The organism is Armatimonadota bacterium (genome assembly GCA_031081675.1).
Taxonomy (GTDB): Bacteria; Sysuimicrobiota; Sysuimicrobiia; order Sysuimicrobiales; family Kaftiobacteriaceae; genus Calidihabitans; species Calidihabitans tengchongensis.
This window is the reverse complement of the sequence record JAVHLZ010000009.1, coordinates 1-57671: the sequence shown is the minus strand read 5'-3', so window position 1 is coordinate 57671 and position 57671 is coordinate 1. Positions and strand designations below refer to the sequence as shown.

Below are 57671 nucleotides of genomic sequence, written 5' to 3'. Positions count from 1 at the left end.
ATCCACCACGATGCCCTGGCGGGCGAGGGCTGCGACCACGGCGGAGGGATTCTCGCGGGGCACGGTGACGATGCCGGCCAGGTTCTCGACCTCACCCGGCACCCGCGGGCGCAGGCCCGCCCGGCGGGCCTCCTCCACCAGGAGGCCCACCAGCTCCACCTGGCGCCGCCGGATGCGCTCCACGCCCACCTCCGCCACCATCTGCGCGCCGGCGCGGGCGGCGTACACGGCCGCCACGGACGGCGTGCCCCCCTCAAAGCGGCGGGCGCCCGCCGCATAGGTGAACGTCCGGACGTCAAAGGCGAAGGGGTCCCGGTGGGCGAACCACCCCACGCTGCGCGGAGCCAGCCGCTCGGCGACCTCACGCCGGGCGTACAGGAAGGCGATGCCCGGCCCGCCCAGCAGCCACTTGAGGCCGCCGGTGACCAGGAAGTCCACGCCCGCGGCGCGCACGTCGATGGGCAGCTGGCCGACGGCCTGGTAGGCGTCCACCAGGCACAGCGCGCCCTGCCGGTGGGCCACCTCCGCCAGCGCCGCGATATCCTGGATGGCGCCGCTGGTGAAGTACACGTGGGAGGCCACCAGCAGCTGCGTGCGCCGGTCCACCGCCCGGCGGTAGGCGTCCACGGGCACCGTGAGGCGGTCCGGACTGCGGACCACGTCCACCTGCACCCCCTCCGATTCCCGGACCAGCCACTGGTACACGGTGGTCGGGAAGTCCAGGTCCGAGGCCACCACCCCCGGCCGGTCGCGGTAATCGAACGCGCTGGCCACGGCCGCCAGGGCGGCGCTCACCGAGGGGAACAGGGCCACCTCGTCCGGATCGGCCCCCACCAGCCCCGCCACCACCGTCCGCAGGCGATCGCTTTCCGGCAGCCAGCGGGCGTACCACGACGCTGCGCCCCGCTCGTGCCACTCCCGCAGGAACCTCTGCACGGCGTCGGCCACCCGGAGGGAGAGGGCCCCCAGGGAACACGTGTTGAGGTACGTGGTCCGCCGCAGGATCGGGAACTCGGCCCGGTAGGCGTCCCACGTCGGGGGCGGGGAGGGGGCCTGCGGGTCCACGGCGCCGGGCCTCGGTGGGGTGGACGGGTCAGCGGAACAGGCTGCCGGCGGCGGCCGGCAGTCGGGCCAGGCGGCGGTCGACCTCGTCCAGGGTCTCGTCCCGCTTGGGAAACGCGAAGCGGACGTAGCCGCGCCCCAGGGAGGGCTCGTGGAAGAAACTGCTGCCGGGCACGGCGGCCACCCCGATCTCCTTGACCAGGGTGTGGGCGAAGGCCACGTCGTCGGGGGTGAACCGGTCGATGGCCGCCATGATGTAGTAGGCGCCGCGGGGAGGCAGGCAGCGGAAGCCGTACCGCTCCAGGATCTGCAGCAGGCGGTCCCTCTTGCGGCGGTACAGCGCCGCCAGGTCGGTGTAGTAGGTGGGGGGAAAGGCCAGGGCCGTGACCGCCGCCTCCTGCAGGGGGGCCGCGGCGCCCACCGTGAGGAAGTCGTGGGCCTTGCGAATCCCCGTGGTGAGGGCGGGGTGACGGCAGATCGCCCACCCCACCCGCCACCCGGTGACGCTGTAGGTCTTGCTCACGCTGTTGATGGTCACCGTGCGCTCGGCCATCCCCGGCAGCGCTGCCAGGCTGACGTGGGTGGCGCCGTCATAGAGCAGGTGCTCGTACACCTCGTCGGTGACGGCCACGGCGCCGTAGTGGCGGCACAGATCGGCGATCAGCTCCAGCTCGGCGCGGGTGAAGACCTTGCCGGTGGGGTTGTGGGGGGTGTTGACGATGATGGCCCGGGTGCGGCGGGAGAACGCCCGGGTCAGCTCCCCGGGGTCGAACGCCACCTGGGGGTCGTCCAGGTGCAGCCGCACATAGCGCGGCGTGGCGCCCGCCAGGATCGCGTCGGGGCCGTAGTTCTCGTAGAACGGCTCGAAGATGACCACCTCGTCCCCGGGATCCACCAGCGCCAGGAGGGTGGCCATCATGGCCTCGGTGGCGCCGCAGGTCACGGTGATGTGCTGCTCGGGGTCCACCTCCAGCCCGTTGTACCAGGCCACCTTCGCGGCGATGGCCTGCCGCAGCCGCGGCGAGCCCCAGGTGATGGCGTACTGGTTGTACCCCTCCCGCAGCGCGCGCGCGGCGGCGTCCAGCAGGGCGGCGGGCGGGTCGAAGTCGGGAAACCCCTGGGCCAGGTTGACGCCCCCGTACTCCAGACACAGGCGCGTCATCTCCCGGATGACCGATTCGGTGAACACGCCCACCCGGGCGGCGGCGATGCGCTGGGACACCGGCGACCCTCCTGGATCCGGCGTGCCGCAGCGGCACGGACCGGCTGGTACTCTCCTACTGTTAGACGTCGCCGGGGCCGGCCCTGCCGGGATCAGTCCTGGCCCAGCAGCTGGCGCACCAGCTCCCGGGCGTCGAAGTAGACCCGCTGGCGGATGATCTTGCCGTCCTGCACGTCGATGAACATGGCGAAGTCGTGCCGGTAGGTGCGGGCCGCCGTGGGAATCCGGCCGGGGATCCGCAGGTGCAGGGTCTTGTGGCGCCCGGTGACGGTCCCCTCCACCGCCGCCGTGTTGCCCTGGATGACCACCACCCGGTAGGCGCTGGTCTCCTCCCAGTTGTCGAAGAACGACTGGTACGCCCGGCGGATCTGGGCCTTGCCCTCCACCCGGGGGCTGGCGGGAAACTCCAGGACGGCGTCCTCGGCGTACAGCGCCATCAGCGCCTCCAGGTCCCGGGCGTTGACGGCGCGCCGGTGCACCTCCAGCAGGCGGGTCAGATCGGTTCGGGACGCCATGGGATCTGCTGGCCGCCGGCCCGGCGGGGCCGGGGGGCCGCCTAGCCGTGCAGCACCCGCTCCACCGAGTACACCTCGGGAACCCGGCCCACCTTCTCCATCACCGTGTGCAGCTGGGCGAGGCTGCGGATGTCCAGGACCACGTTGATCACGCCGATCTTGTCCCGCCGCACCCGGGCGTTCACCGAGACCACGTTGGTCTTGGTGTCGGCGATGGCGGCCAGGATGTCCTTGAGCAGGCCCACCCGGTCAAACGCCGCCACCTCGATCTCCACCGGGTAGCTGCCCTCGGGGATGGACTCCCACTCCACCTCCAGGAAGCGCTCCGGGTGCGCGCCCAGCGCCTTGACGTTGGGGCAATCCTGGCGGTGAATGGCCACCCCCCGCCCCCGGGTCACATAGCCGATGATGCGGTCGCCGGGCAGCGGGGTGCAGCAGCGGGACAGACGGGTGAGGACGTTGTCCGCCCCGCGCACGCGCACCCCTCCCGGCGCCGCCGGCCGCGGCGGCAGGGGGGCCGGCTCGCCGCCCGCCTCGGCCGGCCGGGCAGCATCCGGCGGCCGCAGGGCCTGCACCACCTGCAGCAGGGAGACGTCGCCGTTGCCCAGCGCCGCCAGCAGGTCCTCGTCGCCGGCCAGCCCCAGGCGCGGGGCGACCTCCCGCAGGCGCTCGGGGCGCAGCTGGGCCAGCAGCCCCAGCCGGCGCAGCTCCTTCTCCAGCATCTCCCGCCCGCGCTGGATGTTCTCCTCCCGGGCCTCCTTCTTGAACCACTGGCGGATCTTGGCGCGGGCGTTGGTGGTGACCACGAATGTCAGCCAGTCGCGGCTGGGGCGGCCCTCGGTCTTGCTGGTGAGGATCTCGACGATGTCGCCGGTGCGCAGCCGGTGGGACAGGGGGACCAGCCGGCCGTTGACGCGCGCCCCCACGCACCGGTGGCCCACGTCGGTGTGGATCCGGTAGGCGAAGTCCACGGGGGTGGCCCCCGCCGGCAGGTCGATCACGTCGCCCTTGGGGGTGAAGACGAACACCTCGTTCTGGAAGAGGTCCATCTTCACCGATCGCACGAACGCCCGGGCGTCCTGCAGCTCCGCGTGCCACTCCAGCAGCTGGCGCAGCCAGGCCAGCTTCTGCTCGAACTCCTTTTCGGCCGGCCGCCCTTCCTTGTACTTCCAGTGGGCGGCGATGCCGTGTTCCGCCTCCCGGTGCATCTGGAGGGTCCGGATCTGGATCTCCAGGGGCTCGCCCTGGTAGAGCACGGTGGTGTGCAGGGACTGGTAGCCGCTGGTCTTGGGGTTGGCGATGTAGTCGTCGAACTCCCCGGGGATGGGCTTCCACAGCGAGTGCACCACCCCCAGGGCCGCGTAGCAGTCCTTGACGTCGTCCAGGATCACCCGCACCCCGAGCCGGTCGTAGATGCGGGCCACCGGCTGGCCGGCGTACTTGGGCCGCTGCATCTTCTTCCAGATGCTGTACACGTGCTTGGGCCGGGCGGTGATGCGGTCCCGGGCCACCCGGACGCCGGCCCGGTTCAGCTCCCGGTGCAGGGTGTCGGCCACCTGCTCCAGGAACTGGGCACGGCTGCTTTCGGCCTCGGCCAGCTGGCGGCGGATCTCCTGGTAGGCGTCGGGCTGCAGGACCGCGAACGCCAGGTCCTCCAGCTCCCGCTGGATGCGGCCGATTCCCAGGCGTTCGGCCAGGGGGGCGTAGATGTCCAGGGTCTCCTGGGCGGTGCGCCGCTGCTTCCACTCGGGCAGGTACTGGAGAGTGCGCATGTTGTGCAGGCGGTCGGCCAGCTTGATGAGGACGATGCGGATGTCGCTGGCCATGGCCAGGAACATCTTGCGCAGGCTTTCGGCCTGCCGCTGCTCCCGGCTCATCCACTCGATGCGGCCCAGCTTGGTGACCCCGTCCACCAGCGCGGCGATCTCGGGACCGAAGTGCTCCTCCACCTGCTGGAGGGTCACGCCCGTGTCCTCGGCCACGTCGTGGAGCAGCCCCGCGGCCACGGTCACCGGGTCCAGGCGCAGCTCCACCAGGACGGAGGCCACCGCCACCGCGTGGGTGATGTAGGGGTCCCCCGATGCCCGGGTCTGCGCCCGGTGCGCCTGCTCGGCGAACAGGTAGGCTGCCCGTACCACGTCCAGGTCGGCCCGCGGGAACTGCTCCCGCAGGCGGGCCAGCAGCTGCTGGACGTCCGCCGGCAGGTCCGCAAACACGCCCGACTGTCGGGCCTGCAGCCACTTCACCGCGGGATGCCTCCGTCCGCCGGCCCGGCCGCCTCCGTCAGAATGTCCACCAGCGGCCCGAACGCCCACCGGGCCACGTCGGCGGCCGCCGCCTCCTCGCGGCGCCCTTCGGCGTAGCGCAGCGATGTGGCCAGCTCGCGCCGCCCCCCCGGGACCAGCGAGATCCGCCACCGCTCCCCGTCGTACTCGCGGGTCAGGACCCCGGCTTCGGCCAGGATCTCCAGGCCGACGGAGGCCGTCCGGGAGCCGATGCCCGCCTGGCGGAGGTCGGCGGCCAGCCCCTCGTCGGGCCAGCTCATCTCGCCCGCGCGCTCCGCACGCGCCCGCACCGCCCGGTACAGGGCAGCCAGGACGTCCCGGGCCGGGTGCCGGGCGGAGACAGCGGCCCGCAGGTCGCCGACGTCCTCCCGCCGGCAGGCCAGCGTCACCGCGGCCTGCCGCCCGTCCCTCCCGGCGGCGGCGATCAGGTCCACCAGGTCTGCCCGGTGCGCCGGGATTCCCGCCACCACCATCTGGCGGAGGTCCACAGGGACGGCGCCCGGCAGGTCGGCGGCCACCAGGGTCCGGATCTTGCCGTCGGCGAGCAGCTGCTCGATCACCTCCCGCACCCGCAGCGGCAGGCCATCGTGATAGTAAGCCACCTGCCCGCCGGCGGCCTCCCGCAGGCGCCGCGCCAGCTCCACCGCCTGCGGCCGCGTGCCCACGTACACCACAGTCTTCTCCCCTCGCCCGGCGATCCGGGCGATCATCTCCTCCCGCTCTGCGGCGGCGATCCCGCGGCGGTCCACCAGCCCCAGCTGCGGCCGCACGGCCTCGTCCCGGACGACCTCGGCCGCCCGCATCCACCGGCGGACCGCGTCCGCCCGGCCTCCCAGGACCGCTGCGGGCCCGCCCGCCGCGTCCAGATCCAGCGTAGTACCGTCTATTGTAGGTTCGCAATCCACCACAAGCAAAGACGGGCGCAGCTCCACCTCCGCCTCGCCCGCGAGGGTGGCGCGCAGATACTCCAGGCTGCACAGGACGACGGCCGGTCCCTCGCGGGCCACGCCGGCCAGCCGCTGCCGCGCCCGCCACCCCAGGGCTCCGTGGGCGCGCGCGCAGGAGATGCCCAGCCTCCGCAGGCGGGGCGCCAGGCGCTCGTACCACCGGTCCACCTGGCTGGCGAGCGGTACCGCCAGCACCGCCAGGCCGCATCCGGCCGCCGCCCAGCACGCCCCGGCGACCCCCATCACCGCCCGCCGCTCGGCGGCCGGCCCCACGACTCCCGCCACCGGGCGCCCCGACAGCAGCAGGTCCACAACGCGTCGCTGGACGTCCCGCAGCGGCCGGTCCCCCAAAAGGTGCGGGCGGAGGCGGTCCACCAGCGCGTGCGGGGGGTCTCCCGCACAGGCGACCCGCCGGGGCCCGAGGTCCCCGGCGTCGTCCTGCCTGTGCACGGAGATGTTCAGGCCGTGAGGGCGGTCCCCGCCGCCGGTGACCTGGGCGACGGTGACGGCGTAGCGGACGCCGGCGTCCAGCGACGGCGCGATCCGGCCGGCCAGGCGGGCGCTGAGGTAGCCGACGGGGACTCCGGACGCGGTCAGCACCTGCACGGCATGGGGGTCGTGGGGGTTGCGCGGCTCCCGGCGCAGGCGCAGCGCGTCCCCGGGCCGCAGACCTGCCACCACCTGCTGGCGGCCCTCGAACGTGACCCCCACCACCTTGGTGAAGAATGCCTCCGCCTGCTCCACGGCCCGGGCGTCGTCGGCGAGGTAGTCGGCGGCGCGGGCGAACAGCCTCTCCAGGAGCAGCCGCCCGTCGCTGAGCACCTCGTCCAGATCCAGGCCGGGGGCCACCAGGTCCCGCACCACCAGGTGCGGCCGCGGCGGATCGGTCCAGGGGTCCACGGCGAGGGCGCCCGCCAGGTCCACCGTGGCGCGGGTGAACGCCAGCACCTCGGAGGCGTCGCCCATGTGGAACCCCACCGCCTCGGCGTAGGACAGGCCGTCGGTGACGCCCAGGCGCAGGTGCTGGCCGTCGCCGACCGCCCGGGTGGCGAGGGCCACCAACCCCCGGCAGGCCAGGATGGGTTCCGGGTTGCCCGCGCCGAACGGCTCCATCCGCCGCAGCTGTTCGGCCAGCTCGAGGGTGAGGTCGGACAGACGGATCTCGGCGTCGATGGTCAGAGTGGGGACCAGGTCGTCGGGCCGGAGGCGGGCCGCCACCGCTCCGGTGAAGCGCCGGGCGAACTCCTCGATCCGGTCGGCCCGCACCTCCACCCCGGCGGCCTGGGCGTGTCCCCCGTATCGTTCCAGCACGTCGGCGCAGTCGGCCAGCGCCTGGACCAGGTGGAGCGCCGGAATGCTGCGGGCCGACCCCCGGGCCCGGCCTTCCTGGATGGTCAGGACCACCGCCGGCCGGTAGTAACGCTCACAGAGCTGGCCCGCGACGATGCCGAGGACGCCGGGATGCCACCCCTCTCCGGCCACCACCACGGCCGGCGCCCGCTCCAGGCCTCCGGCGGCCACCTGCTGGAGGGCCTGGTCCAGGATCTGGTCGCACAGGGCCCGGCGCTGCTGGTTGAGGGCGTCCAGCTGGCCGGCCAGCGCGCCGGCCTCCGCCGGATCCTCGGTGGTCAGCAGCCGCACCGCGGCTGCGGCGTCGGCCAGACGCCCTGCCGCGTTCAGCCGCGGGGCCAGGATGAATCCCACGTGGCGCGCGGTGATCTCCCCCGTCAGTCCGGCCGCGGCCGCCAGGGCGGCCAGGCCGGCGCACGGTCCGGTGGACAGTCTGTGCAACCCCCACCGGGCCAGGATGCGGTTGGGTCCGCGGAGGGGCACCACGTCGGCGATCGTGCCCACCGCGGCCAGGTCCAGCACGTCGGCCGGCAGGTCCGGCACCCCCAGCCGGCGGCGGACTGCCCGCAGGAGCTGGAAGGCCAACCCCGCGGCCGCGTACTCCCGGAAGGAACCCGGCGCGTCGGCCCTCCAGGGGTCCACCACCGCCGCAGCCGCCGGGAGGCGGTGTCCGGGCTGGTGGTGGTCCACGACGATGACCTCCTGCCCCCGGGAGACGGCCCGGGCCACCTCGTCCACGGCGGTGACGCCGCAGTCTACGGTCACCACCAGGCGGTGGCCGTCGTCTGCCAGGGCAAGAAGGAGCGCGTCGCGCACTCCGTAGCCGTCCCGCAGCCGGTGGGGGATGAGAAAGCGCACCGCCGCGCCCACCTGCGCCAGGCCCCGCAGGAGGATGGCCGTCCCGCAGACCCCGTCGGCGTCGTAGTCGCCGTAGACGGCGATCGGCTCCCCGCGTCGCACCGCCGCCGCCAGGCGGTCGGCCGCGCGGGGAATGTCCACGATGCGCTCGGGATCCTCCAGGTCGTCCAGGGGGCAGTCCAGGAACCGCCGGGCCTGGGCGGGAGCCGCCTGGCCGCGGGCGCAGAGGATGCGCGCGGCCACCGGGTGGAGGCCCAGCGCCCGCGCCAGGTCATCCGCCTGCGGGGCAGGCGGGAGGACGACCCACCGCGCGGGTGGGCCGTCCCGGAGAACGGTGCCGGGAGGGATGAGCGAACTCACCGGCGAACGGGGCGGCGCCGCCGGGTCCGACGGACGACCCGGACGCGTCCGGTCAGGTCTGGTCCTCGGCGGCCTCCCGCTGTCGCTCCACCTCCCGCAGCCGCGACTCCGCCGCCCGGGTGCGGGACTCGGCGGTGCGCAGGAGCGCCCGCAGCCGCTGTTCGCGGACCAGGGCCACCAGGTACATCGCCAGCGCTCCCGCAGCCAGCGCCGCCACCACGGCGATGCCGAGGGTGGTGTCGTAGCGCCAGGACAGGAAGGCGACGGTCACCGGCGTCCGGTTCTGCCAGACGAACACCGCGAATGCGGCGGCCAGCAGCAGGCCGACGACGATCATGGAAGTGTCCTTTTCGACCCGGACGGGGATATCCTCTTGGTCCCCGCCGGGCGGGCGGCGGCGGCCGGCTGGGGCCCGCGGGCCCGGGCCGTCCACCGCTCCCACTCCACCAGCAGGGGCGAGGCCACGAAGATCGAGGAGTAGGTGCCGGTCAGGACCCCCACCCCCAGGCCGAAGGCGAAGTCCCGCAGCGTGACCCCGCCCAGGAAGTAGATGGCCCCGATGGCCATCAGCGCTCCCAGCCCCGTGGTCAGGGAGCGCACCAGCACTTCGAGGATGCTGCGGTTGACGAGCCGGTCGAAGGGGGTGCGGCCGCGGAAGGCCGCCTGGCTCTCCCGAATCCGGTCGAAGATGACCACGGTGTCGTTGATGGAGTAGCCGACCACCGTGAGCAGCACCGCCACGAACGAGCTGTCCACCTGGATGCCCAGCAGCGCGTACAGGCCCACGACCACGAGGAGGTCGTGGACCAGGGCGATGTCCGCCGTCACGGCAAAGCGGACCGAGCGGAACCGCCAGCTGATGTACACCACCTGCAGCAGCAACCCCAGCACCACGGCCACCATGGCCCGGGTGCGCAGCTCCCGGCCCACCGTGGGGCCGACCCGCTCGGCCAGGAGGACCTCCGCCCCCCCGAAGTGCCGGGCCAGGGTGGCCGTCACTCGGGCGGTGGTGGCCTCGTCCAGGGGAGGCGTCCGGATGAGGACCTGCCGGGGGCGGTCGGGCGACTTCTGGATGATCGCGTCGGCCAGGCCGAAGGCCTGCAGGGTGGTCCGGACCTCCGCCAGCGGGGCGTCCCGCCCCAGGCGGACGTCCAGCAGCGTCCCCCCGGTGAAGTCGATGCCGAGGTTGAGGCCCCGGGTCAGCAGGGCCACCAGGCCCGGCAGGATGATCAGCAGCGACAGGGCGTACCCCCACCGCCGGCGGCCGATGATGTCCCAGGACCGCGTCTCCATGCTAGCGCCCGAACCCCAGCCGGGGGGCCCGCAGGACGCCGGCGGCGCTGTCCACGAAGACGCGGGTGATCACCACGGCGGTGAGCATGCTGATGGCGACGCCGAGGACCAGCGTCACCGCGAACCCCTTGATGGGCCCCGTGCCCAGCAGGAACAGGACGGCGCCGCCCAGGAGGGTGGTGACGTTGCTGTCCAGGATGGCCGACAGAGCGCGGCTCCAGCCGGACGCGATGGCGCTGCCCACCGACTTGCCGGCACGGAGTTCCTCCTTCACCCGCTCGTAAATCAGGACGTTGGCGTCGATGGCCATCCCCACCGACAGGATGAATCCGGCGATCCCCGGCAGCGTGAGGGTGGCTCCCAACGCCACCAGGGCCGCCAGCAGCAGGAGGCCGTACAGGCCCAGGGCGACTGTGGCCAGCAGGCCCGGCAGGCGGTAGAGGAGGACCATGAAGGTGGAGACCATGGCCAGGGCCACCGCACCGGCCCGCAGGCTGCGCTCCAGGGAGTCCCGGCCCAGGGTGGGCCCCACCGACCGGCGCTCGACCACCTCCACCGGCAGCGGGAGGGCTCCTCCCCGCAGCAGCACGGCCAGGTCCCGGGCTTCGGTGAGGTCCCGGAACCCGCCGCTGATCTGGCCGCGGCCGCCGGTGATGCGGTCGCGGATGACCGGGGAGGAGATCACCTCGTTGTCCAGGACGATGGTGAGGAACTGGCCGATGTGGGCGGCGGTGAACTCCTCAAAGGTCTTGGCGCCCTGGCCTTTGAACTGGAAGTTGACGATCGGCTCGCCCGTGGTCTGGTCAAAGCCGGCCTGGGCGTCGGCCAGGTCGGCGCCGGTCAGGATCACCTTCTTCTCCAGCGCCAGGGGCTGCGCGCCGGGCGCGGGCAGGGTGACGGTCTTGCCGTCGGCGGACCACCGGGCCCCCTCGGGCAGCTGGGTGGTGCCGGTGTCCACGAACTCCAGCAGCGCGGTCTTGCCGATCAGCTCGATGGCGCGCTCGGGGTCCTGAATGCCCGGCAGCTCCACGATGATGCGGCGGGCTCCCTGGCGCTGCACGGTGGGCTCCACCACCCCCAGCTGGTCAATGCGGTTGGCGATGACGCTCATCACCGCGTCCACGGCCTCCGGGGTGGCGGGCGTGCGCGGGGTGTCCTGGGCCTCCAGGACCAGGTAGCTGCCGCCCTGCAGGTCCAGGCCCAGGGTCACCCGCAGGCGCGGCGGCTGCCACTGGGGGGTCCACCGCACCAGGCGCACCGGCTGGAAGGCCACCTGACACGCGGCCAGCGCCAGCGCGCCGACGAACAGCCACCGCAGCCACAGGCGAGATCTCACGCCGGGGTCACCAGACGGGAAGGTGGTCGCAAGCCCGCATCATTATAGGGAGGGCCCGCGGGGGTGTCAACGCGAGGAGATCCACGCGATCTGCTCGGTCCGCTCGATCTACGCAATCTGCGCGATCTCCGGGATCCACCGCATCCGCCTCGACACGGCCTGCCGGCACAGGCGAACGAGTGGTCCGCGACAGGCAGACGGTCTTCATGATACGCTGAGAAAGTGGGAGGCGACGAGATGGCACCGGCGTCGGGCGATCAGACCTCCCTGGACCTGGCCCCGGCGGCGCGCCCGCTCCACGTCGGCTCGTGCCGCGTGTACGTGGGCACCTGCTCGTGGGCCGACCCGCACTTCGTCCGGGAAGGCCAGTTCTATCCGCCGGGGGTGGGCACAGACCCGCGCCGGCGGCTGCAGTACTACGCCACCGTCTTCCCGGTGGTCGAGGTGGATGCCACCTACCACGCGCTGCAGCCGCGGGAGCGGGCGGCCCAGTGGGTGGAGTGGACGCCGCCGGGGTTTGTCTTCACCACCAAGGCCTTTGCCCTGTTCACCGGCCACGGCACCGACCCCCGGCGCCTTCCCCGGGAGATCGCCGCGCTGCTGCCGGCGTCCACGCGGTCGGCGGAGTCGGTGAGCCCCCGCGACCTGCCCGAGGAAGTGCTCATCGCCTGCTGGGATTACTACGCGGCGTTCCTGGAGCCGTTGGCGCGGTCGGGCCGGCTGGGCTACGTCCTGTTCCAGTTCCCCAAAGGCGCCGGCTTCAGCCCCGAGATCCTGGAGCACCTGGATCGCTGGGAGCCCTACCTGCGCCGGTGGCCGGTGGCGGTGGAGATCCGGCACCGCAGCTGGCTGGCGGAGCCCGCCCGCTCGCGGTTCCTGGACTACCTGCGGCGGCGGGGCTATGCCTACGTGGTCCCGGACATGGTCCAGCGGGCCTACCTGCCTCCCCCCGACGTGGAGCTGACCACGTCCTGGAGCGTGGTGCGGTTTCACGGCCGCAACCCGGCCATGCTGGAGCGCCGCGCGCCGACCAGCCGGGTCTACGACTACTGTTACACCCTCGACGAGCTGCGGCCGTGGGCGCAGCGGGTGCGGGAGATTTCGCCGAAGCTGGATCGGCTGTACCTGATGTTCAACAACCACTACCGGGGCCAGTCCGCCCGCAACGCCCGGGAGATCGCCACGCTGCTGGAGCAGGCGCGCTGATCGGCTCCCACACCTCGCGCCGCAGGCGGTCCTCGCCGTATCCGAACGGTTCCAGGACCGTGGCGGCCGCCCGCAGCAGCAGGGTGGCGTAGGCCTCCCGGTCGTAGTGCCAGTCGTCTCCCCGCAGCCCGTAGGGGCGCACGCGGTCCCGGGGCACCCGCGCGCCGGCATCGACGAGGATGTACTGCACCGGCTCGCCCGGACTCACCCGGACCCCCGCCCGGGCCAGGGCGCGGGCGGCCAGGGCCTGTGCCGTGTTGTGGCGGTACCGGCTCACCTCCTGGGACAGGCGGGTAGTGATCACCAGGTCGGCGGCCGTCACCTCGCCGGCCCGCACCCGCAGCAGGGCGTCCTCCAGCACCGCCAGGACCTCCGGCAGGGCCGCCCGGGCGTCGGCCAGGGTGGGACAGCGGAACAGGCGCCGCAGCATCCGCTCCTGGGTGCGGACCACCAGGGCCGGCATGTCCGACCGGCGCGCCTCGATGCCGCGGACTTTGGTGGTGCCGTCGGTGAACACGCCCAGGTAGCGGTTGGGCACCCCCACCCCGGGATGGGTCCGGGAGGGCAGGAAGGCCACCCACCGGTACACGCCCTCCACGGCGATGGGCAGCCCCGTGGCCCGGCTGACGGCCTGCGCCAGGTCCTCGTAGTCGGCAGGGGTGGCGCCGGGGCGGTACAGCCACAGGGAGTCCACCAGGGCGTGCAGCATCCGGAAGCCGCGGGATTCGGCCGTCTCTTTGGCCCGCAGCAGCATCTCCCGGGCGTAGGCGGTGACCGCCTCGTGCGCCTCGATGCGCCCGAAGCGGGCGTTGCGGTACCCGAGGTAGCCGAACGACGTCACCAGGCACCACTTGAGGGCCGTCTGCCGCTGGTCGTACAGGGCGCGCTGGCTACCCGCGGTCTCCCGCCGGCGGCGCTTGTAGTACGCCCGCCGGGCCAGCAGGTGGTCGAGCACCTGGGGCACCAGCCCGCGCCGCCGCCGGCACACGGTCACGCCGATCTCCGGCACCCGGGACTCCGGACAGCACCCGCACCCCACGGTCTCGGGCGAGATGTTGTAGGTGGCCATCAGGGTGGGGTACATGGAGGAGAAGTCCAGTTCGCCCACCTGCTCGTACAGTCCCACCAGGGGCTGGTAGGTCAGCCCGCCCTTGTCGGTCAGGAGCAGCTGGCTGGCCGTCTTGAACTCTTCGGGCTCGCTCTTCTGCCAGGGGACCAGGATGCCGTCCTGCACCGCCCGGCGCAGCTGCATGGAGCTGATGGCGGTGCCGGTGGAGGTGCGGGCCAGATCCTGCACCGGGATGCAGGACAGCCGCGCCACCTCCAGCACCCCCGCCAGTTCCGATTCGGCGTAGATGAAGGAGTTGCGCAGGTCCAGGTGCCAGCGTCCGGCCAGCAGCCGCGCACCGGCCTGGTGGACGACCTGGCCGTAGGTCACGTACGAGCGCGGGCGGCGGATCCGCAGGGGGCGGCCGGGGTCGCGGTTGAGGCCCAGGTCCTGGCCGGTCCGGGCCGCCTCGCGCAGCAGGCCCGGCAGCAGGACCGCGTCCCCCCACTCGGTCAGGATGATGTCGGGGTCGTACCGCTGCAGCATCCGCTGGAGGCTGCGGACCAGGTCGGCGGGGTCGTCGCCGTCCAGCACGACGGTCTCCCCGTCCACGCTGACCTCCAGCCGCCCCGGCCGGCCGTGGCCCGGGTGGGGCACCGGCAGGTCGGGATCGTCGGGCAGGCCGTCCGGATCCGGGCGGATCCGCAGGACGGTCAGCGGCGGGAGGTCGTATTCCAGGTCCTCGATGCGCGAGCGCAGGTCCACCTCCTGGATCACGTCTCCCCGACAGGCCACCGCGCACCGGGCCAGCGGGAACAGGCCGGTCTCGTAGAAGAACAGCCGGGGAGTGGGGATGTCGCAGGTGTACACGGTCAGGCCGGGCACGCGGCTCAGCATCCGCGCCGCCGCCGGATACGCCAGGGGTGACCCCACGGTGACCGCCACCACGGGGACCTCATCCCCGCTGCGCAGGTCCCGGCGAAGAACCGGCGTGCAGGTCACCGGCGCGGCCAGGCGGTCCAGCACCCGGCGGGCCGCCCGGAGGGCCTGGCGGGATCCGGCCATGTACAGGGTGGGCGCGTAGGGATAGCGCAGGCGGTGGGCGCGGCCGGAGGTCTCCAGCAGCCACACCACCATCCCCCAGGCGTCGGGGTAGACGTCGAAGAGCCAGCCCTCGAGATGCCGGGGTCCGGGATTCTCCGAACGGCCCGGGTCCGCCTGGGGGGAACGCGCTTCAACGTTCCAACGCTTCAGCGTTCCACCCTCCCGCCGCAGCCCCGCCCTCGCCCTTCATCCGTTCCAGGTCCCGCCGCACCTGCTCGACGGCCTTCATCGTCTCCAGGATCATGGCCACCAGCATGGCGTCAAAGGGCGTGGCGTGGGAGGCATAGTGGGCGGGCGCCGAGTGGTGCCGCGCGGCGGCAAACAGCCGGTCGAAGATCTCGCGGTCCTCCGCGCGCAGCGCGCGCCGGAACGGCGCCCAGGCGGCTTCCTCCTGGGCCACCAGCTGTGTCATGGTCTGGATCGTCCGTCCCATCGGATCCCTCCCCATCTCTCGTGGTGTCCATCCGATGCGCGCTCCCGTGTTCTCCCCTCCCGCACTCCCGCCTCCTCACCACCACCGCCGGGGCGTGATCAACCCGATGCGGGGTTCCCACGTCCACGCGGCCGGGCGGGGCGCCGTGCAGGTGATGCGGACGGCTCCGGGATCCCCGGCATCCGGCAGGCGGGCGACGGTGAACACCCACCCGGCCTCCCGGCACAGCGCCGGGAAGAACTCCTCCCGGCCGGGGACGGCCTGAGGCGGCGGGCAGGCAATCACCACCCGGTAGCCTGCGCCCTGCAGTTGTCGCACCGTGGGCGGGATCAGGCGGAAGATCCGCCGGGCTTCGCCGACCGGCACCTCCTCGTCCAGCAGCGGGTCCAGCGGGCCGGAGACGTACACCGCTCCCGCCTCCCACCGCGAGGCGGCAGCCAGGAGCCGTCCCCGCAGCAGCGCCTCCAGCTGGTGACAGGTGAACACCCGCGAGAGGCGGATGCGGTCCAGCAGCGCCCGGGGCCGCAGGCCACCCCGGCGCGCCAGATCGGCGACCAGGAACGGGTCGAATGCGTTGGCGCCGTCCACCACCAGCAGCGGGCGCCCCTCCCGCACCGCCCCCAGGCTCACCAGGAGACCCACGGTCAGGCAGGCGTCGTCTCCGGCGAACACCGCAGGGCCGCTGACGGGGAGATCCGGCAGTCCTATCCGGGTATCCAGCACCATAATGCGAACAAACGTTCGCCCATAGCAGACTTTACCACTGTTCGAGGTCGAACAGTCAACTACCGGGGGTACATCTCAGGAGGGGAGTCGCACGCACACCGCGACGCCCTGATCCCATCGTGCCCACGACACGCGCAGGCCCCGGGGGACTGCGGCGCACCGGGCCATCGAGGTGGGCCCTGAGCGCCGTGATGGTCTTCGCCGCGGGTCTTATGATCGTCGCGGCGCAGACCGCGGCGGCGTACAGGCGCAGCGCGGCCCTCCAGGACAGCCTGGGGCCGTCCGCAGAGGCCCTGGCGGTGCTGGCCAGCCGGTCGGCCCGCGTGGTGAGCCTGCAGGGCCGGCGGGGAGCCCGTGTAAGGTTGGTGTACGATCCGGCGCGCCGGCGGGGGGTCCTGGTGGTGGTCCGGCTGGGAGAGCCCGGCGCGGGGCGGGTCTACCGCGTGTGGTTGACCGACGGAGGCCCGCCGCAACCGGTGGCCGCGTTCGTGCCAGCCCCCGATCCGGTGACGCTGGTCCCGGTGCGGGCCGACTTCTCCCGCGCGCGGACCGTGGCCGTGGATGCCGGGCCCGCCACCCGCGCGACGCGAGAGGGACCTCCGCTGGTGCAGGCGTCCCTGGCGTCGTCGTCAGAGCGGTGGCGCCCTCCGCGGCCAGCTGCCCCTCTGCCGCGGCGGTAACCGCCCGCGCCTACCTGCCGGTGAAGCGAGGGGGTCGTTTTTCCAGGAACGCCCGGACGCCCTCGGCCGCGTCGTCGGTGGCGAACAGCAGGTAGAAGCACTGGCGCTCGTAGTCCAGCCCCGCCTCCAGGTGCGTGTCGAAGGCCCGCAGCACCGCCTGCTTGGCCAGCCGGACCGCCACCGGGGGGCGCGCGGCGATCTCGCGGGCCAGCCGGAGGGCCTCGTCCAGGACCGCCTCCGGCGGCACCACGCGGGTCACCAGCCCCCAGGCTTCCGCCTGTCGGGCCGAAAATCTCCGGCCGGTGAGGATGAGTTCCATGGCGCGGGCCTTCCCGACGGCGCGGGTGAGCCGCTGGGTCCCCCCCGCCCCGGGCATCAGGCCCAGGGAGATCTCGGGCTGGCCGAACTGCGCGTCCTCGGCCGCCACGATCATGTCGCACAGCATGGCCAGCTCGCAGCCGCCCCCCAGGGCGTACCCGTGCACCGCCGCGATCAGCGGCGTGCGCAGCCGGGCGATGCGCTCCCACTGCTGGAACCGGTAGCCCGCCAGCATCCCGACGGCGGTGGCCCCGGCAAACTCCGTGATGTCGGCTCCGGCGGCGAACGCCCGCCCGCGCCCGGTGAGCACGATGCACCGGATGGCCTCGTCCCTGTCCAGCGCCTCCAGGGCGTCCACCAGTTCGTCCATGGTGGCCTGGTTGAGGGCGTTGAGCACCTGCGGGCGATTGAGGGCCACCGTGGCCACCGGGCCGTCTGTGGATACCTCGATGTGCTGGTACGGCATGGGCTCCTCCCCCGGGTACGTCGTCGCTGGTTCTTTCGCGGCGCGCCAGAGGATCACCCGCCTGGGGCGGACGATGCGGGCACCGAAGTCCCGGGACGCGGGGACGGGCAGGCGCATTCCGTCCGCCTGCCTGTGGACCCCCCGGGGGATTCCGCTGTTCGCGCGGCCGCGTCCGCGCCCTCGCGCTCAGCGGACGATGAGCACCTCGTACCCGGCCGCGCGCAGCTGCTCGGCCAGCCGCTCGGCGTTTTCCCGCCGGGCAAACGCCCCCACCTGGACCCGGTACAGCCCGCCGGAGGCCGTGACGTACGCCTCGAATCCCAGCTGCCGCAGTGCCTCGGCGCGCGCATCGGCGTTGGCCCGCGACAGGAACGCTCCCACCTGGACGCGGTACAGGGCTCCGCCGGCCGGCGGGGAGGCCGGAGCGGGGGGAGGCGGCGGGGCGGCGGGGGCCGGGCGGGGAGTGGCCTGGGGAGGGGCCGGCGGGCCGACCTCCGGGCTGGGAGGAGACGGGGCGGCCGGTGGTGCGGCGGACGGAGGAGTCCCCCGCGCCGGCGCAGGGGCAGGCGGGGTCAGGAAGGCCGTTCCGGCCAGATAGCCGGCCAGCACCGACACGCTGAACAGGCCGATCAACGCCAGAACCGCCACCAGGGGCTGCAGACGCATGTCCCTCTCAGCCTCCCAGCCGCCGCAGCCGGGCCAGGCTGTCGGCCCCCAGGCCGATGAAGTAAATTCCGTATGCCCGCTGGTCCGCCCCGGAGGGTTCCACCCGGACGACCTCTCCGTCGGCGGCGAGGGGGCCATCGGGGAGAGACACGATGACCCTCACCCGCTCCCACAGCACCAGGTCGGCTGCCGCCTGCACCCGCACCCCCTGGAGGCTGGCGTCCAGGGCCACTCCGGCCACTTCCCGGCCGCCCTGCTCCACCCGGATCACGCGCACCGCCGAGTCCCGCAGCCGCACCCGGGGACTGCGGCGGGAGGCGATGCCCACCGAGGCGGGCGCGGCCAGGTCCACCTCCCGCCCCCGGACCGCCCGCACGGTGGTCTCGAAGGCGTACTTGGAAATCCGCCCCTGATAGTGGACGGCCAGCCGGTCTCCCGGGGTGAGGCTGAGGGTTTCCGTCAGCCGCGTGGGGAGGGCGATGCGGATCGCGTCGGGTTCGATGGCCAGCACGGTGCTGGCGAAGACGCCGCCCTGGGTGCCGGCGAGGCTCTCCACTTCCACGGCCTGATGGACCGTCAGGGGCTCGGTGAGGGACACGGCTTCGGTCGGGCGGCTGGCCTCGGGTGATGGCGGGCCGGCCCGGCCCTCGGCATCCAGCAGGCGCTCCCGGAAGGTGTAGAGCCGGAAGCGGGCGCACTCGGCGTGTCCGATCCGCTCGCAGGTGGAGATGACACCCGGCGGCACGTGGGGGCAGAGATCCTCGATGGTACGGCAGAACCCCGCCTCCCGCATGTACCGGTCCAGCTCGGTCTCATCCTCCAGCAGCCAGGACGGCAGCGGCAGGTCCTCGACGGGCGCGAACTCGGTGTGGCCCCGGGTGAAATGGCGGATGAGAGAGCGCAGCGAAATCCCGGCCGCCGGGTCCAGGGTCGCCAGGATGTCCCGGTAGGGCACCCGGCTGATCTGGCGCATCCGCTCGATCATGCGCCGCTGCGGGCACCGGCACACCGGACAGGCCTGTCGTTCGCGCCGGGCTTCGGGGCTTTCGGTGATCACCGGATCACGCTCCGGGACGTCCCGTACGGCATTCGGCGGCTCCGGGTGTCCTCACCTGCCGGCGGCGCGCGGCGCGCGGCCAGGAGCAGGACGACGGCTCCGGCGGCCACCACCAGGTAGTACGACAGCGTCCGGTCCAGCAGGACGGCGGCCGAGGCGTCGGGCCCCGGGCTCAGCCTCTGGAGCAGGTGGGCCAGGGACAGTTCGGTCACCCCCAGGCCTCCCGGGATGAAACTCAGCGCTGCCACCAGGTTGGCCGCGCTGAATGCCAGGGCGACCTGGGTCGGCCCGGCCGGGCGGTGGACGGCCGCCAGCACGCTGTGCAGGCGCGCCACCTCCAGGCCCGCCGCGACCACCGACAGCGCCAGCAGCGGCGCCATCAGGCCGCTGCGCCGCCAGTCGTCCAGGCCGCGGGCGAAGCGGTCCAGCGACGCCGCGACCTCCTCCCGCCGCGGTGCCGGCAGCCGCCGGGCCAGCGCCTGGGCCGGTTCGATCAGGAACCGGGGACGCCACAGCAGCCCGCCCGCCGCCGCCGCCAGCGCGGCGATGGCCGCCAGGACCGGGATGACGTCCGGCCGGCCTCCCGGGGGCGCCACCGCCAGGGAGAGGCCGAAGACGACCGCCAGGGCGGCGCCATCCAGCAGCCGCTCCACCACCACCGCCGCGGTCGTGGAGGCCATGGGAACCCCGTGGCTGCCGTGCAACAGCAAAGGCTTGGCCAGGTCCAGCCCGCGGGCGGGGCTCACGCTGGCCGACGCGACGCCGGCCAGGACCGCGGCGGCGGCGGCCGGCAGGGGCAGCCGGCGGCCGGTCAGACGCGCGGCCATCAGGCGCCAGCGGACGGCCTTGACGGCGACGTTGGCCGCCAGCAGGACGAGGGCCACGGCGGCCCGTGCCGGATCCACCCCCTCCAGGGCCGCGCGGGCGGCGGGGTAATCCACCGACGCCAGGAAGGCGGCCAGGAGCGCTGCCCCCAGCGCCAGCAGACCCACCCGCACCCACCGGCTCACTCCTCGTCTCCCACGTTCGCTCCCCGCATTCCCGCGCCCCCTTCTTCCCTGTTCCCCGGTCCCCCCTCCCGACAGTCTCACCGCCTGTACAGTGCGCGCATCTGCAGTTCGGCGACGACGCCTGCCTCGGCCCCGGTCACCATCACGCGGTCGATGACCAGCAGGCGCGGGGACCGCTCGATGGCCTCCACCAGGGCGCGCACCTGGGGATAGCGTCCCCGCACCCGGATCTGCACCGGCAGGGCGCTCACCGGGGCGGGTTCGGCCGGGGAGGCCGGGGAAGACGTCTCGGGGGGAAACGTGACCTCCATCAGCTCGACACCGCTTCCGCTCAGCGCCCCGTCCAGGCGCACGATCAGGTCGGGCAGGTCGGGCTCGCGCGGGATGCGGGTGAGCAGCTGCTCGGCGGCCCGCCGTTCGGCGGCGTACCGACTCTCCACCTCCGGGCGCTGCTGTGCCAGGGCGGTCGCGCGGCGCAGCTCCGCGCTCTTCCGTACGACCTCCCGCCGGGCGGCGGTCAGGTCCAGCAGGGCGGGCAGGTACAGCAGGCCACCCAGGAGCACCCCGGCCAGCACCGCCGCGCCCGCGCCCAGCAGCGTCCGTTCCCGTGGCCGCAGGGGGCTCACGGGGCGCGGCCCTCCAGCCGGGCGTCGATGCGGAACTGGACGACGGGGCGCGGGGCGGTGGAGACCTGCTGGAGGCTCGCCACCCGCACTCCGGAGAACACCGGCGAGGCCTCCAGGGAGGAGGCGAACTCCGCCACCGACCGCAGCGTGAGCGACTGGCCCCCCAGGGACACCGTCTGCCCGTCGATGGTCAGGGACTGCAACCAGGCGTCGTGCGGGATGGTCCGGCTGATCTCGTCGAGCACGGGAGTACGGGGAACCTGCTGGCCGGCCAGGGCCGCCAGCGCGCGGCGGCGCTCCTCGAGGTCGGCGATCTCCGCCTGCAGGCGCAGGACCTCCACCGCAATGGGCTGGACGACCTGCAGCTGCCGGCCGACGTCCTCCACCGCCGCCCGGGCCTGGTGCAGCGACACCTGGATCACCGCCCACGCCCCGGCGGCCGCCGCGGCGCCGATCAGCGGCAGGCCGATCAGCACCCGCCGGCGCGCGGCCCGGCGCCGGCGCTGGACCACCGAAGGCGGAAGCAGGTTCAGGACGATGCGCACCTCAAGACACCCTGGCGCCCGCCCGCGACATGTGGCGACCCCGCCGCGCGCCCTCCATCGGCAGGCCTGTCACCCCACCGTCCGCAGCGCCAGCCCGACCGCCACGGCCAGCTGGGGGGAGATGGCGTCGTGCTGTTCTCCCCGCCGGCCGGCGCGCGCCCGGACCGGGGGGACGCCGACGGTGACCGGCAGGTCCAGTTCGGCGGTCAGGTGGCGGTCCATGTGGCGCAGCCGGGCGCCCCCGCCGCACAGGACGATCTCGGACACCGTGACCCCGGCGAACTGGGCGCGGACGAAGTCCAGGGTGCGCCGCAGCTGGGTCACCACCTCCTCCAGGGCCGCGGTGACCTCGGTGGCGTACGTGCCCGGCGGCAGCTCGGGGAGGCTTTCGTCCCACCCCAGCCCGTAGCGCGCCAGAACCTGCTGCGCGGCGGCGGCGTCCACACCGGCCAGGCGGCCCACGGCTGCGGCCGCCGTCTCCAGCCCGGCCGGGATCGTACGGGTGAACTGGGGCACGCCGTCGCGGACCACGGCCACGTCGGTGGTCGACGCGCCCAGGTTGACCAGGGCCCGCGTGCCCCGGGTGTCGGTGTGGCCCAGCCCGCGCACCATGGCCAGCGCGCCCACCTCCACCGCCTCCACCGTCATGCGGGCGCGCTCCACCGCCTGGACGTGGGCGAGGACGACCGACTCGGGCGCGGCGGCCAGCAGCACCTCCAGGCGGCGCTGGCCGTCCTCGGTGACCTCGCCCACCGCCTGGACGTCGGTGACGGCCTCGTCCACGGGGATCGGCAGGTGGCGCTCGGCCTCCCAGCGGATGGCCTGCCGTACTTCCTCCTCGGGAATGGGTGGCAGGCGCAGGACCCGGGCCAGGACGTTCTGGCCGGTCACCGCCACCACGGCGCGGCGCGAGCGGATCCCCGTGCGCCGCCGCAGGGCGTCCACGGCGGATCCGACGGCGGCAGGGTCCAGGATCACGCCCCCCGCCACGGCTCCCGGCGGGGTGGGCGCCACTGCCGCGCGGTGGAGTTCCACCCCGCGCGCGGTCCGCCGGATCTCGGCGATCTTGATGGCGGCCCGGCCGACGTCCACGCCCGCCGCCACCGCGCCGATCTGCAGAACGTCCGCAAGCGCCGGCATGACCGCGTTCACGCACCCCGCCCTGTATTCGCGCCGGCCGCCGGCAGTTCCCCCGGCGCCGCGCAGGTCAATCCCCGCTGGACCACGACAGGGGAATGACGACGCGGGCGGGTGTGGCGGAGGCGAACGGGCCCGGCAGAGCGTCCAGGGCGGCCGGGTCGAACTCGACCGCCACCGTGCCCCCGTTGGCGGCGGTGTCCTGGACGGTGATGGACCCGTTGGACATCAGCACCCCCAGGATGACCACCGCGACCTGATCGGCGCCGTGCTGGATCGCGATGCCGGAGGAGGCCGATCCCTGCAGCTGGCCGGCCGCGTCGGGGTTGTCCTGGCCGGCCAGGGTGTAGACCACGCCGCGCAGGATCACGGTGCGCGCGGATGCGGCCGCGCCCGACGACGCCAGCAGCAGCCGTCCCGCGGCGAGCAGGGCGGGGTCGGGGCCCCAGGACGCGTGGAGGTAGTCCGTCGTGCGCAGGGCAGGGTTTTCCAGGACCGCATCTCCCACCACCGTGGTCCCGGCCCCCCGGCGGAAGACCACGATGGTGCCGGTGACCTGCCGGAGGGCGCTCTGGGGGTACTCGATGTTCCCGCACGGCAGGGCCGGAGGCGCGCACGATCCCCGGGCCTGGGCCGGCCGCGCGCGCAGGCACAGGGTCTCGGTGGCCGACTCCCATCCGATGCAGTCCACGGTGCGGGGGCCTGGAGGTCCGCCGATGGGCTGGCGGTAGCTGGTGTTCTCGTTGGGGTTGAACTCCACGTAGAACACCGCGCCGGCCATCCCCGCGCCCAGCACGCCCCCGCGGTCGTTCACGTACTTGTCCCAGCACCGCTGGGTCTCGTTGGCGCCGAAGTTCCACGCCCCGCCGCTGCGGCACCGGCTGGTCCGGTCCCCTCCCCGGAAGTACAGGTTCAGGCCGTCCACAGGATCCACGGCGGCGCGGGCGCGGCTTTGCAGGCTGCCGGCCCCCGCGCCGTCGACGTCCAGGCGCGGAAACGGCAGCACCCCGAAGGTCTCGCTGCACCGCCACGGCCAGGTGGCGCAGCTGACCCCGGCGATGGTCCCCTGGGCCGTCAGGCCCCCCGCCACGGTGGCCGTGGCGGTGCTCACGGTCAGCGCCGTGGCCGCTCCCAGGCGGTTGCTGGCGTGGGCTGCGCCCGCGTCAGCCGACGGCAGACCGTTGCGGACGACCAGCCCCGGCGCGGGACCGCCCAGGGTGGCGGTGGTGTTGGCCAGGACCGCGTACGCCAGGAACGGCGGCAGGACCACGACGGCGGCGGCCACCCGGCGGCGTCCCCCGCCCTGGGTGCCCACGGCATCGATCACCGCGACGGTCCCGCCGCCGGCGACGGTCACCTGGTACTGCCCTCCGCCCAGGGAGCCGGTCCCGCCCGGCCACGCCGGGTCGACGCTGAGTTCGTAGGCGGCCCGCGCCGCGCCGGCGTCGGCGAGCGCCTGGGCGGCGGCGGCGTCGGCCTGGGCGAAGGCGATGGTCACCTCGGTCAGGGCCAGGCTGACCATGGCCGCGCCCAGCACCGTCAGCAGGACGATGATGACCAGCACGGCCACCAGGGCGGCCCCGTGCTCACCCGGCGAGCGGTCCGCGGTGTGGGACTCAAGAGCCGGGCACGCCGTCCTCATCTTGCCGAAGCACGCAATCCGGACCCCGAGCACCGTCGGTCCCCCCTCAGTTCCTCAGGGCCGCCCTGGACACGATGGCGGCGGTCTGGGTCTGGCCGAGGGCGTCGTTGTACTGGGAAGCCAGAAGGCTGACCTCCACCACCATCACCCGCACGGGGGTTCCGGCCGGGCGCGCGAACGCGACGCCGGGGCTGACCACAAGACAGCCGGCGGCGGAGTCGACGCTCAGCACCTGGAGGCGGTCCGCCGGGAAGGCCTGGACCCCGTAGAGCTCCTGTCCGACCTGCACGCGGTCTCCGGCGGAGAAGCCGGCGACCGTGTCCACGCACAGCCGGGTCGCTCCCACCGGAACCCCCGCGGCGAGGACGGCGGCGGGAGCGCTGAACAGGGCGCGTCCCGGAGGAGCCGACAGCAGGTCCGCCAGCACCACCCCGTTGCGCAGGAGCTGCGTGCCGGCCAGCGTGTACACCACCGCCAGCGGCTGCACGGGCTCTCCGGCGGCGTGGGAGCGGCCCAGCGCGGGCGTCACGGTTGCGCTGGTTCCGGCGACCGCGGTGACGACAAACGGCCCCTCCGTCCCCACGGCCACCGCATCCCCCGCTGCCAGGACAGCGTCCGCGACGGCCAGCGTGGTGGTCCCGGCGGCGGCGGGGGCGGCCAGGGTGGTCTGGCCCCGGCGGACCGGCTCCCCGCGGCGGTGGGGCAGGCCCAGAGGCGCCGACAGGGTGACCGTGGTGCCCGCCACGGATGCCGCGGATGCCGTCTCGGCGCTGGTGAGGCGGATCAGGGTCACGGGCCGGCCGGCGGCCAGCGGGGAGGCGTCCTCCACCGAGACCGCCGTCGCCCCCGGCAGGGCGTCGGCGGTCAGGCGGGTGACCTTCACCAGCCCCAGGCTGGTCCCGCCGGAGGAGATCACGAAGTCCCGCGACTGGCGCACCTCGGCGAGGATCCGGGACACCGCCACCCGCGGGTGCTGCTGGACGTCGGCCTGGCCCACCAGTCCGGCCCACCCGCGCGCACCGACGGTCACCAGGGCATACACTGCGGCCAGGACCAGGGCCAGCAGCGCCACGGCCAGCACCGTCTCCAGCAGCGTCAGGCCCTGCTGGGCGCGGGAGGGACTCATCGCTGGACCACCAGGGTGGACAGGGTGACCTGCCGGGGGATGTTCTGGTCCGTCCAGGACACGGTGACGTCCACCTGGGTGAGCCGGGATGTTCCCAGCGCCGGCGTGGTCACCACCGTCGTCCGCGTGTACGGGCCGTCGGCGGCGGGGACGCCCAGGGAGTCCAGGACCTCGGTGCCGGCCAGGCCGGCCAGGCTGCCGTAGGCCAGGACCTGCGCCTGCTCGATGCGCTGCTGGGCCAGCAGCGCCGCTGCGGTGGTGTCGCGCCCCAGCAGCCCGCGGGTCGAGGCGATGAGGTAGAACCCCGTCAGGACGGCGGCCACCAGGCCGAACACCGCCACGGCGGCCACCACCTCGACCAGGGTCATCCCTCTCTCGCCGCCTACGGACACGTCGGGACCTCCTGGACGGAGACCCGCCCCGTCGTCGGCAGGACCTCCACTTGCCTGGCGGTGGCCCCGTCGGTCAGGCAGAACGACCCCGCCGCCGCGGGCGCTCCCGTGGGCGCGAACTCGACGGCGTCCCCCGCCCAGGTGCTGGTGACCGTCACCGACGCCGGCACGTCCACCTGCTTGCTGACCGCGCCGTCGCTGACCCGGGCGACGGTGTAGCGGCCCGCGGCGTAGGCCAGGCGGTAGGCCTCGTGCTGGGTCAGGGCATACTGCTGGGTCAGCCGCAGGTCGGCGGCCAGGCCCCGGGCGGCCTGCTCCAGGTCCCGCAGCGCCAGGTACCGCTGCAGGGGGGGCAGGCCCACCGCCACCAGGACGGCCACCAGGGTCAGGGCCAGCAGGACTTCGAGGGCGCCCAGGCCCGTCTGGTCCCGCCGCCCGCCCGCCTGCCGGCAGGAATCGCGCCGCTGCTCCACAGGACCCCCCGGACCCGGCGGGCGGCTAGATCGTCGACCCGTCGGCCGGGCTCTCCTGCACGACCCCGGTGTTGGTCCGGATCACCAGCACGTAGCGGTTGGTCACCAGGTTGGTGGTGGTGTTGGGCGGCACGACCAGCGCCAGGTACGAGTCGTTGTTGGTGTTGTCCGTGGCTCCCGCGCACGGGGTCAGCGTCGCGGGGTTGATGGTGCCGGCCGCCGCGATGCCGCAGGCCACAAACGCTCCTCCGGTCCAGTCCCACGCGTCGCTGTCAGGCGGAGGCGTCCACCCGATCTTCGCCATACTGTCGCAGCGTGACTCCCGGAAGTTGCGCTCCACCAGGCAGCTCCACGCCAGCGCCTTCCACTCGGAGGCCAGGCTGCGGGCCTCGGCCACATACGCCCGGGTGCGCGCGCCGGTGAACAGCGGCAGCGCGATCAGCAGCAGGATGCCGATGATCGCCACCACGATGGCGATCTCGATGAGGGTGAATCCCCTCCGGTCCTTCCCCATGGCGTCCATGCTCGTCTCCCCCTCGACGGTTGTGCGGGATGCGCGCCCCCACCGCCGTGCCGGCGGCCGGTGGCGCGTTCCGCCGCCATTGTCAGGGCATCTGGGGTGCCGTCACAATGGGACGTTCGGGCGATTCGGATGGGACCAACGGCCTACGGGGAGGCGGGGCCCGCGCTTTGGGCCCGGTCAGCGCGGCAGGGTGGCGATCAGCGTCCAGATGGGCAGCAGGACCGCCAGCGCCACCACGGCCACCACGCCGCCCACGCAGACGATCAGGATGGGCTCCACCACCGACGCGAACCTCTTGACCGCGTTGTCCACCTCGCGCTCGTAGAACTCGGCCAGCTTGATGAGCACGTCCTCCATCGCGCCGGTCTCCTCTCCCACCCGCACCATCTGCACCACCATGGGGGGGATCAGGGGCTGGCGGCGCAGGGATTCGGCCATGGACAGCCCGGCCCGCATCCCTTCCCGGGCCGCCTCCACCTGTCGGCCCACGACCCGGTTGCCCAGCGCCGTGGCTACCACCGCCAGGCCCTCCAGCAGGGGGATGCCGCTGCGGATGATCACCGCCATCGCCCGGCCAAAGCGCGCCAGCGCCAGCCGGTGGATCAGGGACCCGGCCACCGGCAGACGGAGCAGGAGGGCGTCCAGGACCTCCCGGCCGGTCCGGGTGCGGCGGAGGGACCCCGCGCCCGCGGCCGCCAGGGCCAGGGCTGCCCCGGCCGCCCACCAGTAGGTGCGCACCAGGACGCTGGTCCTGACCAGGACGCGGGTCAGCAGGGGCAGGGGCACCTTGAAGGAGGCGAAAATCTGGACGAAGACCGGGACGATGAAGACGACGGCGGCGGCGGCCACCAGCAGGGTGAAGGCCAGAACCAGCAGCGGGTACGTGGCCGCGGTGCGCACCCGCTGCACCAGGTCGTACTCCTTCTCCAGGTAGTCGGCCAGGTAGTTCAGGGAGGCGTCCAGGACGCCGCTGACCTCGCCGGAGCGGACCGTGTTCACGTAGAACTCGAAGAAGACGTTCGGGTGGCGGGCGATCTCCTCGGACAGGCTGCCGCCCCGCTCGATGCCGGCGCGCACGGCCGCAATGACGTCCCGGAACCGCCGGTGGCCGATCTGGTCCTCTAAGACATGCAGGGCCGTGACGATGGGCAGGCCGGCCGAGATCATGGTGGCCAGCTGGCGGGTGAACAGGACCAGCTGGGCGCGCCCGATGCGTCCTCCCCGGATCTGCCCTGCGGCCTTCGGGGTCTGATCCTGTTCCTGCAGGGACGTCACCAGGTAGCCCCGGGCCTGCAGCAGGGCGGCGGCGACCCGGGGGCTGTCGGCGTCCAGAACCCCGGTCGCCAGCCGGCCGGCCTGATCCCAGGCCCGGTACACGTAGCGCGCCATTCCCCCTCCTCCCCCGCCGCCCGGGCGGCGCCAGTGTACCAGCGGTGCGCGCGGGCGGCAATCGGACGAAAGTCCCACGCCCCGCCCGGGCACGCCCGGCGGCGCCGACAGGGGTTGGGGCGGGCATGTACGAAGTGTGAGCCGCGATGCATCGTGTTTCTGCGGCCGGCGGGCCGGTGGACACTCACGCTGACGTCGCCCACGCCACCCTGGCTGTCCGGTGGCTGGTCCTGGCACTGCTGGTGGCCCACGATGTTGCCGCTCCCGGCGGGCCGCACACGCCGGCGGCGTTGTTCGTGGGCATGGCGGGGTACGCCCTCGTCCTGGCGCTGTGGGCGTGGAGGCTGCCGACCCAGGCGGTCCGGGCAGCCCGCGTGGGGATCGGGCTGGATGTCGCGGCCGTCGCCGCCGGACTGCTGCTGGCCGCGCGCGCCCAGGGCTTTCTGTTCCTCGGATTTCCGGTGGTGGCGGCCGCGGGCGTGCTCACGGGCTACCAGGGTGGGGTCGCGGCGGCAGCGGTGGTGGCCGGCGCCGCGGCCACCGCGCAGAGGGCGCTGCCGGTCCCCTCGGCGGCCGGATGGGCGGCGGCCGCAGTGGCGCTTGTGGCCACCGCCCTGACCGCCGCGGCCGCCGGCGTCCGCAGCGGGCGGCGGGCCGCACTGGAGGCCGCGGTGAGAGTCCTGTCTGAGCGGGCGACGTCGCCGGGACCCGTGCAGGCCACGGCCGAGGCAGTCCTGGACGAAATGTCAAGGCTGCTGGGTGCCGACAGCGGGTCGGTGATGGTCTACCTGGACCGCGAGGACCGGCTGGAGATCCTGGCGTCCCGCGGCCTCCGGGAGGGGTCCGCCGACGCCCGGCCTCGCCTGGGCGAGGGAATCGCCGGGTGGGTGGCCCGGGAGGGCCGTCCGATCCTGCTGACGCCCGGGACCTCCACCCCCGTCCCCCTGACGCGCCAGGAACTGGGCTCGTCCCTGTGCGTGCCGCTCACCGCCGGATCGCGCCCCCTGGGCGTGCTGAACCTCAACCGGATGGCCACCCGGCCGTGGTTCACCCTGGAGGATCTCCAGACGGCCGACCTGCTGGCCCGGGCCGCCGCTCCGGTCCTGATCAGGGCCCGGGCCGAGCGCGAGCTGGCCGCGGCGCTGGTCGAGGTGGCCGCGGGCATCGGCGACGTGACCCGGGCTCTGGCCCGAGACCCCTCGGTGCTGTGGCCGGCTTTGCTCGACCAGGCCCGCTCGCTGACGGCGGCGCGGTTTGCCGTCCTGGCCCTGGAGCGGGAGGACACCGGCATGGTGGAGGTGGTGGCCAGCCGGGGCATCGGCGGTCAGGCGGCGCTGGGCCTGCTGCCCGGGCTGCTGGCCGCCAGCACCCAGGGGCAGGTGCACACCCTCAGCGCGCCGCCCGGATCGCAGGAGGTGGCGGCGTGCGTGCCCCTCACCGTGGACGGCAAGACCATCGGCGCGGTGGCGTTCGGCCTGGCCGCGGACGGCCCGACCGCCCCGGACCGGCTGGCGGCCGTGTCCGCGCAGATGGCGGCCGCGGTGCAGATGGTCCGCACCGCCCACCGCATCGCCGACATCGGCATCGTGGAGGAACGCCGCCGCATCGCCCGGGAGCTCCACGACGGGGTGGCCCAGACCCTGGCCGACGCCCTCCTGCAGACGGACCTGGTGGCCCTGACCCTCTCCGGCGGCGACCGGACGGCCACAGACCTCGCAGATCTCCGGGGGCTGCTGGAGCGGGCCATGCGGGAACTGCGGGAGTATATGTCGGACCTGCGCCGGCAGCCCGACGTCGGCAGCGAGCTGCCGGCCGCCCTGGAGGCGCTGGGGCGGGAGTTCCAGAGGCAGACGGGCATCGCCACCGCCGTGGAGACCACCGGCGAGACCTCCCGCCTGCCGTCGGCGGTCCGCCACGCCATCCTGGCCATCGTGCGCCAGGCCCTGACCAACGTGCGGACCCACGCCCGGGCCACGGCGGTGCAGATCCGGGCGCGGGTGGACGACGACGGGTGCACCGCCTCGGTCACCGACAACGGCATCGGCTTCGACGTGGCCGCCTACCGGGCCCAGCCGCCGGGCCGGCGCCACCTGGGGCTGGTGTCCATGGAAGAGCGGGCGGCGCTGGTGGGCGGACGCCTGGACGTGGAGAGCGCGCCCGGGCGGGGAACCACGGTCACGGTGCGGGTGCCGCTGGGGAGGTGAGCGGGTGAACGGGGCCGCGGTGCGGGTGCTGCTCGCGGACGACCACGCCCTGTTCCGGCAGGGGGTGCGCCGGCTGCTGGAGGCGGCCGGCGATGTGGAGGTGGTGGGCGAGGCCGAGACCGGCGACCAGACCGTCCGGATGGTGGAGGACCTGGCGCCCGACGTGGTCCTGCTGGACGTGGCCATGCCCGGCCTGTCCGGCATCGACGCCGCCCGGATGATCAAGGCCCGCAGCCCCCGCACCGGCATCATCATGCTGACCGTGCACGCCGACGAGGAGTACCTGTTCGAGGCCATCAAGGCCGGCGCCATGGGCTACCTGCTCAAGGACTGCACTCCCGACGAACTGGTCCGGGCCATCCGGGTGGTCCACGGCGGGGAGGGGTTGCTGGCGCCCACCATGGCCGCCAAGGTCATGCGCGAGTTCGCCCGCACCCGGGAGAGGACCGACCTGGCCGGGGTCCACCTCCCCCTCACCCCCCGGGAGGTCGAGATCCTGCAGCTGGTGGCCGGCGGGCTGGCCAACAAGGAGATCGCCCGCCGCCTGTCCATCAGCGAGCGCACCGTCAAGAACCACCTCAGCAACATCATGGAGAAGCTCCACGTGAACAGCCGCACCCAGGCGGCCGTGCTGGCCCTGCGCAGCGGGCTGGTGCGGCCTCCGGAAGGAGGCGGGTAGAGCGGCGCCCGCCCGGCTCCTGTCCCGGATTCCCTGGTACCTTCGTCCGATTTACCCCCGGCGGGGGCGGCCGTACAGTGGGTGTGCCTGCGGGGAGGCGTGCGGTGCGGAAGATCCGGGTGATGCTGGTCGACGACAACCCCTCCTACCGGCAGCGGATGGCCCGGGTGTTGCAGACCCAGCCCGACCTGGAGGTGGTGGGCGAGGCCGGGGAGGGCGGCGAGGCGGTGGCGCGCGCCCGGGAGCTGCGCCCCGACGTGGTGCTGATCGACTTCCGCATGAGCGGGATGGACGGCTACACGGCTGCCCGGACCATCGTGCGGGAGCTGCCGGAGACGAAGGTCTTCATGCTCACCGCGTTTCCCGGCGCCCTGGATCCCGAGCGGGTCGCCCGCAGCGGGCTGCAGGGGCTGCTGGTCAAGGACCAGCCGGCCACCGAGATCATCGCGGCGATCCGCCAGGCGGCGAACCGCTGAGACGATCTACTCGATCTCCTCAATCTACCCAATCTACTCGATCTACGCGTCGCCGGATTGAGAAGATCGGGCAGATTGAGGAGATGGAGTGGATTGAATTTTCAACGTTTCCACGGGGGATTTCCCCCTACAGTGTGGGTTCCTCCACCCGCGTGACCCGCAGGACCTCCTCCACCGTCGTGAGCCCGCGCAGGGCCTTGAGCATGCCGTCGGCCCGCATGGGGATCATCCCCTCCGCCCGGGCCGCCTCGCCGATCTCGGCGGCGGACGCCCGGGCCAGGACCTTGCGGCGCACGGCGTCGGTCATCACCAGCACCTCGAAGATCCCCGTCCTGCCCTGGTAGCCGGTGTGGCGGCAGGCGGCGCACCCCCCCGGCCGCGCGAACTCCGCCGCCGGCAGGGGCTCGCGCACCGCCCCCGCCAGCCAGGCCATCAGGTCCTTGGGGATGGGCGCCGGCTGCTTGCACTCGGCGCACAGCAGCCGGACCAGCCGCTGGGAGGCCACGCCGATCACCGCCGAGGCGATCAGGTAGGGCTCGATCCCCATGTCGGCCAGGCGGGTCAGGGCCGAGGGGGCGTCGTTGGTGTGGATGGTGGTGAGCACCAGGTGCCCGGTCAGCGCGGCGTGGATGGCGATTTCGGCCGTCTCCACGTCGCGGATCTCGCCGATCATGATGATGTCCGGATCCTGGCGGACGATGGACCGCAGCCCGGTCGCGAACGTGAGCCCGGACCGGGGGTTCACCTGGATGTGGCTGACGCCGGGCAGCTGGTACTCCACCGGATCCTCGATGGTGATGATGTTCCTGTCGGGCGCGTTGAGCTGCGCCAGGGTGCTGATGAGGGTGGTGGTCTTGCCGCTGCCGGTGGGGCCGCTGACCAGGATGATGCCGAAGGGCTGGCGGATCAGCCCCTCGTACCGGCGGCGGGTGCGGGCATCCATCCCCAGCTGGTCCAGGGGCAGCACCCCCTGGCTGCGGTCCAGCAGGCGCAGGGCCACCCGCTCCCCGTGCACCGTGGGGACCGTGGAGACCCGGACGTCGATCCTCCGGCCGTCCAGGGCCGACTCGAACGCGCCGTCCTGGGGCAGCCGCCGCTCGGCGATGTTCAGCCGCGCCAGGACCTTCACCCGGGACACCACCGCCGGGTAGACCGAGCGCGGCACCGTCATCACCGTGTGCAGGACGCCGTCCACCCGGTAGCGCACCCGGGCGTCGCCCTCGGTCGGTTCCAGGTGGATGTCGCTGGCCCGGTCGCGGACGGCCTGGGAGAGGATCAGGTTGACCAGCCGCACCACCGGGGCGTCCTCGGCCTCCTCCACCGACGGCACGGCCTCCTCCACCTCGCCCAGGACCGCCTGGGCGGCCGCCCCCATGCCGTAGACGCGCTCGATGGTCGCTTCAACCTCCGACTCCATCGCCACCACCGGCTTGACCGGGCGGCGGGCCGCGATGGCCACGTCGTCCAGGGCGAAGACGTCCAGGGGGTCGGCCATGGCCACGACCAGGTGGCCTCCGTCCAGCTGCAGGGGGAGGACCTTGCGCTTGCGCGCGATGACCTCCGGGACCAGGCGGACGGCGGCGGGGTCGATGCGGGCGGAGGACAGGCTCACCAGGGGCAGGTCCAGCTGGGCCGCCAGGGCCTGGGCGAGCTGGCGCTCGGTCGCCGCCCCCTGCTCGACGAGGATGCGGCCCAGCCGCTCGCGGGTGCGGCGCTGCTGGGCCAGCGCCTCGGCCAGCTGCTGGGGGGTGATGACCCCGGTCTCCACCAGGATGTCACCGATGCGCTTGCGCTGGACCTTGGCCACCGGACGCTCCGCCACCCGACCCAGTGTAGAGGGGACTCGCGGGCGGGCTCAATGGGCCGTTCGTCCCTGCGGGCCCCCCCGGGCATGGTCCTTCCGGCCAGGTACCCCGCCGGCGTCTCCGGCAGACGTCAGGGCCGCTCGGGTGGTGAGAACCTGGCGCCGGACCCCTCCGCCTCCCGGAGCGCGCGGGCGAGGGCCCGCACGTAGGACGGATCGAAGGCCGGACCTCCTCCCGCCAGCACCTGCGAGAGCAGCGGGCCCACCGCCGCCTTCCGGTGGGCGGGGACCCGCCCGCAGGTGAGGGCGTCCACGTAGTCTGCCAGGGACACCAGGCGGGCTGGCGCGGAGGCCTCATCCCCCAGCGACGGCAGGTGGTGCTCGGATGCGACCACCACAAGCACCGGGCTCGTTCGGGCCGCATGGCGGAGCAGCCAGGCGCCCGCCGCCGGGTGCGTCCACTCCGGCGACGGTCCTTGTGCCGTCCTCTCGGCCAGGCGCCGGGGATACGGCAGAATGGCCAGGCCGATGTCGTGCAGGAAGGCGGCGGCGGCCAGCTCCGTCAGCGCGGCCGGGGTCAGTCCCAGGGCGGCACCTGCTCCCGCGGTCAGGACGGCCACGTTGACGGCATGAGCCGGATCGGTTTCATCGTGCGCCCTGTCGGCGACGCGGATCCAGACGGCGGGCGGGCTGTCCCGCATCGCCCGGACCAGGGCGGCCGCCGCGTCCCGCACCCGGGGCAGGTCCACCGGCTCGCCCCGCTCGGCGGCTTCGGCCGCCGCGGCCGCGGCGTCCAGGGCGGCGTCGTAGGCATCGTGGCTCGGGGGTGGCGAGGTCTGCTCGGGGAGGTCGATCCCGTCCGCTCCCTCCTCCCCCAGGGCATCCCGCAGGCCGCCGGCCGCAACGATCTCCTCGGGCTCGCGGGCCAGGACCCGGATGAGGGCCGCCACCGAGGCCTCGGCGGCCTGGATGCCGATCACCAACCCCGGGACCCTTCGGGCCTCGAGGTAGGCCCTCAGGGACGCGGCGGCGGGATCGCCGGGCCCGAAGGGCTGGCCCTGGACCACGAGGCGTCTGGGCTCCACCACGATCTGGACCGGAGCGGCCTTCCGGAACAGGTCGGCGCACCGGCGGATGGCCACGCCGGCGGACGGATGGCCGGATCCGTAGTGGCGGACGTGCGCAAGGGCCGCCCACAGCGCCTGGACCAGCTCAGCCGCTCCGTCCATCCCCTCCCCCACCCAGGGCGGCCAGCCACCGCCCCGCGGCCTCCCGCGTCGCCGGATCCGGGTGACGGGTCGCCTCCTGGAGGGCCCCGCGGGCCTCCGGCGTCCCCAGGGAGGCGAGCCCGGCCAGGGCTTCGGCGCGCACGCGCAGGTCGCCGTGATGAAGGGCGGCCCGCAGGTACGGAACCGCCCGGGGATCGGCGGTCCACGCCAGGGCGGTGACCACGTTGCGCGCCACGTACCAGCGGGGATCGGAGAGGTGCTCGGCCAGGGCGGGCAGCCGGTCCCGCGCCGCCTCGGCCAGCAGGGCGACCAGCCGCCGCCGTACCGCCAGCCGCTCCTCGTCGGCCAGCAGTTCCAGCAACACGGGTATGGCTTCGGGTGCCCCCGCCAGCAGCCCCCGCAGCGGGTGGTCCGCGGGCAGGTCGGCGGCACCCGCGGCCAGCACTTCGCGCACCTCCACCGACATGAGGCGGCCCAGGGCCTGGCGCACCTGGTCCGCCCGCGCGTCGGGCAGGCGCCGCGACACCCGATCCAGGGCTGCCAGGATCCGGACGACCGCGTCGGTGTCTCCCTCTGCGGCGGCATCGTGCAGGACCTGCTCCACCACCCCCAGCGCCTCGGCCACCTGCGCGGCATCCAGGTGAGGCAGGGCGTCCACCAGGCGGGCGGCTGCCCGGCTGCGCCCGACGCCTGCCTCCAGCGCCGCCCGGGCCGCCTCTGCGTCGGCGGGAGGAGGGGCATCGGGCAGCGGGCCGCCAAAGGGGCCCCGGTGCAGCGCGCGCAGGCGTCCCGGCAGGTCCGCCACATCCGCGAGGAGGGAACCGGCCACCACCGCGGGCCAGCGGGCAGCCACCGACGCGGCCCACGGGTCGGCCAGATGGTCGGCCACCACGCGGCCCAGGGCCGCCCGCAGAGGATCGTCCAGCTTCAACAGGGCATCGGCCAGGATGCCGCGGGCCTGGTCCCTCTGCGCCGGGGGCCAGGCAGCCACGCGGGCGTCGGCCCTCCGCAGCATCTCCGCCGCCACCAGGGGATCCGGACCCAGGCGGACCAGGCGGGCAGGGACCTCGTCGGGGCGTTCCCGCACGGCGCGCAGCAGATCCTCGACCGGATCCCCGGCCGGCGCGGAGGGCGCAGGCCCGCGCGCCGACACCCCGCGGACGCCGCGGCCCGCCAGCAGCCGCCCCAGGCCGCCCGCCCGCTCCAGGGCCGACCGGGGCATCGCCAGGGCGTCCGCCAGCGCCTCCAGGTCCGCGTCGGTCACGTCGGGAAGAAAACGCAGCCCGTCGACGCCGGCAAGATCCAGCGCCCGCCCGAGGTCGGCGACGACGTCGTCCTCGCAGGCCTGGGGGGCGAAATCGAACGCCACCCCTCGGGGCGCCACCCGCAGATCCAGGGGCCCGTGGGCATCCAGGTAGGCCCGCAGGGCCTGCCCGGCCGACCGCAGCAGGCGGATCGTCAGGTCGTGTCCGACCGAGTACAGCCGCGCAGCCCGCACGGCGGCCGCAAGCGCGCGGGCGGCGCGGCGCGCCGCCTCGTACCTCTGCGGTCCGGCGGCCGGCTCCTCCACAGCGCCTCAGCCCTCCGCCGCCAGCGCGGCGAGGAGCTCGCGGATCCGGCGGGCGCGCGCCCGCAGCTCTTCGGTCCGCTCGCGCTGCCGGGAGACCACGTCCGCCGGCGCGCGCTCCACGAACTCCCGATCCTGCAGTCGGGCGTCCAGGCGCTGGATCTCCGCCGTGACCTCCTCCAGCGCCCGGGCCAACCGGGCCTGCTCCCGACGGACATCCACCAGGCCCCGCAGGGGCAGCAGGATTTCCACCGCGGGCAGGACGGCGGCGGCGCACCCGGCCGGGCGGGGAGAGCTCGGGTCGTCCAGGTGCACGGGATCCACCCGCGCCAGGTCCATCAGGTACGGACGCGCGGCCTCCAGGGCGGCGCGGGCGTCTCCTTCGGCCCGCAGGTGGACCGGAACGCGCCTGCCCGGCGGGACGGAGAGGTCGGCCCGCAGGCTGCGGATCGCCCGGATGGTCTCCATCACCACCGGGACCTCCGCTTCCGCCTGGGGGTCCACGGCGGCGGGGTCGGCCTGGGGCCACGGCGAGATCATGATGCTGGGACCGTCGTGGGGCAGCGCCTGCCAGACCTCCTCGGTGATGAACGGCATGATGGGGTGCAGCAGCTGGACGGTCCGGGACAGCACCCACCACAGGGTGTGCTGGATGGCGTGGCGGCGGGCCGGATGGCGGGCCTCCCGCTGCAGGTCCCCCTTGGCCATCTCCACGTACCAGTCGCAGAACTCCCCCCACAGGAAGTCGTAGAGGGCGCGGGCGGCCTTGTCGAACTCGAAGCCCTCCAGCAGGGCCGTCACCTCGGCGGTCAGCCGGGTGTGGCGGCTGCGAATCCAGCGGTCGGCCGCCGACAGGACCTCGGGGCCGGGGACGGGCGCCCGGTGATCGAACCCGTCCAGGTTCAGCAGGACGAAGCGGGCGGCGTTCCACAGCTTGGTGGTGAAGGTGCGGACGTCCGCGATCATCTTCTCGCCGAACCGCATGTCCTGCTGGGCCTGGGAGCACCGGGAGACCAGCGCATAGCGCACCGCGTCGGCCCCGTATCCGCGGGCGTCGGCCATCTCCAGGGGGTCGATGCCGGTGCCCAGGGATTTGCTCATCCGCTGGCCGGTGAGGGTGAGGACCGTGGGGTGGATGTACACGTCGGCGAAGGGCACCTGGTTCATGAACTCCAGGCCGAACATGATCATCCGGCAGACCCACAGGAAGATGATGCCCCGGTCCGTGACCAGGACGCTGGTGGGGTAGAAGTAGCGCAGGTCCTCGGTGTCGCGGGGCCACCCCAGGGTCGCCAGGGGCCACAGGGCCGAGCTGAACCACGTGTCCAGCACGTCGGGGTCCTGCGCCAGGTCGGCCGCCCCGCAGCGGGGGCAGGACGGGGGCGCGGCCTTGGAGACCGTCCGCTCCCCGCACGCCGCGCACTGCCAGACGGGAATGCGATGCCCCCACCAGAGCTGGCGGGAGATCACCCAGGGCCGGATCCCGTCCAGCCAGTCCAGCGCCACCTTCGCCCACCGCTCCGGGTGGAACCGCACCTGCCCCGCGCGGATGGCGTCGGCGGCCCGGCGGGCCAGGTCGGCCACCTCCAGGAACCACTGGTCGCTGATGTAGGGCTCGATGACGGTGTGGCAGCGGTCGCAGTGCCCCACGCTGGTGCGGTAGGGCTCGACCCGCTCCAGCAGCCCGGCGGCCTGCAGGTCGGCGGCCACCGCCTCCCGGGCGGCAAACCGGTCCAGGCCGGCATAGCGGCCCGTGTCGGGCGTCATCTTCCCCCGGGGGTCCAGCACCACCAGGGTCGGCAGGTGGTGGTCGGCTCCGATCTCCCGGTCCAGGGGGTCGTGGCCCGGCGTGATCTTCAGGGCGCCGGTGCCGAACGCCGGGTCCACCCGCGGGTCGGCGATGACCGGCACCGGCCGGCGCACCAGGGGGACGAGCACGGTGGTGCCCACCAGGTGCAGGTAGCGGTCGTCCGCGGGGTGGACCGCCACGGCCACGTCGGCCAGGATCGTCTCCGGGCGCTGGGTGGCCACCACCACACCCGGCGAACCGTCAGCGCCGGGGTAGCGCACGTACCACAGGGAGGAGTCCACCTCCTCGTGGACCACCTCCAGGTCCGAGATCACCGTCTCGCAGCGCGGGCACCAGTTCACCATGTGCCGGCCGCGGTAGATCAGGCCCTTGCGGTGCAGGCGGACGAACGCCTCCAGGACCGCGTCCGCATACTCCGGGTCCAGGGTGAACACCTTGCGGTCCCAGTCGCAGGACATGCCCAGGCGTTCCAGCTGGCTGTAGATGATGCTGCCGTACTTGCGCACCCAGGCCCACACCCGCTCCTCGAACTTCTCCCTCCCCAGGTCCTCCCGCCGCAGGCCTTCCCGGGCCAGCTCCCGCTCCACCACGTTCTGGGTGGCGATGCCGGCGTGATCGGTGCCGGGCTGGTACAGGGCGCAGTAGCCCTGCATCCGGCGGAACCGGGTCAGGACATCCTGGACGCTGTTGTTGAGGGCGTGTCCGATGTGCAGTTCGCCGGTCACGTTGGGCAGCGGCATCATCACCGCCCACGGCCGGCGCGCCGGATCGGGGACGGCCCGGAAGTAGCCGGCCTCCTTCCAGATCCGGTAGCGGGCCACCTCCACCTGGCGCGGATCGTATGTGGTCGGGATCGTCGTTCGGGCCACGGCATCCTCCCCGGGCGTGAATGACAAGCGCCCCGTCCGCTCAGGACGGGGCGCGGGCCCCGCGGTACCACCTGTCTTCCGCACCCGGACGGTGCGGCTCTTGGAGCGCGATCACGGGCGCACCCCGGACCGCTCTGGCAGGCCGTCAGGCTGCTCGATCGCGGTCGCCGTCCGGGGCGACCTTCCCCGCGGGCCGACACAGGGCGCCTGCCAGCCGTGGGCGCCCCTCTCTGGGAGGGCCGCGCGGGTACTCCTCCCCGTCGCTTGCCGGGTATTATACCACAGCCGGGCTACTCGTCGACGTAGATGACCCGGCGCAGTTCTTCCACGCTGGTGGTGCCGTCCACAACCCGCGCGCGGGCGGCTTCCTGGATGGTGGTCATGCCCCCCGCCACGGCGGCGTCCCGCAGCGCGCTGGCGGGTTTGCGGGCCAGGACCAGGTCCCGGATGGCGTCGGTCATCCGGAAGATCTCCATGACGCAGAAGCGCCCCCGGTACCCGGTGTGGTCGCACTCGGGGCATCCCACCGGGCGGTACAGGGTGACGGCGGCATCCCCGGGCAGGCCCAGCTCGGTGACCAGGCCGGGGGTGACGGGGTAGGGCTGCTTGCAGGCGGGGCACAGGCGCCGCATCAGGCGCTGGCCGATGGTGGCGATCAGGCAGGAGGTGATGAAGTAGGGCTCGATGCCCATGTCCACCAGCCGCACCACCGACCCGGCGGCGTCGTTGGTGTGCAGGGTGCTGAAGACCAGGTGGCCGGTGAGGGCTGCGTGGACCGAGATCTTGGCCGTCTCGGCGTCGCGGATCTCTCCCACCATGACCACGTCGGGGTCCTGGCGGAGAATGCTGCGCAGGCCCGTGGCGAAGGTCACCCCGGCCCGGGGCCGCACCGGAATCTGGGAGATCCCCTCCAGGTAGTACTCGATGGGGTCCTCGATGGTGATGATGTTGCGGGAGGGGTCGTTGATGGCGTGCAGGCAGGAGTACAGGGTGGTGGTCTTGCCGCTGCCGGTGGGCCCGGTGACCAGGACCATGCCGTGGGGCTTGCGGATGATGTTGTGGATCAGCTCCTCCTGCTCGGGCGGGATGCCCAGCCGGTCCAGCCCCAGCATCACGTTGCTCTTGTCCAGCAGCCGCATCACCACCCGCTCGCCGAAGGCCGTGCTGGTGATGCCCACCCGCACGTCGTACTCCCGGTCCCGCAGGCGCATGGTGATGCGGCCGTCCTGGGGTTTGTTGTGCTCGGCGATGTCCAGCGCCGCCAGGACCTTGATGCGGCTCACCACCGCGGCGTACAGCAGCCGGGGGATGGTGGCCTTGTCGTACAGCATGCCGTCGATGCGGAATCGGACCCGCGCCTGGTGCAGCTGCGGTTCCAGGTGGATGTCGGTGGTCCGGGAGGTGATGGCGGCCTGCAGGATCGAGTCCACCATCTGGATGACGGGGGGCGAGGACTCGTTCCCCAGGACCACGACCCCCTCCTCGGGGCCCTCGCCGTTGCGCGAGTCGCCGAACTCGATGGTGTCCACCAGGCTGGCGGCCTTGCTGATTTTGCCCGCCACGTCGTCGAAGAGCTGCCCCAGCGCCCACTCCAGATCGCTCTCGGTGGTGAACACGGGCTGCACCCGCAGGCCGGTGGCGCGGGCGATCTCGTCGATGGCGAGGATGTCCGACGGATCGGCCATCGCCACCACCAGCTCGTTGCCCTCCTGGCGGATGGGCAGGGCCATCAGGCGGCGGATGAACGGTTCGGGCAGCAGCCGGGCGATGCGGACGTCGATGGGCTCCGCCGTGAGGTTCACATACTCATAACCCTGCTGCAGGGCCAGCCAGCGGCCGGCCTCGCCCTTGGCCAGCAGCCCCCGGTCGATGAAGATCTGGGCCAGCCGTTTGCCGGTGCGCTTCTGTTCCTCCAGGGCCTCGGCCAGCTGGTCCGGGGTGATCACGCCGGCGTCCAGCAACAGCTCGCCCAGCCGCTTGGTGGTCCTGGATGGATACGCCCGCGCCGTAGCCATGGGACACCCGCCTTCTGGAGCAAGCGGCGTGCCACGCCGGGGGACCCACGCCATCTGCGCGATCTACGCAATCTACCCAATCTCCCCAATCCGGAGGATTGGGAAGATCGGGGGATCGCGAAGATGGGGTGTCAGGACAGCATCTGCTGGGTGGGCTGGGGGGTCGGCCGGAGGGGCTCCACCGCCGGCGGCGGCACCAGGTCCCGGGCTCCCGGCGCGGGCGCCGGCAGCAGGGCCTCGGCCAGGACCTGATCCACGTGGTCCACGAACACGAACCGCAGCCGCTGGCGGACGTGGAGCGGGATCTCCTCCAGGTCCTTCTCGTTCTCCTTGGGCAGGATGACGGTCTTGATGCCGGCCCGGTGGGCCGCCAGGACCTTCTCCTTCACCCCCCCGATGGGGAGCACCTTACCCCGCAGGGTGATCTCCCCGGTCATGGCCACGTCCTTGCGCACCGGGCGGCCGGTGACCGCCGACGCCAGGGCCGTGGCGAGGGTGATGCCCGCCGACGGGCCGTCCTTGGGCACGGCGCCCGCCGGGATGTGGATGTGCACGTCGTACTTGCTGTACCACTCCTCATCCACCCCCAGCCGGCGGGAGCGGGAGCGCACGTAGGACACGGCCGCCTGGCCGGACTCCTTCAGGACGTCGCCCAGCTGGCCCGTGAGGATGAGCTTGCCCTCGCCCCGCATCAGGGTGGCCTCCACGGTCACCACGTCGCCGCCCATCTCGCTGTAGATGAGCCCCGTGGCCGCACCCACCTCGTCGGACTGCTCGGCCACCCCGTACCGGAACCGGGGCGGGCCCAGGAAGCGGTGCAGGCGGGCCGGGGTCACCTTCACCCGGGTGGCGCGGCCGGTGGCCACCTCGGTGGCCACCTTGCGGAAGATGGTGGCGATCTCCCGCTCCAGGTTGCGCACCCCCGCCTCCCGGGTGTACTCGCGGATGATCCGGCGCAGGGCGTCCTCCGAGAGGGTCACCTGCTCGGGCCGCAGGCCGTTCTCCCGGAGCTGCTTGGGCACCAGGAACTGGGTGGCGATCTTCAGCTTCTCCTCCTCGATGTAGCCCGGGAAGCGGATCACCTCCAGCCGGTCCCGCAGCGCCGGCGGGATGGTGTCCAGGATGTTGCCGGTGCAGATGAACATCACCTCGGACAGGTCCAGGGGCAGCTCCAGGTAGTGGTCGCTGAAGCTGTGGTTCTGCTCCGGGTCCAGGGCCTCCAGCAGCGCCGACGAGGGGTCGCCCCGCCAGTCCACCCCCAGCTTGTCGATCTCATCCAGCATGAACACCGGGTTCTTGCTGCCGGCGGTCTTCAGGCCCTGCACGATGCGGCCGGGCAGCGCCCCCACGTAGGTGCGGCGGTGGCCGCGGATTTCCGCCTCGTCCCGCACGCCGCCCAGGCTCACCCGGACAAACTTGCGCCCCAGGGCCCGGGCGATGGAGCGCCCCAGGGAGGTCTTGCCGACGCCCGGCGGCCCGATGAAGCACAGGATGGGGCCCTTGCTGGTGGGGGCCAGCTTGCGCACCGCCAGGTACTCGATCACCCGCTCCTTGGCCTTCTCCAGGCCGTAGTGGTCTTCGTCGAGGATGCGGCGGGCCTCGGCGATGTCCAGCCGGTCCTCGGTGCGCACCGACCAGGGGATGGCCAGCAGCCAGTCCAGGTAGGTGCGCACCACCACCGCCTCGGCCACCATGGGCGGCATCTTCTCCAGCCGGGCCAGCTCTTCCAGGGCCTTCTCCCGCACGTGGTCGGGCAGATGGGCGGCCTCGATCTTCTTCCGGTACTCGGCCACCTCGCTGGCGCGCTCGTCGATCTCGCCCAGCTCCTGCTGGATGGCCTTCATCTGCTCCTTGAGGAAGTACTCCCGCTGGCTCTTCTCCATCTGCTTGCGCACCCGGTTCTGGATCTTGCGCTCCAGCTCCAGGATGCTGATCTCCCGGGAGAGGATCTGGCTCAACAGGTCCAGCCGATCCCGGGGCGGGGCCTCCAGCAGCCGCTGGCGCTCCTCCAGCTTGATGGGCAGGTGGGGAGCCACCAGGTCGGCCAGCACCCCCGGCTCGTCGGCCTGCATGACGGCGGTGTACTGCTCGGGCGGGACCGCCCGGCTGAGGCGCGCAAACCGCTCGAACTGGGACAGCACGCCCCGGACCAGGGCCTCCACCTCCAGGGTCCGTTCCACCGCATCGGGCCGCAGGGCCACCCGCACCTCGAAGTAGGGGTCGGTGCGCTCCACCGCCCGCACCTCGGCCCGCACGACCCCCTCCACCACCGCCTGCAGGACCCCGTCGGGCTGCCGGGCCACCTGCAGGATGCGGCAGACGGTCCCCACCGTGTAGATGTCCGCCGGGGTGGGGTCGTCCAGGTCCTCCTGCTTCTGGGCCGCCAGCAGGATGGTGCGGTCGGCGGCCAGGGCCGCCTCCAGGGCCCGCAGGGACTTGGGCCGCCCCACCCCCAGGGGGGCCACCTGGCGGGGCATGATCACCGTGCCCTTCAGCGGCAGCAGGGGCAGAACCTCACGAACGGGCATCTCAGCGCGCTCGGCCATGTCTCCTCCTTCAGGCGGGGCCTCAGGACGTCCGCGGGGACGATACCGTTCCCGCCGCTCCACAAACGGTGCGGGGGGACCGAGATCCCCCCGCAACCCCGCAGGCGGGCGCGGGCGCCCGCCCACGTGCTATTGTACCACGCCGGCCCGGGTCCCCGTCTCCCGGCGCGGTCAGGCGGGCCGGTCCTTGGCCGCCCGCTTGAGGTCGGAGGCGGTCAGCAGCAGGGGTTCGGTGCGGCGCAGCACCGCGTCCTCGGTGACGACGCAGCGCTTCACGTCGGGACGGGAGGGGATCTCGTACATGATGTTCAGCATGATGTCTTCGATGATGGTGCGCAGCCCCCGGGCGCCGGTGTTGCGGGCGAGGGCCTCTCGGGCGATGGCCCGCAGGGCGTCGTCGGTGAACACCAGCTCCACCCCGTCCATCTCCAGGATCTTCTGGTACTGGCGCACCAGGGCGTTGCGGGGCTCCACCAGGATGCGCACCAGGTCCGCCTCGTCCAGCGGGTCCAGGGGCACGATGATGGGCAGCCGGCCGATGAACTCGGGGATCATGCCATACCGCAGCAGGTCCTGCGGCATCACGTGGGACAAGATCTCGGCCAGGGACCGTTTGGTCCGGGGCTCGATGTGGGCGCCGAACCCGATGGTGGTCTGGCGCAGGCGGGACTCGATGATGCGGTCCAGGCCCTCGAACGCCCCCCCGCAGATGAACAGGATGTTGGTGGTGTCGATCTGGATGAACTCCTGGTGCGGGTGCTTGCGGCCGCCCTGGGGCGGCACGTTGGCCACGGTGCCCTCCAGGATCTTCAGCAGGGCCTGCTGCACCCCTTCGCCGGAGACGTCCCGGGTGATGCTGGGGTTCTCAGACTTGCGGGCGATCTTGTCGGTTTCGTCGATGTAGATGATCCCCCGCTCGGCCTTCTTGACGTCGAAGTCGGCGGCCTGGATCAGGCGCAGGAGGATGTTCTCCACATCCTCGCCCACGTAGCCGGCCTCGGTCAGGGACGTGGCGTCGGCGATGGCGAAGGGCACGTCCAGGATCTTGGCCAGGGTCTGGGCCAGCAGCGTCTTGCCGCATCCGGTGGGGCCGATGAGCAGGATGTTGGACTTCTGCAGCTCCACGTCGCTGGACCGGCGGGTCCCGATGCGCTTGAAGTGGTTGTACACGGCCACCGCCAGGGCCTTCTTGGCCCGGTCCTGGCCCACCACGTACTGGCAGAGGGTGTCGTAGATTTCCTTGGGCTTGGGCGTCTGCCGCGGGGCGGCGGGGGTGTCGGTCTCCCCGTACAGCTCCTCCTCGATGATCTCGTTGCACAGCTCGATGCACTCGTCGCAGATGTAGACCCCCGGGCCGGCCACCAGCTTGCGGACCTGGTCCTGGGACTTGCCGCAGAAGGAACACTTGAGCCGCTCCCCGTCCCCGAAGCGGAAGCGATCTCGCGTCATGGACGTGGCCGCCCTTCACCGCGGACCGTACCGGAGGCGCACCGGCACTCCCCGCCTGGCTGCCCGCACTGGGGGAGACTCCCCTCCCGCCTCACCGCCATCCTCCTCACCCGCCCCCGCGGGCGCGCCCCGTCCGGGGGAACCCCGGGGCGTCGTCGCGGCAGTCCCCGGCCAGACTCCCTATCGGTCCCGGGGAGCGGCGGACACCTTCTCCCGGTACCGGATGACCTCGTCGATCAGCCCGTACTCCTTGGCCGCCTGGGCGTCCATCCAGAAGTCCCGGTCGGTGTCCCTCTCGATGCGCTCCACCGGCTGGCCGGTGTGCTTGGCCAGGATCTCGTTCACCAGGGCCCGCAGCTTGAGAAACTGCTTGGCCTGAATATCAATATCGGCCGTCGTCCCCTGGGCTCCACCCCAGGGCTGGTGGATGAGGACCTGGGAGTACGGCAGGGCCGACCGCTTCCCCTTGGCGCCGCCGGCCAGGATGACGGCCGCCACGCTGGCCGCCAGACCCACGCAGATGGTGGCCACGTCGGGCCGGATGTACTGCATGGTGTCGTAGATGGCCAGCCCCGCCTGCAGGACACCCCCGGGGCTGTTGATGTACAGGTAGATGTCCTTCTCCGGATCCTCCCCTTCCAGGAACAGGAGCTGGGCGATCACCAGGTTGGCCACATCGTCGTCGATGGGCCCCCCCACGAAGACGATCCGGTCCTTCAACAGCCGCGAGTAAATGTCGTAGGCCCGCTCGCCCCGGGCCGTCTGCTCCACCACAATGGGTACCAGCGTCATGTCGTCTCACCGCGGGCGACGGCCACCAGGAAGGCCAGCGCCTTCTGCCGGCGCAAGGCAGCCCGCATGCCCTCCAGCCGCCCCGACCGCTCCAGCCACTGGCGCACCTGCAGCGGGTCCTGGCGCAGGTCGCGGGCAACGTTCTCTACTTCGTGATCGATCTCCTCCTGCGCGGGATCCAGTCCTTCCGCCCGCGCCACTTCGTCCAACACCAGCCGCGTCCGCAGCCGCTTCTCGGCCACCGGGCGCAGGTCCTCGCGCAGGCGCGCCTCCGTCATCTCCTGCACCTGGAGGTACCGCTCCAGGGTCAGGCCGCGGCGCGCCAGCGATTCGGTCAGGTCCTCCACCAGGTGGTCCACCTCGTGATCCACCAGGCGCGCCGGCAGCTCCACCCGGGCGCGGGCGAGCAGCGCATCCAGCGTCCGCTGCTCGTCCTCCCGCCGCGCCCGCTCCCGGGCCTCCGCCTCCAGGCGCTCCCGCAGGCGCGCCCGCAGCTGCTCCATCGTCTCCACCCCGGCCGCCAGGCGCGCGAAGTCGTCGGTCGGCTCCGGCAGCCGGCGGCGCCGGACGTCCACCACCTGGACCGTGACCTGCGCTCCGCCCTCCAGGGTCACGCTCCGGCGGTCCCCGGCCCGGACGCCGGTGAGGGCCGATTCCAGCGCGGCCGGGTACACCCCGCTGCCGATCTCCACCAGGTACTCCTTGCCCGGCAGCCAGCGCTCCGCTGCGCCGCTGACCTCCTCCGTACGGATGAGGACGTAGTCTCCCCCCTCGGCGGGGCCGGGGACGCTCTCCAGGCGCGCGTGGCGCGCGCGCAGATCCTCCACCGCCGTGTCCACATCCGCCTCGGTGACCCGGGGATCGGCGGGGTCGATGCGGATCCCCCGGTAGTCGCCCGGGTCCACCTCGGGCACCAGGTCCACGGTGGCCACAAAGCGCAGGGGCCGGCCCTCCGCCACCTCGTCCACCTGGATCTCGGGCTGAGCCAGCGGCCGCAGCCCCGACTGGCGCACCGCCTCGGCGTAGGCGTCGGGCACCAGGAGCTTCACCGCCTCGTCGGAGATGGCCTCCCACCCCACGTGGCGCACCAGCAGCGACCGGGGAGCCCGTCCCCGACGAAACCCGGGGATCTCGACCCGCTGGTTCACCCGCTGCAGCGCCCGCTCGACGCCCCGGGACACCACCTCGGGCGGGATCTCCACCTCCAGGACCGCCCGCGCCGGCGCCTCCCTGCGGACCTCGACCTTCATCGTCGTCCATCCCTTCCCACCCCGCCGCCCGGGCAGGGAGACCTGGTGCGGGCGGAGGGAGTTGAACCCCCACGGGGTGACCCCCGCAGGATCCTAAGTCCTGCGCGTCTGCCGGGTTCCGCCACGCCCGCACGCGGCAAGGGAAGAGGGAAAAGGGAAAAAGGAAAAAAGGGGATGCACCCCGCGTAACCCGCCGTGCCTTCCCGCGCGCCTTCCCTTTTCCCTCTTCCCTTTTCCTCGCACGTGGGGGGCCGGGGGGGACTCGAACCCTCAACCCGCGGATTAAGAGTCCGCTGCTCTACCAGTTGAGCTACCGGCCCACCGGTCCGGTAGACATTATACACAAACAGGGAAGAGGGAAGAAGGAAGAGGGAAGAAGGAAGAAGGAAGAGGGACGAGGGATGGCGATTCCATCTTCCCGATCTCCTCAATCTCCTGGATCTGCCCGATCCGACCGGAGCATAGAAGATCGGGTGGGTCGGGCAGACCGCGCAGGTCGAGCAGATCCTAAACCCGCCCCAGCAGCTGGGCGAGGTCCTTCTCGTGGGGCGACGCGCTGACGGCGTCCCCGTAGGCGACCTTCTTCTGCTCCACCAGCGCCCGCAGGGCCTGGTTGAGGGTCTGCATGCCGTCGCGGGCGCCGGACATGATGGCCGAGGGGATCTGGTGGGTCTTGCCCTCCCGGATGAGGTTGCGGATCGCCCCGGTGGCCACCATCACCTCCACGGCCGCCACCCGTCCGGCTCCGGACGCCAGCGGCACCAGCGCCTGGGAGACCACCCCCTCCAGGGCCACCGACAGCTGGGTGCGGATCTGCGCCTGCTGGTGGGGCGGGAAGACGTCGATGATCCGGTCCACGGTCTGGGCGGCGCTCTGGGTGTGGAGGGTGGCCAGGACCAGGTGCCCGGTCTCGGCGGCGGTGACGGCCGTGGAAATGGTCTCCAGGTCCCGCATCTCGCCGATGAGGATCACGTCGGGGTCCTGGCGCAGGACGTGGCGGAGGGCGTTGGCGAAGGAGTGGGTGTCCATGCCCACCTCCCGCTGGTTGATGACGCTGCGGATGTCCTTGTGGAGGTACTCGATGGGGTCTTCGATGGTGACGATGTGGACGGCCCGGGTCTGGTTGATGTGGTGGATCATGGCCGCCAGGGTGGTGGACTTGCCGCTGCCGGTGGGTCCGGTCACCAGGACCAGCCCCCGGGGCAGGCCGGCCAGCCGGCGGACCACCTCCGGCAGCCCCAGGTCCTCCAGGGTGGGCACGCCCGTGGGGATGGCCCGGACGGCCGCGCCGATGGATCCCCGCTGTTGATACACGTTCACCCGGAACCGGGACACCCCGGGCAGGCTGTAGGCGAAGTCCAGCTCCAGGTGCTTGCGGAAGTGCGCCTTCTGCTCGTCGGTCATCATGGCCTCGACGAGGGCCCGGGCGGAGGCGGCGTCCAGAACCGGCAGGTCGGTCAGGGGCAGAAGGCGGCCGTTCACCCTGAGGATGGGGTGGTTGCCCACCTTGATGTGCAGGTCCGAGGCCTGGCGCTCGCGGGCCACGGCCAGCAGGTCGCGAATCTCCACGCCGCTCCCTCCGCATCCGGACGCGCCCGCGTCCGGACCCGCCTGTGTCCTGCCCGCCCCCGCCTCCCCTCCAGACCGCCCCCGACAGGGAACAGCCTCCGCCGGGCGGAACATCGTCACAGCCCGCCCGGGCTGACAGGGACGGGGCAGGTCGCGGTCGCCCCCCGGGCGGCTCGCGGATGCGGGGAGGGCGACGTGCAGGCTCTGCGGGATCGGATTCTCCGGGACGGACGCAATCTGGGGCGGGGCATCCTCAAGGTCGACAGCTTCCTCAACCACCAGGTCGACCCCGTGCTGATCGACGCCTGCGGACGCGAGCTGGCGGCGCGCTTTTCCGGCGTGGGCGTCACCAAGGTGCTCACCGCGGAGATCTCGGGGATTGCGCCGGCGGTGACCACGGCCCTGCACCTGCGGGTGCCTCTGGTGTACGCTCGGCGCAGCCGGCCGGTGACGATGCCGGACCAGGTGCTGCTGACCGTGGCGCCGTCCCACACCCGGGGTCAGACGGTGGAGCTCATCGTCTCCCCCGAATACCTGGGGCCGGAGGACCGGGTCCTGATCGTGGACGACTTCCTGGCCACGGGGCAGACCATCCTGGGCCTGGCCCGCCTGGCTCAGGCCGCCGGGGCCGTGGTGGTGGGCGTGGGGGCCGTCATCGAGAAGTCCTTTGAGGGCGGGCGCGCCGCCCTCAGCCGCCTGGGCGTCCCGGTGGAGTCCCTGGCGGTGGTCACCGACATGAGCGACGGGCGCGTGGTGCTGGCCTGAGCTGGAGGGACCTGTTCACCCGCCTGACCGCGCTGCCGCACCGGGGCACCGCCACACCGTGGGAGCACCGGGCGGCGGAGATCCTGCGGGCCTACCTGGCCGAGCGCGGGTATGCGGCCGAGGTCCGGCAGTTTCGCGCTCCCCAGACCTACGGGTGGGAGCTGCTGTTCATCAGCGCGCTGCTGGGGCTGGGGGGTCTGCAGCCCCTGCCCTGGCTGGCCCTGCTGGGAACGTTCTGGTTCTGGGCGTACTTCGACGGGTGGGGCACCCCCTGGGATTCCCTATTCGCGCCCCACATCTCCCACAACGTGGTGGCCCGGGCGGGACGGGGCGAGCGGCGGATCGTGCTCCTGGCCCACTACGACTCGGCCAAGACGTTCTTTCTGTACCACCCGCGGCGCGTGCGCGGGTTCCGCCGCACCTTCCTGATCCACGCCGTGCTGGCCACCAGCCTGCCACTTCTGGTGGTCTGGATTCCGATCCTGGCCCGGGCGGCGGGCGTGTTTTTCCTGATGCAGGCGGCCCTGCTGCTGCACCGGGAGCGCACGGCCCCCTACGTCAACGGGGCCAACGACAACGCCACCGGCGTGGCGGTGGCCGTGCAGCTGTTCCTGGAGGAGGCGCCCCGCCTGCCTCCGGGGGTGGAGCTGTGGGTGGTCCTGACGGGGGCGGAGGAAGTGGGAGCGCGGGGCGCGCGGGCGCTGCTGGCCGACCTTCCCCCGCCTGCGCAGACGCTCGTCCTCAACATTGACAACGTGGGACAGGGCCAGCTGTACTACGCGGAGGCGGAGGGGATGCTGCGGCTGTACCGCTACGCCGGGCCGCTGGTCCCGGCGGCGCGGGGCCTGGAGGGCGCCGCTCCGCTGCGATACCGGCTGGCCTACTTCGACACCCTCCCTCTCACGCGCGCCGGCTATCCCTGCCTCACCCTGATCCGCCTGGAGGGGGGCGTTCCGCCTCACTGGCACTGGCCGACGGACACGCCCGACAACGTGGACGTCCGGGCGGTGGACGACACCCTGGCCTACGCCCGGGCCCTGCTGCGGTCTGTCCTCTCCCCACCCTCCAGCCCCTGACGGCCGCCACCGCGGCGGAACCTCCCGGCTCGGGGCCGGGTCGGATCTGCGAGGCGGCGGGCGGAAACGACGGAGGGCTGGCGCGCCCGGAGGGAGTCGAACCCCCAGCCTACAGGTTCGAAGCCTGCCGCTCTGTCCGTTGAGCTACGGGCGCACCGGTCTGATTATAGCACCCGGGCCGGAGCCCACCGACCACCGCTCGGGATCCGGCACGACGGATCCGGGATCTCAGAACCCGGATCCCGCATCTCGGAATCGGTCAGGCCGCGGGGTACCCGATCAGCGCCAGGGTGGTGCGGATCTTCTCCTCGCTGACCTGGGCCGGATCGAACTGCAGCCTGACCTCCTTGGTGGTCTCGCTCGCCTCGACCGCCAGCACCCCCGGCACCTTTCCCAGCGCCTGGGTGACGGTCTTCACGCACCCCCCGCAGTGGATGCGGGGCACCTTCAACGTCACCACCTGCATCTGCCTGTCCCTCCTTTCATCCGTGCTGCGCCGTCCGGGCGAGCTGCCCGGCTACCGTCTGGGCCGGCGGGGAGCCGGCCGGTATCTCACCGTCACCCGCCCGCAGTCGCAGGCTGTTGGTGACCACCGACACCGAACTGAAGGCCATGGCCAGCGCGGCCAGCATGGGGTTGAGCAGGATGCCGAACGCCGGGTACAGCGCCCCCGCGGCCACCGGGATCAGGATCACGTTGTACGCGAAGGCCCAGAACAGGTTCTGCCGGATCGTGCGCACCGTCCGCCGGCTGATGCGGATGGCGGTGAGAATTCCCCGCAGGTCATCCCCCACCAGGACGATGTCGGCCGACTCCATGGCCACGTCGGTCCCCGCGTCGATGGCCACGCCCAGATCCGCCTGCACCAGGGCCGGAGCATCGTTGATCCCGTCGCCCACCATGGCCACCACCCGCCCGGCGGCCTGCAGGCGCCGGATTTCCTCCACCTTGTGCTGGGGCAGGACCTCGGCCAGGACCCGGGAGATCCCCACCTGGGCGCCGATGGCCTGGGCCGTGACCCGGTTGTCTCCGGTCAGCATGACGACGTCCAGGCCCATCTGCCGCAGCGCATGGACCACCTCCCGGGCGTAGGGCTTGAGCGTGTCAGCCACCGCCACCACCCCGGCCACCGTCCCGTCCACCGCCACGTAGAGGGGAGTCTTGCCCTCTCCGGCCAGCGCCCGCCCGACGTCTGCCGCCCCGTCCGACGGCACGCCGCGCTGCTCCAGCAGGCGGGGAGTTCCCACCAGGACCTGTCGCCCGTCTGCCACGGCCTCGATCCCCAGGCCCGGCAGCGCGGAAAACCGCTCCGGCCGGGGAGGCTGCAACCCCTCGTCGGCCGCGCGCCGGACCACGGCCTGCCCCAGGGGGTGCTCCGAGCCCCACTCGGCGGCCGCGGCCAGACCCAGCACCTCGGCGGCCGAGAACCCGTTGAGGGGCACCACGTCGGTGACCGCGGGCCGTCCCCGGGTGAGCGTGCCCGTCTTGTCCAGGACCACGGTGTCCACCCGGTGAGCGATCTCCAGGGCCTCGCCGCTCTTGATCAGGACTCCCCTCTCGGCCGCCCGGCCGGTCCCCACCATGATGGCCGTGGGGGTGGCCAGACCCAGGGCGCACGGGCAGGCGATGATGAGGACCGACACAAACGCCACCAGGGCGTGGGTGAGAGCCGGCGGCGGGCCGAACGCCAGCCAGATCCCGAAAGTCCCCACGGCCACCGCGATGACGGCGGGGACGAAGCGGGCGCTGACCCGGTCCGCCAGCCGCTGGATGGGCGCCTTGCTCGCCTGCGCGTCCTGGACCAGCCGGATGATCTGGGCCAGCACCGTGTCCTTGCCCACCTGGGTGGCCCGGAAGGTGAACGCGCCGGTGGTGTTGATGGTGGCGCCGATGACCCGGTCTCCCGGCCCCCGCTCCACGGGCAGCGACTCTCCCGTGATCATGGACTCGTCCAGCGCCGAGCGACCTTCCAGGATCACCCCGTCCACCGGCACCTTCTCCCCGGGCCGCACCACGAGCACGTCGCCCACCTGCACGTCCTCCACGGGGACCTCGACCTCGCGGCCGTCGCGCAGGACGCGGGCCGTGGTGGGCCGCAGGTCCATCAACCGCCGGATGGCCTCCGAGGTCTGGCCGCGGGCGCGCGCCTCCAGATACCGTCCCAGGAGGATCAGGACGATGATGATGGCGGCGGTTTCGTAGAAGACCTGGGGGACGAGCCCGCGGGCGGTGAAGACCTGGGGCGCCACCGTGGCCACCAGGCTGTACAGGTAGGCCGCGCTGGTCCCCACCGCGATCAGGGTGTTCATGTCCGACGTCCCCCGGCGGGCCAGGATCCAGGCGCCGCGGTAGAACTGCCAGCCGGCCCAGAACTGCACCGGCGTGGCCAGGACCAGCTGGACCCACGGGGACATCAGGACCTCCGGGGCCGGCACGGGCAGCCCCATGTGGGCCAGGCTGCCCCACAGCAGGGGCAGGCTGAGCAGAGCCGCTCCCACCAGCCGCCGGCGCAGGGCCGCCAGCTCCCGGGCCCGCGCCTGCCGCTCGTAGTCCCAGGCCTCCTCCCCCTCCGCCTCCAGGGGCTCGTAGCCCGCCTCCCGGATGGCCCGGCGCAGGTCCGCCACGGGGGTGGTGGCCACCATCTCCACGGTGGCCCGCTCCAGGGCGAGGTTCACCGACGCCGCCACGACCCCGTCCACCGATCGCAGCGCCCGCTCCACCTTCTCCACGCAGGAGGCGCAGGACATGCCCCGCACCGGAATCTGCACCCGGCGCAGGGGAACGTCGTATCCGGCGGAGCGCACGGCGCGCACCAGGCGGGTGAGATCCGTGCGGTGCGGGTCGTAGGCCACCCGGGCCCGGGCGGTGGCCAGGTTGACGGCCACCTCCACCGCGCCGCCGGCGGCGCGCAGCGCGTCCTCCACCTTCAGGACGCAGCTGGCGCAGCTCATCCCCTCCACGGGAAGGTCGATCTCCCTGATGTCCGTCGCCGTCACCATGGGATCCGCTCCTCCCGGCGCTGCTACAGCCGCCCGGAGGTCTCAAAGACCTCCAGCAGTTCGCGGATGGTCCGCTCCCGCTCCGCCCGGTCGGCCGACCGGATGGCCGTGCTGGCGCACGTCTTCAGGTGGTCTTCCAGCAGCAGCGCGTTGACCTTCTCCAGCGCCCGCTGGATGGCCAGCGTCTGCTTGATGATGTCGATGCAGTAGGCGCCTTCCTCCACCATGCGGGTCACGCCCCGCACGTGGCCCTCGATGCTGCGCAGCCGCGCGGCCACCCGGGTACGGACGTCCTCGCTGCCGTGGCGGAGGTGCTGGCCCGACAGTGCCATCTCGCCGACCTCCCCTCCCCCCTGGGGGGGGTTCTCCTCCCAGTGTACCCCGGGGGGCGGGCGGACGCAAATGCTCCGGGAGGGGAGGCGGCCCGGGCGCGGGGATTCAGGGCCCGGGAGAGACGGCCACCACCTGGATCTGCCGGGCGGCGATCGTCCCGTCGGCGTTGGCCAGTCCCAGAACGACCACCTCGTCCCGGGGCTGCAGCAGGTGGAACGCCTGCCGCGGGCCCACTAGGCGGGTGGTGGCCACCACCAGGATGACGCGCGTGGTTCCCTGGCTATCGACGATCACGATGAGGGCAGGCCCCCGGGCCACCACCACGCCCCGCACGACCACCACGCCCGACCCGGGGGTCACGCCGGCGCGCTCCCGCACCTCCATCTCCAGGGCGAGCAGGCGACCGTCGTCCAGGCGGAAGCCGTCCACGCGCACCCGGTCTCCGGGGCGCAGGGCATCCAGCACCGCCAGGGGATGCCCCCCCTCGTCCACCCGGGTTCCCCGCTGCACCCATACGGTCAGGATCGGGTCCCCCCGCTCCCGGATGTGGGACGGCCGCACCACCCGCAGGGCAAACGTGGACGTCAGGGGGCGGACGGACACCACCACGCCGTCCACGGCCATGCGTCCGTACAGCCCGACACCGTCGCGGTGGTCCGCCCACGCGCCGGTCAGAGGGACCAGGACCACCGCCGCCAGAACCGCAGCCACCCGATGCATCCGCATGAGGCCACCTCCAGTCCGATGACACCGACGGATCGGAGGGGCAAAAAGTTCCCGGACCGGACGCGGGGAGGCCTAACGCCGGGCGGCTGCCGCCGAGTGACCTGACGCCAGGTCTCTCGGCCGACGCAGCCGCCCGATCCCGTCTCGGGGTCCGGCGCCTTGCACCGGGCCGCGGGTTCGATGGCTTCGCAGGCGGCCCGGTGTGCCGGCCTTCCGTCGAGACGGGAATTCACCCTAGCACGCCCCGCCGGGGCTGTCAAGGTCGAGGGCGGGGAAGGTCCGGGGCCGCCGGAACGGATTCCCCGCCGGCTTCCCTCTTCCGGGCGGTCAGGGGCGCCGTGGGCGGGGAGCACCGCACCGTCCCCTCCCCCACGTGCCCGGGACCCGTCTTTGAGGCACGCGCCACCCGAAAAGCCGTCTACCTTCCCGGAGGCCGCGGGCATGGGATGCGATGTGCTGCCGATGCCCCGGAGACCGGGCGCGGGTGCCCTGGCCGCGGCGCTGGCCTGGCTGGGGATCCTCTCGGTGGGACGCGCCGCGCCCGCGCAGGAGGACCGCTGGCGCGCGCTCCTCGCGCGGGTTGCCGTGCGGGTGGATGTGGAACTCGCCGAGATGCGCGGGGTGTGCACCGGGTGGGTGGGGTGGAGCGAACCGTCCCGCAGCGCGGTCTACACCGCCGCCCACTGCTTCCGCCCCGACGCCCGCTACCGCCTGCACGTCTCCACGGGCCAGGCCGTCTACGCCACGGCCATGGCCCGCTGGGAGGACCTGGACGTGATGGCACTGTGGGTTCCCCGGGGCCAGCTCCCCGCCCTGCGGGCGTGGAAACCGCTGCCCTCCGGGGCGTTCAGGGTCCTGTACCTGCTGCGCGACCGCGACGCGGACGTGCGGGTCGCGGACGCCGGCATCCCGCGGGTGCTGTGGGAGATCCGCTTCCACAACCACCCCTCGGCCGTCGCCCTCCCCCTGTTCAGCGCCCCGGGCACCAGCGGGTCGCCGGTGGTGGACGCGGCCGACGGGCTGCTGATCGGCATGGTGGTCGGGTTTCTGGCGGACCGGCAGGACATCGCCGCGGTGGTCCCCGCGCAGCAGATTCACGCCGCCCTGCTGGCGGGCCGCTAGCCGCGCGGGGTCAGGGAGCCGCCGGAACGGCGTAGCGGAATCCCAGGGGACCCCGGTAGGGAGGCAGGACGATGGTGGGCCGGGTCTCCACCTCCACGGTCAGCCCCACCGCCCGCAGGCCGTCCACGAACCCGCCCCGGAGGTTCAGGGCCGCCAGCATCGCTTCCGGGTCGCCGATGGCGAGAATGTCGTAGGGCGGACGCAGGCGTAACACCCCGGCGCTGAGCCCCCCGGCATCCTGGCGGAACCCGGTGGTGGCCAGGATCCGGCGGCCGTTGATCGCCACGGCCTCGGCGCCGGCCGCCCACAGTTCATTCACCAGGCCGCTGAGGTCGGCCGCCTCCACCGCGACGGGAATCACGCCGCCCCGGGCGCGGGAGTCGTCCACCCGCACGCGCACGCCCGGGCCCTCCACCGCCACCAGGCCCAGGACCATCTCATAGGCCCGGATCTCCCGGGCGAGGGTGTCCGCCGACAGGCGCCCCTCGACCGCCGCCGCCTCGTACTCGGCCAGCGTGCGCCGCAGGGTATCCACTTCGGCCTGCAGGGCCGCCAGCGCCTCTTCCTGCTGGCGGACCAGGACCGCCAGCTCCTGGACCCGGACCGTGGGCAGTTCCACCGCCCGGCGCATCTCCAGCCCGGCCCGCAGTTGCAGGACGGCGCCAAAGCCCACCGCCCCCAGGAATCCCGCGAGAAACCACTGCCAGCGCCGGACCGGCCACCGAAGCCTCATGCTGCCCCCAGTATAGGCGCCGGGCGGGCCCGCCGGCCAGCGCGGGTGCCCCCTTGATTTACGGGCCCGCCCCCCACCAATATTAAGGTTGGTTAGCAGTTACCCGCCGAGAGTGCTAACGGAAGAAGGGGGGATGTCACGATGCCAGCCAAGGTGCTGCTGTACGACGAAGACGCCCGGCGGGCCCTGGAGCGCGGCGTGGAGAAAGTCGCCAGCGCCGTGCGGGTCACCCTGGGGCCCAAAGGGCGGAACGTGGTCCTGGAGAAGAAGTGGGGCTCGCCCACCATCACCAAGGACGGCGTCACCGTCGCCAAGGAGATCGAACTGGAGGACCCCTACGAGAACATGGGGGCGCAGCTGGTGAAGGAGGTCGCCAGCAAGACCAACGACGCCGCCGGTGACGGGACCACCACCGCCACCGTCCTGGCCTGGGCCATGGTCCGCGAAGGCCTGAAGAACGTGGCGGCCGGCGCCAACCCCATGCTGGTCAAGCGCGGCATCGACCGGGCCGTCGAGGCGGTGGTGGAGGAACTGAAGAAGATCTCCATCCCCGTGGAGGGCAAGCAGGACATCGCCCACGTGGCCGGCATTGCGGCCAACGATCCCGAGGTGGGCGAGATCATCGCCGACGCCATGGAGAAGGTCGGCAAGGATGGGGTCATCACCATCGAGGAGGGGAAGGGCATCGAAACCACGGTCGAGGTGGTGGAGGGCATGCAGTTCGACCGTGGCTACATCAGCCCGTACTTCATCACCGACCCGGACAAGATGGAGTGCGTGCTGGAGGAGCCCTACATCCTCATCACCGAGAAGAAGATCAGCGCCGCCCGGGATATCGTGCCGATCATGGAGAAGGTCATCCGGTTCGGCAAGCCCCTGGTGGTGATCGCGGAGGACGTGGAGGGCGAGGCGCTGGCCACGCTGGTGGTGAACAAGCTGCGGGGCGTGCTCCAGAGCGTCGCCGTGAAGGCCCCCGGCTACGGCGACCGGCGCAAGGCCATGCTGCAGGACATCGCCATCCTCACCGGCGGCCGCGTGATCTCCGATGACATCGGGATCAAGCTGGAGTCGGTGGAGGTGGAGATGCTGGGCCGCGCCGAGAAGGTGAAGGTGGACAAGGACGACACCACCATCATCGGCGGCAAGGGAGACCGCAAGAACATCCAGGCCCGCATCGCCCAGATCAAGAAGGAGATCGAGGAGACCACCTCCGACTACGACCGGGAGAAGCTGCAGGAGCGGCTGGCCAAGCTCAGCGGCGGCGTGGCGGAGATCAAGGTCGGGGCCGCCACCGAGACGGAGATGAAGGAGAAGAAGCACCGCTTCGAGGACGCCCTCAACGCCACCAAGGCCGCCGTGGAGGAGGGCATCGTCCCCGGGGGCGGCACCGCCTACATCCGCGCCCTGGCGGCCCTGGATCGGGTGGAGGCCGAAGGCGACGAGGCCATCGGGGTGAACATCGTGCGCCGGTCCCTGGAAGAGCCCGCCCGCCAGCTGGCCGCCAACGCCGGGGTGGAGGGCAGCCTGATCGTCGAGCGCCTGAAGCGGGAGACCGGCCGGATCGGCTACGATGTGGCCCGCGGGGAGTTCGTGGACATGGTCAAGGCCGGCATCGTGGACCCCACCAAAGTCACCCGGCTGGCCCTGCAGAACGCCGCATCGGTGGCCGGGCTGCTGCTGACCACCGAGGCCCTGGTGGTGGAGAAGCGGGAGAAGAAGAAGGCGGCCGCTCCCACCCCCGGCGGCGGCATGCCGGAGGAGGAGTTCTAGGCCGCGGGAACGCGACCCGGACGCGACCGGGGGCCGCTGCCCGGGCGGCCCCCGGTCGTTGTGGGGGCCTCGCCCGCCGGCTGTGCCGTCGTC

Annotated in this window: 47 protein-coding genes, 3 tRNA genes and 1 pseudogene (1 of these 51 running past the window's edge); 9 read left to right on the top strand and 42 right to left on the bottom strand. The window is 73.0% G+C overall.

Features of this window, described 5'->3' with window-relative positions:
* The 8 genes from RB150_05070 to secD all read right to left on the bottom strand — a co-directional run.
* Positions 1–1065 carry the 5' portion of an aminotransferase class V-fold PLP-dependent enzyme gene (locus tag RB150_05070; protein MDQ7819904.1) on the bottom strand. Its footprint begins 108 nt before the window's first position, so only the first 1065 of its 1173 coding nucleotides appear in the window; it begins with the start codon at positions 1063–1065; its stop codon lies beyond the left edge, outside the window.
* 28 nt (positions 1066–1093) lie between these two features.
* The gene (locus RB150_05065) at positions 1094–2284 is read right to left on the bottom strand and encodes an aminotransferase class I/II-fold pyridoxal phosphate-dependent enzyme (GenBank protein MDQ7819903.1); all 1191 of its coding nucleotides are present in this window, start codon (positions 2282–2284) and stop codon (positions 1094–1096) included.
* Between the two features lie 92 nt (positions 2285–2376).
* Positions 2377–2799 carry a nuclear transport factor 2 family protein gene (locus tag RB150_05060; GenBank protein MDQ7819902.1) on the bottom strand — a complete coding sequence of 141 codons (423 nt, stop codon included), beginning with the start codon at positions 2797–2799 and terminating at the stop codon, positions 2377–2379.
* Positions 2800–2840: 41 nt separating this feature from the next.
* Positions 2841–5045 (bottom strand): bifunctional (p)ppGpp synthetase/guanosine-3',5'-bis(diphosphate) 3'-pyrophosphohydrolase, encoded by a 2205-nt coding sequence (locus RB150_05055; GenBank protein MDQ7819901.1) that lies wholly within the window; start codon positions 5043–5045, stop codon positions 2841–2843.
* Positions 5042–8599: a single-stranded-DNA-specific exonuclease RecJ gene (recJ, locus tag RB150_05050; GenBank protein MDQ7819900.1), complete on the bottom strand. Its 3558-nt coding sequence runs from the start codon at positions 8597–8599 to the stop codon at positions 5042–5044. The genes RB150_05055 and recJ overlap by 4 nt, the downstream gene beginning before the upstream one ends.
* Before the next feature lie 52 nt (positions 8600–8651).
* Positions 8652–8936, bottom strand: a complete 285-nt coding sequence (locus RB150_05045; protein MDQ7819899.1) for a lipopolysaccharide assembly protein LapA domain-containing protein — start codon at positions 8934–8936, stop codon at positions 8652–8654.
* On the bottom strand, positions 8933–9892 hold the full coding sequence (gene secF, locus RB150_05040) for a protein translocase subunit SecF (protein ID MDQ7819898.1): 960 nt from the start codon (positions 9890–9892) through the stop codon (positions 8933–8935). The genes RB150_05045 and secF overlap by 4 nt, the downstream gene beginning before the upstream one ends.
* A gap of 1 nt (position 9893) precedes the next feature.
* Positions 9894–11228 carry a protein translocase subunit SecD gene (gene secD / locus RB150_05035; GenBank protein ID MDQ7819897.1) on the bottom strand — a complete coding sequence of 445 codons (1335 nt, stop codon included), beginning with the start codon at positions 11226–11228 and terminating at the stop codon, positions 9894–9896.
* Between the two features lie 237 nt (positions 11229–11465).
* Between secD and RB150_05030 the strand changes: the two genes are divergently transcribed.
* Positions 11466–12434: a DUF72 domain-containing protein gene (locus tag RB150_05030; GenBank protein ID MDQ7819896.1), complete on the top strand. Its 969-nt coding sequence runs from the start codon at positions 11466–11468 to the stop codon at positions 12432–12434.
* Here RB150_05030 and RB150_05025 read toward each other — a convergent pair.
* The 3 genes from RB150_05025 to RB150_05015 form a co-directional block, all read right to left on the bottom strand.
* Complete coding sequence (locus RB150_05025) at positions 12361–14619, bottom strand: DNA polymerase domain-containing protein (protein MDQ7819895.1); 2259 nt, start codon at positions 14617–14619, stop codon at positions 12361–12363. The genes RB150_05030 and RB150_05025 overlap by 74 nt on opposite strands.
* A 97-nt stretch (positions 14620–14716) precedes the next feature.
* Entirely contained in the window at positions 14717–15019 is a 303-nt protein-coding gene (locus RB150_05020) for a hypothetical protein (GenBank protein MDQ7819894.1), read from the bottom strand.
* A 75-nt stretch (positions 15020–15094) separates the two neighbouring features.
* The gene (locus RB150_05015) at positions 15095–15745 is read right to left on the bottom strand and encodes a hypothetical protein (GenBank protein ID MDQ7819893.1); all 651 of its coding nucleotides are present in this window, start codon (positions 15743–15745) and stop codon (positions 15095–15097) included.
* Positions 15746–15843: 98 nt separating this feature from the next.
* Here RB150_05015 and RB150_05010 point away from each other — a divergent pair.
* Positions 15844–16425, top strand: a pseudogene (locus RB150_05010) (anti-sigma factor).
* Positions 16426–16435: 10 nt separating this feature from the next.
* On the opposite strand, the gene RB150_05005 reads toward RB150_05010, so the two are convergent.
* The 13 genes from RB150_05005 to RB150_04945 form a co-directional block, all read right to left on the bottom strand.
* Positions 16436–17209, bottom strand: coding sequence for an enoyl-CoA hydratase-related protein (locus RB150_05005; GenBank protein ID MDQ7819892.1), 774 nt, complete (start codon positions 17207–17209; stop codon positions 16436–16438).
* A 186-nt stretch (positions 17210–17395) separates the two neighbouring features.
* Positions 17396–17875 carry an SPOR domain-containing protein gene (locus RB150_05000; protein MDQ7819891.1) on the bottom strand — a complete coding sequence of 160 codons (480 nt, stop codon included), beginning with the start codon at positions 17873–17875 and terminating at the stop codon, positions 17396–17398.
* Between the two features lie 7 nt (positions 17876–17882).
* On the bottom strand, positions 17883–18932 hold the full coding sequence (locus RB150_04995) for a flagellar brake protein (protein ID MDQ7819890.1): 1050 nt from the start codon (positions 18930–18932) through the stop codon (positions 17883–17885).
* Positions 18929–19942, bottom strand: coding sequence for a lysylphosphatidylglycerol synthase transmembrane domain-containing protein (locus RB150_04990; GenBank protein ID MDQ7819889.1), 1014 nt, complete (start codon positions 19940–19942; stop codon positions 18929–18931). The genes RB150_04995 and RB150_04990 overlap by 4 nt, the downstream gene beginning before the upstream one ends.
* A gap of 77 nt (positions 19943–20019) precedes the next feature.
* Positions 20020–20568, bottom strand: a complete 549-nt coding sequence (gene pilO, locus RB150_04985; GenBank protein ID MDQ7819888.1) for a type 4a pilus biogenesis protein PilO — start codon at positions 20566–20568, stop codon at positions 20020–20022.
* The gene (locus tag RB150_04980) at positions 20565–21113 is read right to left on the bottom strand and encodes a PilN domain-containing protein (GenBank protein MDQ7819887.1); all 549 of its coding nucleotides are present in this window, start codon (positions 21111–21113) and stop codon (positions 20565–20567) included. The genes pilO and RB150_04980 overlap by 4 nt, the downstream gene beginning before the upstream one ends.
* Positions 21114–21182: 69 nt before the next feature.
* Entirely contained in the window at positions 21183–22253 is a 1071-nt protein-coding gene (pilM, locus tag RB150_04975; protein MDQ7819886.1) for a type IV pilus assembly protein PilM, read from the bottom strand.
* A gap of 67 nt (positions 22254–22320) precedes the next feature.
* Entirely contained in the window at positions 22321–23892 is a 1572-nt protein-coding gene (locus RB150_04970) for a hypothetical protein (protein ID MDQ7819885.1), read from the bottom strand.
* Positions 23893–23938: 46 nt separating this feature from the next.
* A complete protein-coding gene (locus RB150_04965; protein ID MDQ7819884.1) occupies positions 23939–25018 on the bottom strand; it encodes a prepilin-type N-terminal cleavage/methylation domain-containing protein in 1080 nt (359 codons plus the stop codon).
* Entirely contained in the window at positions 25015–25410 is a 396-nt protein-coding gene (locus RB150_04960; GenBank protein ID MDQ7819883.1) for a prepilin-type N-terminal cleavage/methylation domain-containing protein, read from the bottom strand. Before RB150_04960 ends, RB150_04965 begins: the two co-directional genes overlap by 4 nt.
* Positions 25401–25883 (bottom strand): hypothetical protein, encoded by a 483-nt coding sequence (locus RB150_04955; GenBank protein ID MDQ7819882.1) that lies wholly within the window; start codon positions 25881–25883, stop codon positions 25401–25403. The genes RB150_04960 and RB150_04955 overlap by 10 nt, the downstream gene beginning before the upstream one ends.
* Positions 25884–25908: 25 nt before the next feature.
* A complete protein-coding gene (locus RB150_04950; protein ID MDQ7819881.1) occupies positions 25909–26406 on the bottom strand; it encodes a prepilin-type N-terminal cleavage/methylation domain-containing protein in 498 nt (165 codons plus the stop codon).
* Between the two features lie 177 nt (positions 26407–26583).
* A complete protein-coding gene (locus RB150_04945) occupies positions 26584–27795 on the bottom strand; it encodes a type II secretion system F family protein (GenBank protein ID MDQ7819880.1) in 1212 nt (403 codons plus the stop codon).
* Between the two features lie 176 nt (positions 27796–27971).
* Here RB150_04945 and RB150_04940 point away from each other — a divergent pair, with 176 nt between their 5' ends.
* The 3 genes from RB150_04940 to RB150_04930 all read left to right on the top strand — a co-directional run bounded on the left by RB150_04940 (position 27972) and on the right by RB150_04930 (position 31154).
* On the top strand, positions 27972–29999 hold the full coding sequence (locus tag RB150_04940) for a GAF domain-containing sensor histidine kinase (GenBank protein ID MDQ7819879.1): 2028 nt from the start codon (positions 27972–27974) through the stop codon (positions 29997–29999).
* Positions 30000–30003: 4 nt separating this feature from the next.
* Complete coding sequence (locus RB150_04935) at positions 30004–30678, top strand: response regulator transcription factor (protein MDQ7819878.1); 675 nt, start codon at positions 30004–30006, stop codon at positions 30676–30678.
* 104 nt (positions 30679–30782) lie between these two features.
* On the top strand, positions 30783–31154 hold the full coding sequence (locus tag RB150_04930) for a response regulator transcription factor (GenBank protein ID MDQ7819877.1): 372 nt from the start codon (positions 30783–30785) through the stop codon (positions 31152–31154).
* Positions 31155–31281: 127 nt separating this feature from the next.
* Here RB150_04930 and RB150_04925 read toward each other — a convergent pair whose 3' ends face one another.
* The 12 genes from RB150_04925 to RB150_04870 form a co-directional block, all read right to left on the bottom strand.
* A complete protein-coding gene (locus RB150_04925; GenBank protein ID MDQ7819876.1) occupies positions 31282–32961 on the bottom strand; it encodes a GspE/PulE family protein in 1680 nt (559 codons plus the stop codon).
* Positions 32962–33089: 128 nt separating this feature from the next.
* Positions 33090–34187 carry an HD domain-containing protein gene (locus RB150_04920; GenBank protein ID MDQ7819875.1) on the bottom strand — a complete coding sequence of 366 codons (1098 nt, stop codon included), beginning with the start codon at positions 34185–34187 and terminating at the stop codon, positions 33090–33092.
* Positions 34171–35757 (bottom strand): HEAT repeat domain-containing protein, encoded by a 1587-nt coding sequence (locus tag RB150_04915; protein MDQ7819874.1) that lies wholly within the window; start codon positions 35755–35757, stop codon positions 34171–34173. Before RB150_04915 ends, RB150_04920 begins: the two co-directional genes overlap by 17 nt.
* Positions 35758–35763: 6 nt before the next feature.
* Positions 35764–38433, bottom strand: a complete 2670-nt coding sequence (locus RB150_04910) for a valine--tRNA ligase (protein MDQ7819873.1) — start codon at positions 38431–38433, stop codon at positions 35764–35766.
* A gap of 290 nt (positions 38434–38723) precedes the next feature.
* Positions 38724–40448 (bottom strand): ATPase, T2SS/T4P/T4SS family, encoded by a 1725-nt coding sequence (locus RB150_04905; protein ID MDQ7819872.1) that lies wholly within the window; start codon positions 40446–40448, stop codon positions 38724–38726.
* A gap of 131 nt (positions 40449–40579) precedes the next feature.
* Positions 40580–42994 carry an endopeptidase La gene (gene lon, locus RB150_04900; GenBank protein MDQ7819871.1) on the bottom strand — a complete coding sequence of 805 codons (2415 nt, stop codon included), beginning with the start codon at positions 42992–42994 and terminating at the stop codon, positions 40580–40582.
* A gap of 171 nt (positions 42995–43165) precedes the next feature.
* A complete protein-coding gene (gene clpX / locus RB150_04895; protein ID MDQ7819870.1) occupies positions 43166–44443 on the bottom strand; it encodes an ATP-dependent Clp protease ATP-binding subunit ClpX in 1278 nt (425 codons plus the stop codon).
* Positions 44444–44623: 180 nt separating this feature from the next.
* A complete protein-coding gene (clpP, locus tag RB150_04890; GenBank protein MDQ7819869.1) occupies positions 44624–45235 on the bottom strand; it encodes an ATP-dependent Clp endopeptidase proteolytic subunit ClpP in 612 nt (203 codons plus the stop codon).
* On the bottom strand, positions 45232–46485 hold the full coding sequence (gene tig, locus RB150_04885) for a trigger factor (protein MDQ7819868.1): 1254 nt from the start codon (positions 46483–46485) through the stop codon (positions 45232–45234). The genes clpP and tig overlap by 4 nt, the downstream gene beginning before the upstream one ends.
* Before the next feature lie 43 nt (positions 46486–46528).
* Positions 46529–46616 (bottom strand) — tRNA-Leu (locus RB150_04880).
* A 113-nt stretch (positions 46617–46729) separates the two neighbouring features.
* Positions 46730–46805 (bottom strand) — tRNA-Lys (locus RB150_04875).
* 187 nt (positions 46806–46992) lie between these two features.
* The gene (locus RB150_04870; GenBank protein MDQ7819867.1) at positions 46993–48054 is read right to left on the bottom strand and encodes a type IV pilus twitching motility protein PilT; all 1062 of its coding nucleotides are present in this window, start codon (positions 48052–48054) and stop codon (positions 46993–46995) included.
* Between the two features lie 195 nt (positions 48055–48249).
* On the opposite strand from RB150_04870, the gene xpt reads away from it, so the two are divergent.
* Together xpt and RB150_04860 are read left to right on the top strand one after the other, a co-directional pair.
* Positions 48250–48819: a xanthine phosphoribosyltransferase gene (gene xpt / locus RB150_04865; protein ID MDQ7819866.1), complete on the top strand. Its 570-nt coding sequence runs from the start codon at positions 48250–48252 to the stop codon at positions 48817–48819.
* 311 nt (positions 48820–49130) lie between these two features.
* Complete coding sequence (locus tag RB150_04860; GenBank protein ID MDQ7819865.1) at positions 49131–49895, top strand: M28 family peptidase; 765 nt, start codon at positions 49131–49133, stop codon at positions 49893–49895.
* 78 nt (positions 49896–49973) lie between these two features.
* Here the strand turns inward: RB150_04860 and RB150_04855 are convergent.
* From RB150_04855 to RB150_04835, 5 genes are all read right to left on the bottom strand, one after another.
* Positions 49974–50049, bottom strand: a tRNA-Arg gene (locus tag RB150_04855).
* A 105-nt stretch (positions 50050–50154) separates the two neighbouring features.
* Positions 50155–50361 (bottom strand): heavy-metal-associated domain-containing protein, encoded by a 207-nt coding sequence (locus RB150_04850; protein ID MDQ7819864.1) that lies wholly within the window; start codon positions 50359–50361, stop codon positions 50155–50157.
* Between the two features lie 16 nt (positions 50362–50377).
* The gene (locus RB150_04845) at positions 50378–52894 is read right to left on the bottom strand and encodes a heavy metal translocating P-type ATPase (GenBank protein MDQ7819863.1); all 2517 of its coding nucleotides are present in this window, start codon (positions 52892–52894) and stop codon (positions 50378–50380) included.
* Between the two features lie 23 nt (positions 52895–52917).
* Positions 52918–53226: a metal-sensitive transcriptional regulator gene (locus RB150_04840; GenBank protein MDQ7819862.1), complete on the bottom strand. Its 309-nt coding sequence runs from the start codon at positions 53224–53226 to the stop codon at positions 52918–52920.
* A gap of 106 nt (positions 53227–53332) precedes the next feature.
* On the bottom strand, positions 53333–53953 hold the full coding sequence (locus tag RB150_04835; GenBank protein MDQ7819861.1) for a DUF5666 domain-containing protein: 621 nt from the start codon (positions 53951–53953) through the stop codon (positions 53333–53335).
* Between the two features lie 462 nt (positions 53954–54415).
* Between RB150_04835 and RB150_04830 the strand changes: the two genes are divergently transcribed.
* A complete protein-coding gene (locus tag RB150_04830; GenBank protein MDQ7819860.1) occupies positions 54416–55075 on the top strand; it encodes a trypsin-like peptidase domain-containing protein in 660 nt (219 codons plus the stop codon).
* A gap of 10 nt (positions 55076–55085) precedes the next feature.
* Here RB150_04830 and RB150_04825 read toward each other — a convergent pair whose 3' ends face one another.
* Positions 55086–55808, bottom strand: a complete 723-nt coding sequence (locus tag RB150_04825; GenBank protein ID MDQ7819859.1) for a DUF881 domain-containing protein — start codon at positions 55806–55808, stop codon at positions 55086–55088.
* 141 nt (positions 55809–55949) lie between these two features.
* Between RB150_04825 and groL the strand changes: the two genes are divergently transcribed.
* The gene (gene groL, locus RB150_04820) at positions 55950–57578 is read left to right on the top strand and encodes a chaperonin GroEL (GenBank protein ID MDQ7819858.1); all 1629 of its coding nucleotides are present in this window, start codon (positions 55950–55952) and stop codon (positions 57576–57578) included.
* The last annotated feature ends 93 nt before the right edge of the window (positions 57579–57671 follow it).

Coding starts and splice junctions, on each gene's coding strand:
- RB150_05060 (MDQ7819902.1), bottom strand. CDS start 2,799: ATGGCGTCCCGAACCGATCTGACCCGCCTGCTGGAGGTGCACCGGCGC.
- RB150_05045 (MDQ7819899.1), bottom strand. CDS start 8,936: ATGATCGTCGTCGGCCTGCTGCTGGCCGCCGCATTCGCGGTGTTCGTC.
- secF (MDQ7819898.1), bottom strand. CDS start 9,892: ATGGAGACGCGGTCCTGGGACATCATCGGCCGCCGGCGGTGGGGGTAC.
- RB150_05030 (MDQ7819896.1), top strand. CDS start 11,466: ATGGCACCGGCGTCGGGCGATCAGACCTCCCTGGACCTGGCCCCGGCG.
- RB150_05025 (MDQ7819895.1), bottom strand. CDS start 14,619: ATGGTGGTGTGGCTGCTGGAGACCTCCGGCCGCGCCCACCGCCTGCGC.
- RB150_05020 (MDQ7819894.1), bottom strand. CDS start 15,019: ATGGGACGGACGATCCAGACCATGACACAGCTGGTGGCCCAGGAGGAA.
- RB150_05015 (MDQ7819893.1), bottom strand. CDS start 15,745: ATGGTGCTGGATACCCGGATAGGACTGCCGGATCTCCCCGTCAGCGGC.
- RB150_05005 (MDQ7819892.1), bottom strand. CDS start 17,209: ATGCCGTACCAGCACATCGAGGTATCCACAGACGGCCCGGTGGCCACG.
- RB150_05000 (MDQ7819891.1), bottom strand. CDS start 17,875: ATGCGTCTGCAGCCCCTGGTGGCGGTTCTGGCGTTGATCGGCCTGTTC.
- pilM (MDQ7819886.1), bottom strand. CDS start 22,253: ATGCCGGCGCTTGCGGACGTTCTGCAGATCGGCGCGGTGGCGGCGGGC.
- RB150_04970 (MDQ7819885.1), bottom strand. CDS start 23,892: ATGAGGACGGCGTGCCCGGCTCTTGAGTCCCACACCGCGGACCGCTCG.
- RB150_04965 (MDQ7819884.1), bottom strand. CDS start 25,018: ATGAGTCCCTCCCGCGCCCAGCAGGGCCTGACGCTGCTGGAGACGGTG.
- RB150_04950 (MDQ7819881.1), bottom strand. CDS start 26,406: ATGGACGCCATGGGGAAGGACCGGAGGGGATTCACCCTCATCGAGATC.
- RB150_04945 (MDQ7819880.1), bottom strand. CDS start 27,795: ATGGCGCGCTACGTGTACCGGGCCTGGGATCAGGCCGGCCGGCTGGCG.
- RB150_04920 (MDQ7819875.1), bottom strand. CDS start 34,187: ATGGACGGAGCGGCTGAGCTGGTCCAGGCGCTGTGGGCGGCCCTTGCG.
- RB150_04905 (MDQ7819872.1), bottom strand. CDS start 40,448: ATGGCTACGGCGCGGGCGTATCCATCCAGGACCACCAAGCGGCTGGGC.
- lon (MDQ7819871.1), bottom strand. CDS start 42,994: ATGGCCGAGCGCGCTGAGATGCCCGTTCGTGAGGTTCTGCCCCTGCTG.
- clpX (MDQ7819870.1), bottom strand. CDS start 44,443: ATGACGCGAGATCGCTTCCGCTTCGGGGACGGGGAGCGGCTCAAGTGT.
- clpP (MDQ7819869.1), bottom strand. CDS start 45,235: ATGACGCTGGTACCCATTGTGGTGGAGCAGACGGCCCGGGGCGAGCGG.
- tig (MDQ7819868.1), bottom strand. CDS start 46,485: ATGAAGGTCGAGGTCCGCAGGGAGGCGCCGGCGCGGGCGGTCCTGGAG.
- RB150_04850 (MDQ7819864.1), bottom strand. CDS start 50,361: ATGCAGGTGGTGACGTTGAAGGTGCCCCGCATCCACTGCGGGGGGTGC.
- RB150_04845 (MDQ7819863.1), bottom strand. CDS start 52,894: ATGGTGACGGCGACGGACATCAGGGAGATCGACCTTCCCGTGGAGGGG.
- RB150_04840 (MDQ7819862.1), bottom strand. CDS start 53,226: ATGGCACTGTCGGGCCAGCACCTCCGCCACGGCAGCGAGGACGTCCGT.
- RB150_04835 (MDQ7819861.1), bottom strand. CDS start 53,953: ATGCGGATGCATCGGGTGGCTGCGGTTCTGGCGGCGGTGGTCCTGGTC.
- RB150_04830 (MDQ7819860.1), top strand. CDS start 54,416: ATGCCCCGGAGACCGGGCGCGGGTGCCCTGGCCGCGGCGCTGGCCTGG.
- RB150_04825 (MDQ7819859.1), bottom strand. CDS start 55,808: ATGAGGCTTCGGTGGCCGGTCCGGCGCTGGCAGTGGTTTCTCGCGGGA.
- groL (MDQ7819858.1), top strand. CDS start 55,950: ATGCCAGCCAAGGTGCTGCTGTACGACGAAGACGCCCGGCGGGCCCTG.